Source organism: Blastopirellula sp. SH421 (assembly GCF_057808535.1).
Genome location: NZ_CM173712.1, coordinates 3,683,990 through 3,741,660, shown reverse-complemented (window position 1 = coordinate 3,741,660; position 57,671 = coordinate 3,683,990). Strand labels below are relative to the sequence as shown.

The 57,671-nt window shown below is 55.2% G+C and carries 29 protein-coding genes, 1 tRNA gene and 2 pseudogenes (1 of these 32 cut by a window edge); 24 read left to right on the top strand and 8 right to left on the bottom strand.

The genetic code is table 11. The features are described 5' to 3' along the window. The first annotated feature begins 474 nt into the window (after positions 1 to 474). The 9 genes and pseudogenes from SH421x_RS15305 (at position 475) to SH421x_RS15265 (ending at position 12,183) form a co-directional block, all read left to right on the top strand. The gene (locus SH421x_RS15305; protein WP_488850164.1) at positions 475 to 1,728 is read left to right on the top strand and encodes a DUF58 domain-containing protein; all 1,254 of its coding nucleotides are present in this window, start codon (positions 475 to 477) and stop codon (positions 1,726 to 1,728) included. Further along, complete coding sequence (locus tag SH421x_RS15300; protein ID WP_488850162.1) at positions 1,721 to 4,018, top strand: transglutaminase-like domain-containing protein; 2,298 nt, start codon at positions 1,721 to 1,723, stop codon at positions 4,016 to 4,018. The genes SH421x_RS15305 and SH421x_RS15300 overlap by 8 nt, the downstream gene beginning before the upstream one ends. 14 nt (positions 4,019 to 4,032) lie before the next feature. Further along, complete coding sequence (locus SH421x_RS15295; RefSeq protein WP_488850160.1) at positions 4,033 to 5,016, top strand: AAA family ATPase; 984 nt, start codon at positions 4,033 to 4,035, stop codon at positions 5,014 to 5,016. Positions 5,017 to 5,031: 15 nt separating this feature from the next. Continuing rightward, positions 5,032 to 5,523 carry a hypothetical protein gene (locus tag SH421x_RS15290; RefSeq protein ID WP_488850159.1) on the top strand — a complete coding sequence of 164 codons (492 nt, stop codon included), beginning with the start codon at positions 5,032 to 5,034 and terminating at the stop codon, positions 5,521 to 5,523. Then, a complete protein-coding gene (locus SH421x_RS15285) occupies positions 5,516 to 7,072 on the top strand; it encodes a permease (protein ID WP_488850157.1) in 1,557 nt (518 codons plus the stop codon). The genes SH421x_RS15290 and SH421x_RS15285 overlap by 8 nt, the downstream gene beginning before the upstream one ends. 176 nt (positions 7,073 to 7,248) lie before the next feature. Then, complete coding sequence (locus tag SH421x_RS15280; protein WP_488850156.1) at positions 7,249 to 7,572, top strand: transposase; 324 nt, start codon at positions 7,249 to 7,251, stop codon at positions 7,570 to 7,572. Positions 7,573 to 7,698: 126 nt separating this feature from the next. Continuing rightward, positions 7,699 to 7,857, top strand: a pseudogene (locus tag SH421x_RS15275) (DUF1559 family PulG-like putative transporter); the annotation flags it as partial. Between the two features lie 664 nt (positions 7,858 to 8,521). Then, on the top strand, positions 8,522 to 10,618 hold the full coding sequence (locus SH421x_RS15270; RefSeq protein ID WP_488850155.1) for a cytochrome oxidase: 2,097 nt from the start codon (positions 8,522 to 8,524) through the stop codon (positions 10,616 to 10,618). After that, on the top strand, positions 10,612 to 12,183 hold the full coding sequence (locus tag SH421x_RS15265; protein WP_488850154.1) for a hypothetical protein: 1,572 nt from the start codon (positions 10,612 to 10,614) through the stop codon (positions 12,181 to 12,183). The genes SH421x_RS15270 and SH421x_RS15265 overlap by 7 nt, the downstream gene beginning before the upstream one ends. Before the next feature lie 85 nt (positions 12,184 to 12,268). Here SH421x_RS15265 and SH421x_RS15260 read toward each other — a convergent pair whose 3' ends face one another. Next, a complete protein-coding gene (locus SH421x_RS15260; RefSeq protein WP_488850152.1) occupies positions 12,269 to 12,394 on the bottom strand; it encodes a hypothetical protein in 126 nt (41 codons plus the stop codon). A 581-nt stretch (positions 12,395 to 12,975) separates the two neighbouring features. On the opposite strand from SH421x_RS15260, the gene SH421x_RS15255 reads away from it, so the two are divergent. Continuing rightward, positions 12,976 to 35,025 carry an Ig-like domain-containing protein gene (locus SH421x_RS15255; RefSeq protein ID WP_488850151.1) on the top strand — a complete coding sequence of 7,350 codons (22,050 nt, stop codon included), beginning with the start codon at positions 12,976 to 12,978 and terminating at the stop codon, positions 35,023 to 35,025. Between the two features lie 484 nt (positions 35,026 to 35,509). Here SH421x_RS15255 and SH421x_RS15250 read toward each other — a convergent pair whose 3' ends face one another. Further along, positions 35,510 to 35,830 (bottom strand): hypothetical protein, encoded by a 321-nt coding sequence (locus tag SH421x_RS15250; RefSeq protein WP_488850150.1) that lies wholly within the window; start codon positions 35,828 to 35,830, stop codon positions 35,510 to 35,512. Positions 35,831 to 36,263: 433 nt separating this feature from the next. Here SH421x_RS15250 and SH421x_RS15245 point away from each other — a divergent pair, with 433 nt between their 5' ends. The 11 genes from SH421x_RS15245 to SH421x_RS15195 all read left to right on the top strand — a co-directional run bounded on the left by SH421x_RS15245 (position 36,264) and on the right by SH421x_RS15195 (position 49,813). Beyond that, a complete protein-coding gene (locus SH421x_RS15245) occupies positions 36,264 to 36,869 on the top strand; it encodes a hypothetical protein (protein WP_488850149.1) in 606 nt (201 codons plus the stop codon). A 409-nt stretch (positions 36,870 to 37,278) separates the two neighbouring features. Beyond that, the gene (locus tag SH421x_RS15240; protein WP_488850148.1) at positions 37,279 to 37,947 is read left to right on the top strand and encodes a hypothetical protein; all 669 of its coding nucleotides are present in this window, start codon (positions 37,279 to 37,281) and stop codon (positions 37,945 to 37,947) included. A 1-nt stretch (position 37,948) separates the two neighbouring features. Next, positions 37,949 to 39,496 carry a Coenzyme F420 hydrogenase/dehydrogenase, beta subunit C-terminal domain gene (locus tag SH421x_RS15235; RefSeq protein WP_488850147.1) on the top strand — a complete coding sequence of 516 codons (1,548 nt, stop codon included), beginning with the start codon at positions 37,949 to 37,951 and terminating at the stop codon, positions 39,494 to 39,496. 201 nt (positions 39,497 to 39,697) lie between these two features. Beyond that, positions 39,698 to 40,894: a glycosyltransferase gene (locus SH421x_RS15230; RefSeq protein WP_488850146.1), complete on the top strand. Its 1,197-nt coding sequence runs from the start codon at positions 39,698 to 39,700 to the stop codon at positions 40,892 to 40,894. A 149-nt stretch (positions 40,895 to 41,043) separates the two neighbouring features. Further along, the gene (locus tag SH421x_RS15225) at positions 41,044 to 41,883 is read left to right on the top strand and encodes a hypothetical protein (RefSeq protein WP_488850145.1); all 840 of its coding nucleotides are present in this window, start codon (positions 41,044 to 41,046) and stop codon (positions 41,881 to 41,883) included. Between the two features lie 1,096 nt (positions 41,884 to 42,979). After that, a complete protein-coding gene (locus tag SH421x_RS15220; protein WP_488850144.1) occupies positions 42,980 to 44,086 on the top strand; it encodes a sodium:calcium antiporter in 1,107 nt (368 codons plus the stop codon). A 104-nt stretch (positions 44,087 to 44,190) separates the two neighbouring features. Next, positions 44,191 to 45,147: a cytochrome c oxidase subunit II gene (gene coxB, locus SH421x_RS15215; protein WP_488856442.1), complete on the top strand. Its 957-nt coding sequence runs from the start codon at positions 44,191 to 44,193 to the stop codon at positions 45,145 to 45,147. After that, positions 45,144 to 47,669 carry a cytochrome c oxidase subunit I gene (gene ctaD, locus SH421x_RS15210; protein ID WP_488850143.1) on the top strand — a complete coding sequence of 842 codons (2,526 nt, stop codon included), beginning with the start codon at positions 45,144 to 45,146 and terminating at the stop codon, positions 47,667 to 47,669. The genes coxB and ctaD overlap by 4 nt, the downstream gene beginning before the upstream one ends. Next, positions 47,669 to 48,073 carry a transmembrane prediction gene (locus tag SH421x_RS15205; protein WP_488850142.1) on the top strand — a complete coding sequence of 135 codons (405 nt, stop codon included), beginning with the start codon at positions 47,669 to 47,671 and terminating at the stop codon, positions 48,071 to 48,073. The genes ctaD and SH421x_RS15205 overlap by 1 nt, the downstream gene beginning before the upstream one ends. Next, positions 48,073 to 48,708: a cytochrome c oxidase assembly protein gene (locus tag SH421x_RS15200; RefSeq protein WP_488850141.1), complete on the top strand. Its 636-nt coding sequence runs from the start codon at positions 48,073 to 48,075 to the stop codon at positions 48,706 to 48,708. The genes SH421x_RS15205 and SH421x_RS15200 overlap by 1 nt, the downstream gene beginning before the upstream one ends. Then, positions 48,692 to 49,813 (top strand): c-type cytochrome, encoded by a 1,122-nt coding sequence (locus tag SH421x_RS15195; RefSeq protein ID WP_488850140.1) that lies wholly within the window; start codon positions 48,692 to 48,694, stop codon positions 49,811 to 49,813. The genes SH421x_RS15200 and SH421x_RS15195 overlap by 17 nt, the downstream gene beginning before the upstream one ends. 102 nt (positions 49,814 to 49,915) lie before the next feature. Here the strand turns inward: SH421x_RS15195 and SH421x_RS15190 are convergent, their stop codons facing one another. The 3 genes from SH421x_RS15190 to SH421x_RS15180 form a co-directional block, all read right to left on the bottom strand. Further along, a complete protein-coding gene (locus SH421x_RS15190) occupies positions 49,916 to 50,203 on the bottom strand; it encodes a PCC domain-containing protein (RefSeq protein ID WP_488850138.1) in 288 nt (95 codons plus the stop codon). 589 nt (positions 50,204 to 50,792) lie between these two features. Then, positions 50,793 to 51,806, bottom strand: a complete 1,014-nt coding sequence (locus tag SH421x_RS15185) for a response regulator (protein ID WP_488850137.1) — start codon at positions 51,804 to 51,806, stop codon at positions 50,793 to 50,795. A 27-nt stretch (positions 51,807 to 51,833) separates the two neighbouring features. Further along, positions 51,834 to 52,388, bottom strand: coding sequence for a CheR family methyltransferase (locus SH421x_RS15180; protein WP_488856441.1), 555 nt, complete (start codon positions 52,386 to 52,388; stop codon positions 51,834 to 51,836). Between the two features lie 438 nt (positions 52,389 to 52,826). On the opposite strand from SH421x_RS15180, the gene SH421x_RS15175 reads away from it, so the two are divergent. Together SH421x_RS15175 and SH421x_RS15170 are read left to right on the top strand one after the other, a co-directional pair. Further along, entirely contained in the window at positions 52,827 to 53,927 is a 1,101-nt protein-coding gene (locus SH421x_RS15175) for an acetate/propionate family kinase (RefSeq protein ID WP_488850136.1), read from the top strand. After that, positions 53,921 to 56,353 (top strand): phosphoketolase family protein, encoded by a 2,433-nt coding sequence (locus SH421x_RS15170; protein ID WP_488856440.1) that lies wholly within the window; start codon positions 53,921 to 53,923, stop codon positions 56,351 to 56,353. The genes SH421x_RS15175 and SH421x_RS15170 overlap by 7 nt, the downstream gene beginning before the upstream one ends. A gap of 54 nt (positions 56,354 to 56,407) precedes the next feature. Here SH421x_RS15170 and SH421x_RS15165 read toward each other — a convergent pair. The 3 genes and pseudogenes from SH421x_RS15165 to SH421x_RS15155 all read right to left on the bottom strand — a co-directional run. Then, a pseudogene (locus SH421x_RS15165) lies at positions 56,408 to 56,521 on the bottom strand (XdhC family protein); the annotation flags it as partial. A 49-nt stretch (positions 56,522 to 56,570) separates the two neighbouring features. After that, positions 56,571 to 56,834: a hypothetical protein gene (locus SH421x_RS15160; protein WP_488850135.1), complete on the bottom strand. Its 264-nt coding sequence runs from the start codon at positions 56,832 to 56,834 to the stop codon at positions 56,571 to 56,573. A 252-nt stretch (positions 56,835 to 57,086) separates the two neighbouring features. After that, a tRNA-Ser gene (locus SH421x_RS15155) sits at positions 57,087 to 57,175 on the bottom strand. A gap of 266 nt (positions 57,176 to 57,441) precedes the next feature. Between SH421x_RS15155 and SH421x_RS15150 the strand changes: the two genes are divergently transcribed. Next, positions 57,442 to 57,671, top strand: the 5' end (the start) of a protein-coding gene (locus tag SH421x_RS15150) for a M20/M25/M40 family metallo-hydrolase (RefSeq protein ID WP_488850134.1). The gene runs 1,366 nt beyond the window's last position; only the first 230 of its 1,596 coding nucleotides appear in the window; its start codon is at positions 57,442 to 57,444; its stop codon lies beyond the right edge, outside the window.

The window sequence follows — 57,671 nt, the reverse complement described above, 5'->3', positions numbered from 1 at the left end:
ATTGCCGAAGGACTGCATGCACTACCGGGACTGGGGCACGACGGGCATAGTTGCAGGCATTCGCAGGTAACGTTGCACCCTCATCAGAAGCACCGCAGCGGAGAATGCTGCAAGTCTCACTTGCTTCACTCGAGCCATCTTGTCGTAGATTCAGAAATTTACTCCCTGCATGAATGCGCTATCTGTGAGATTCTCGCCGCTTGGCATGAAGTGGATCTGGGGACGAAGCCCGAAGTGACGGTAACGGCCGAAACATCGGACTGCGAGCCAAATGACGCACCGTGGTTTCGTGGTTGGTCGTCTGCTGGAGTAAGATCGCGCGGGCCTCCAACGCAGGGATAGGCTTAAATTCTTTGCGTCGTCACGAGTTGATCGTGATTCTAAACCTCTCAAAGTCTGCAATCGCCCGCAGCGCAGCGTTTGTATCGATGGTGATCGATACGGCGTGCGCTGACCTTGCGCTGAACGTCGAGTATGAATCCAAATTCAGTCAACTGGCTCAATAACCTGCTTACCCGCGACTACACGCCGGGGGCCAATCGCTATGTCTACTGGCTCAAGACGCCGATTGGCGTTTTGATTTGCGCGATGTTTTGCTCGCTGATCATTGGTTGGTTTGTTACTCCTCAGGGGTATGCCATTGTTGGTGCGATCGCTGGAGTATTAGCGATCGGCGTCGCTTGGCCTTGGGCAGGGCTGCGAGGAATCTCTTGCCAGATCAGTTTTCCTCAGTCACGTTGTGAAGAGAGAACCAGCATCGACGTTGCCGTTGTGATTACTAATCGCTGGCCGTTTCCTGTTTGGGGACTATCGATTGAACGCGGGTTCTTTGCGAAGGCAGAGCAGGGGAGTCCAACCGTTGTCTCGCTATCGCGGATTGCTGGATGGTCGACTTGTCGATTTACATTTCCTTTTCAGTCCGAACTTCGCGGCGTTTATCCAGAGATCTTGCCGCAGATTACCACCGAGTTTCCCTTCGGCTTGTGGAAAGCGGTTCGGCCATGCGGCGTCGAGCGCAAATTAACTGTCTGGCCACAGATTTTTCCGCTCTCGGCATTGCCGTTACCGCCGCAGACCACACGCGATATTTTCTGTGCAAGTGACTACCGAGCCGGAAATGATGGAGAGCGAATCGGCGCTCGGCCATACCGACAAGGCGATTCTCTCCGAAATGTCCATTGGGCGCAAACCGCGCGTTGTGATCGATTAATTGTTTGCGAACGACAGGGAGCGGCGCAAGCCGATGCGTGTATTGTGATCGATTGCTCCCCAAGTAGTCATCGCGGCGAAGGGCCCGATGCGACAATTCACTGGGCGTTGCGAATCGGCGGCAGCGTCGCCAATTCGCTGTTCCAGCAAAACGTAAGAGTCTCCCTAGAAATGGCTGGCGAAATCTTTGTGCTCGACCCGAGTCCGACAAGCTGGCAAAAAATGTACGACGCGATGGCGCGACTTGTGCCCATGGATTCTCCTCGCATCGCTTCACGCCGACGAACTGGAATGGTGATCGCGGTCCAGACCAGTCTCTCAAAGCCGCTCCCGGGAGTATCCCAAACGATTGTTTTAAACGCGATGCCTCCGAATACGATCCCGGTAGATACCCAGCCCTCAGATCCACAGCCACGCTGGGCGACCCCTTGGATCGAGATCGATTCGCTGTCGCTTGCCGCCACAGAGCTGCAAAACAGTTGGAAAAAACGACGCCTGGAGACTTGTCGCCATGTCTGATCGATTTTTGGTCCAACTAAATTGGATTTTGGTTGCGCTCGCCGTGATTGCGCTGCAGTTAGCATTGCATCGCGGGGGAGTTGGCGCATGGTGGAGTTGGGCGGAGATCTTTGTAGTTTTTGCGCTATCTATGTTCGTAAAACGGCTCTGGCGTCCTAGCGAAGTCATGAAAGACGCCAACCCGCCAGGCGGAGTTGTCGCGTTGTTGCTGATGATGGCGTTGGTCCATGTCAGCTTGGAAATTGTCTTTGGTTTTGTCGCGCCCCATTGGGGGCGGACTTTTGAGTTTCAAACTGCTCTGGCGCTGCGAAACTTAATGATCTCCGCCGCCGTGTTTGCTCAGTTTTCGGCACTACTGCGGTTATCCTCGGGGCTCAGTCTTGCACTCACCTGCTTTGCGTTCATCTTTGAGATCCATGCGTCGATTACTGCGATCGTCGGCATTTATGCGATGTTTGGCTTGTGGTGGCTGATCGGCAGCTATTGGGATCGGATTCAAGGGAAATTTCCGGAAGATACGCACCGCAGTGTTCCTAAGTACGCAGGTGCGCTGGCCTCTGGCGGTGTAATTCTTCTGGCGCTCGGTCTGTTTTTGTTGATCGGAAATCAACATACAACGACTGCATTGTCGGGCTTTATGCCCAGCTCCGGCGGTAATCGGATTGATAGCGCAGCCGCAAACTCTGGCGTAGGCGATGGTGAAGACCTTGTGGACGGCACGGAAGATGCGATGAGCTTTGGGCCGACAGAAAGTGAGGTCTTTCTCGAATCGCAGATGCCCAGTCTGTATGACGTTTTTAATGATACCTATGATTCGCCCGTCAAACGAAAAAAAACAAACGAACGCCAACGAGCGATCGCGCTAGCGCCTGATAAGCTTCAGCATCGGCATCAAAAAGTCGCTCGCAGCGAGCAGTCCGGTCGCCAATTCAGCCTACTGCGCAAGCAATCGCAGGCCAAGAAAAAAAGCATGCAAGATCGCACGTCGCATGCGCTGCTGTATGTCAAAGGTCGGACCCCTTTGCACCTGCGGACTAACATCTACGATCGGTTGGAAGGTACGGAGCTGATCCAAGCCCAAGCGACATCTTCCCCGAGCATGATGATCACTCAGGAGAATCAAAAGCCGTGGCTCAAAATCCGTTGCTTGGTGAATGATTCCGATATTGCCTACGTCGAAGTACACCTGCTGAAATTTATCAACCTCAAATCGCCTCGGGTTCCGAGTCCTCCGCATCTTTCGCAGCTACATATCCCTGATGTCGACAAGGCTGATCTATTTGGCTGGACGCAAGATGGAGTATTGCGACTAGATGCCGATCGGATTCCGCCGACTACCGTGATGCGACAGCGTTTCTTTTTGATCGATGGAGCGCTTCTTCAAAGTAATCGCTATGGCGAAAAATTTTCGGAGACGATGACCGAGCTTGCAGCCGAAGAATCTTCGCTACGCTTGCGCGAACTCGCCAAGGCTTGGGTTGGCGACGTTCGCCCCGGTTGGGAAGCGATCGAAGCAATCGCCGCGCACCTGCGGAATGACTATATCCACAAGCGGGAGCTGCCCAGTGCTGAAACAACCGTCGATCCCATTGAAGAATTTCTTTTTGAGTCAAAGCAAGGCCCGGACTATTTGTTTGCGACCAGCGCTGCACTGCTGCTACGCGAACTGGGCTATCAGGTCCGCATTGTTAGCGGTTTCTATGCGTCTCCTGAGCGGTACGACGCACATAGCGAACAGACGCCGATCTACGCAGATGACGCCCATTTTTGGGTCGAAGTCTCGGACGGCGTCAATTGGCATCCGGTCGAGCCGACGCCGGGCTACCAGTTGCTCGCACCTCCCCAAGATCTTCGGACTCGTTTAGCGGAGTTCATTTGGCGTCTTGCTCAGTCGACTTGGGGACGAAAGTGGAGCATCCTACTGACCTGCATCCTTGTGCTGATGACCTGGGTTTTGCGAATTGCAATCTTGGACGCTGCAGCACGGTTTGCCAATTGCTGGGCTGTTCCCCGTGATCATCGTCGGCGGGTCTTGCGCACGTTAAAGGTCATGCAAGTTCGCGAACGATTCTCTAGTGAACGTCGCCCGCAAGGAGTGACGATCCAAGCATGGCTTGCTCGCAAAACGATCGCCGCCGAAGAAGAACTGCTGCAGATTCAATCGATATCGCTATGCGGCTGGGCCTTGTATGGAGGAGCGTCAAAATGTCCGATTCCGATCGCAGAGCTTGAAACGCTTCGTTTTTTTACGCTCGAACTTAGTCGCCGACCACTTTCTTTACGTAAGTAACCACAAAACTATCAATGACGACAAACCGCATCACTTCCGTTGAACAGCAATCCCAAACGAGTGTTTCGACCTGTGAGTATCAACCGGTTATTGATGAACTACGACATGCATTAAACTCGACTCTCAAAGGTAAGAATGAGGCAGTTGAACTGGTCATCGCGTGCTTGCTAGCTCGAGGCCATCTTCTGTTAGAGGACTTGCCGGGACTGGGGAAGACGACGCTCGCCAAAGCACTGGCGATCTCGGTTGGTGGTCGCTTTGCCCGTGTCCAGTGCACGCCTGACTTGTTGCCGACCGATGTGACTGGATTCAGCATTTTTAATCAGAAGACGCGAGAGTTTGAATTTGTCGAAGGGCCGGTTTTTTCAGAGGTCTTGCTGGCCGACGAGATCAATCGCGCAACCCCGCGGACCCAAAGCTCGCTGTTTGAAGCAATGGCCGAACGTCAGGTGACAATCGACAAGCTGACGCATCGCTTGACCGATTCGTTCTTTGTGATCGCGACTCAAAACCCTGTGGATAGTCATGGCGCTTATCCGCTGCCAGAGGCGCAACTCGATCGATTTGCGATGAAGCTGACCTTTGGATATCCTGACCGGGCAAGCGAACTGGAGATGCTTGCCGAAAATATTGGCGCCGCAAATCAAGGGCGTGCGCCACTGTCGGCAATTTTAACGCCGCAGTCCCTGCAGCATTTGCAAGCCCATGTGGCTGCGGTTCATCTCGAAGAGAGCGTTCTCCGCTATCTCGTCGACTTGGCGACCGCAACGCGTGAGCATCGCGATATCACTCTTGGTCTTAGTCCACGCGGACTACTAACCTGGCAGCGAGTCTCTCAAGCAAGGGCGCATCTTCGCGGTCGCGATTATGTCACGCCGGATGATATTCAAGATGTCGCATTGCCAGTGCTGCAGGTTCGCCTTTCCGGCGACTTTGATCATCCGCGATCAGTCATTGAAGCAGTGCTAAATGATGTCAAAGTTCCCATCTGCCGATAGCCCCAAGGAATATTCATGATGAATCATCGACGGATGAACTCTTATTGGTTGGCAGCGGGTCTCGGACTGCTTGCCTTGTTGGGTTGCATCTCCTCTTCAAGTGAACATGCCGAGCATCACGATCCACCGCATCGTCCAGTTGATTTTGTGGCTGCCGTTGAGCGTCTGCAAGCGATTCAAACCGCCGGCTCTACCGGAAGCACGATTCCCTCCCAGCATCCTGAAGCCGATCTTCGATTAGAAGGTGCGGATCTGCTCGTGTGGTTACCTGAGTTAGCAGCAGAGTCGGATCTGTCACGCGAAGACTGGAACCAGATGTATCAGGCAACCGCAATCGTCCGCCGCAAAGCATTTCAGACTTCTTTAGCGGAGCTGAGTGAACAACTGAAAATCGTATTACCAGAGCTTGATCGCTGCGCAAATTTGATTCGCAGTCAGCGGCTCGCGTTTCAATCGCCCTCTGCGCTCGAACCGAACTCTGTCGAAGGAGAGGACCATTATGATTGATTCCATGTTTTGGGGCGCTCTATTGCGATTCAGCCAAGCCGCTGTCGCTGCGATTCCAACAATCCTAATCGGGATCTTGGTCGCGGCGATCTTTCGCGTTTGGTTGGGGGCAGTCGGCACGCGCAAACTGTTTGGCGAATCAGGTCTTAAGTCGCTGTTTTACGCCTGGTTGATCGGCATGTTGTTGCCAGTCTGTTCTCTCGGCGTGATCCCAATCGCAATGGAGCTGCGCCGCGCCAAGCTTTCTGGCGGAACCATCTTGGCGTTCGCATTGACGGCGCCGCTGTTCAATCCGATCTCTGTACTATACGGACTTACGCTCTCGGATCCCGTGGTGATCATTACCTTCTCGTTTTGCTCGCTTATCATCGTGACGGGTTGCGGATTGCTTTGGGATAGGTGTTTTCGGACAGATATTCAGCTAACTGCCGCAGATCCGCCCGTTGTACCAGAAGGCTGGCGACGCTTGCTAGCCACCGCATTATTTAGCCTGCGCGAGATGACCGGTCCAGCAATGGGTTACATCCTCATTGGCCTACTCGGGGTCGCTGCACTGAGCATCGCGCTTCCTTACGCTAGTCTTCAGCAATCTGCCGAACACGATGACCCTACTGCGATTTTGTTTATGACGGCGATCGCGATTCCGGCTTATGCGACCCCGATGGTCGCGATGGTGCAATTGGCGTCAATGTTCGCCCATGGAAACTCAGTAGGAGCCGCATTTGCTCTGCTCGCATTGGGAGCAGGCGCCAACGTGGGACTTATCGCTTGGATGATGCGCTCCTACGGAATGGGACAGACGGCCGCTTGGTTTGGAATTTTGGTCGGCGTCGTTGTAGGACTATCCTACGCGGTTGATGGTCCCCTCTATCCGCAAGGAGTCGATCCGGCCGGCCATACGCATGCATTTGACTCGTACTGTGCGCCATTTAACTCAAATACACGAAACCCAATGAGCTTGGCCTGGATCGATCTGACCAAAAAGATCGCTCCGCATGAACAAATAGGGATCGGCATGTTTGCGGTCGCGTTGCTGTGCGCTGTCGGCATTCGTTTCTCCGACCCCAATCGTCGTATTGAAGCATGGTTGCAAACTGCGCCGGTTGCTTCCAGCACGATGGATCGCACCATTCCAGGGCCGATTCTGGGCGTGATAAGTTTGGTTGGCTTAGTTGTCATCAGCATCTCTGGCTGCTATCTCTATTATCCTCCTCCGCACGAGATCTTTGAAGAAATGCGAGCGATCAACACCGAGGTCATCTACGGATCTCGAACCGGGCGCTGGGAAGTAGCAGAGCACTGGATCCCGATCTTCGACGACTGGAGCCGAAAATTAGAGGTAAGCCAGTTTCTACGCAGCGGCGAAGTAGAGCCCTACCATCAATACAAAGGGCAAGTCTTCCGCGAAAACCTAGAGCGACTAGAGCACGCCGTTGAGGATCAACAGCGAGACAAAGCGAAGCAGCTATCCCGTAAAGTCAATGATGCCTATACCAGACTGCGCAAGTCCTATCTAAACACGCCGTCACCGCCGCACCCCAAATCCTAACGCAGCGGCATAGCCATTCTTTAGCAGGGGATTTGTCCCTATGTTTGTCGAAGTCCCAGAGACATATAGGCGCCGTCAGAAAACCAAAATTTAACTTCTGTCGTTTAGCCTCGAAGGCTTGATAGAGGAGCTTTTGCTTTCAATTCAAGGAAGTAATCAAGGAACGGCATCGACAAATGAATGTTCCATGGGAGCTGATTCGCGACATCTTTCTGGCGGCGACGGGGCGTCCTCGGATTTCGCAGCGGCTGGTCGTCGATGGGATTCTGGGGATCTTGCGATCCGGCGCTCCGTGGCGCGACCTGCCCGAGAAGTACGGTAAGTGGGGGACGGTCGATGATTTGTTCACCATCTGGAACAGCGACGGAACGTTACATGAAATTCTCGATCTGCTGCAGGCAGCGTATGTAAACACCGACACGATCAACGAAGAATTGTGGTGCGTCGACGGAACCGTTATTCGCGCCGCTTGCTATGCGGCAAGAGCAAAAAAGACGTAGCGATGCAGCTTGCAGAGAAGTGTTAGGCCTCATTTTCGCTGGGGCTTCCATTCATCTCGAAATGTAACCTCCCCCATGAATCAGCCCATCCTTGGTGGATGGTGAAACTACGATGCTAATTTCGCGAGCGCACACCCCGGCGGATGCAATTTTCTGACTGGGGATGGGGCGGTTCATTTCATTCCTGAAACGGTGAACTTCGAGACCTATAACTTGCTCGCCATCCGAAACAGCGGTCGGCCGGTTACCCTGCTGTCAAACGAACTGAATGACTTCGAGGGATAGGATTCGGGGATGAATCGTATCCGCATAAAAAATGCTCTTGATGGGCGGAAATGCTCTCTGGCTATCCGCGCTGTTTGCAAGCGAGTTGTGCCCCTCTAGCAGCTAAACTATGCTGTTAACGTAAAAGTCGCCCTCCTCCCACTTTCATGCTCACCTGCCTGTTGTTTCTAATTGAGTGGGTTGTCAGGTGACGATTTTATCACCGGCGCCTGTCTGACATCGCAATTGGCAGGCCAGGCGCCAAGCAGGAAATCTGGCGTAGCCAATCACTAACAAAATCGTTGAAGCAGTTAGAGTGGTTTATGGGCTCGTCGACATTTCCTTCCTACCGGAGAACGAAGTGACTGGACCGAGTAGAATTGGAGGAGTCTCACTCCTTGCATTTTGGCTTATCGGCTCGCTGGCGCAGGCCCAAAATCTCGAATCGCCTTTTGTCGCAGGATTTGAAAGGTTTGCCCGTCATAAAGTCGTCCAGGCGAGCATCAGCGGACAATTGCTGCTTACGGAACTTAGTTGTACAGCATGTCACACTACCAACTCGTTAGCACTGATGCCAAAACGGGGGCCACTATTGACAGGCGCTGGAAATCGGGTGCGAGTGGACTGGATGCGGGAGTTCCTGAGCTCGCCGAACAAAGTCAAACCAGGCACGACAATGCCCGATATGTTAGGCTCCCTGCCCAAAGCAGAACGCGCGGAAGCGGTGAATGCGCTGGTTGCATTTCTATCGACGCAACAAAGCCCCTTTCCTGAAGCGAAGGCTAGCGGTGCGAACCCCTTGCCTCACGAGTTTTGGACGAAGGGTAACGCCGAACGTGGTGAAAAGTTGTATCACCTTGTCGGCTGCGTCGCGTGCCACGCGCCCGATGCCGAATATCAGGGAGGGCATTCCAAACCATCGGCCATGGCGGCGCTGCTATCCTCATTGGATCCCGAGGATATCGAAGAGATGGGATTAACGGAAGCGGTTCGGCACGCGCCATCGGTTCCGTTACCAGACTTGTCTGCCAAGTACAGCTCTCAAGCGCTAACTTTCTTTTTGGTTTCTCCGGAAAGCGTGCGTCCCAATGTTCGGATGCCAAACTTGAAATTGGAATTGGTCGAAGCAGCCGATCTCGTGGCCTACCTAACAAAAGCTTCACCCCACAAGTCTGACAAAGCTTCCCCCTCTGAGAATTCCTCACTGGTCGAAAAGGGGCGAGCGCTATTTACCTCGCTGTCATGCGTAAACTGTCACGAGGTCGATGGCCTGGAGTCTGTACGCCAAGCAAAGCCGCTCGCCCAACTCTCTCAGAGTTTGGAGTTGGGTTGCCTTGGTGAGCCGTCGCCGGGTCTTCCTCATTTCAGTCTGGACCAGCTGCAAATCAAGTCGATTACTGCTGCTCTGCGTGAATTGGCGGTGAAGGAGAGCGAGGAATCTACGCCAGCTTCGCTGGAACTTTCGCTCCTGCAACAAAACTGTTATGCCTGCCATCAGCGGAACAATCGTGGCGGAATTGGTCCGGATCGAGAACAATATTTTGAAACGGTTTCACACGTCGACCTGGGTGATGAAGGTAGATTGCCTCCTCCGCTAGATCACATCGGATATAAACTGACCCCGACTTGGCTAGCCAAGGTGCTGGAGGGATCGGGCGACGTCCGGCCTTACATGCAGATCCGTATGCCCCAATTTCCCAAGAGCTTGGCGGAGCGATTGCCTGCGGCTTTCGCAAGCGCCGACCAACCATCGCCGGCTCATGTAGCGGGCAGCTTCTCGAAGGAGGCGGGTTTGGCGGACGCCGGCCGCATGTTGCTGAATAACGGCTGCGTCCAGTGCCATCCAATTCAAGGAGAAGCGGTTTCGGGAGCGATGGGAGTGGATCTTGCAATAGCGGCCCAGCGGGTGAATCCCGATTGGTTTCTAGAATTCCTGAGAAACCCTACAGAACTTAAAAACCGAACGCGCATGCCTTCTTTCTTTCCCAATGGAAAGAGCGCCATACCAGATATCCTCGATGGTGACATGGACCGTCAAATTACGGCCATGTGGAGTTATCTGAAGGATGTAAAGTCGCAACAGTTGCCCGAGAAGATTTTAGAAGCGAGGTCTCAAGAATTTGAGCTCGTTCCCAATGAGCGTCCGATTCTGATTCGAACATTTATGGAATCGGCGGGAACGCATGCGATTGCGGTGGGCTTTCCTGAACGCGTTCACTATGCGTTTGACGCCGAGCAGATGAGACTGGCGCAAGCGTGGCGAGGTCGCTTTCTCGATGCTTACGGAACCTGGTTTGTCCGCGCCGCGCCCCCAGCTCTGCCTCTTGGTTCCGACATCGTTTCGCTTCCCTCTGGTCTGGCGTTCGCCCTATTGCCGACCGGCGACGCTCGCTGGCCTGCGGAAGCGGAAGAAGCGGCGCAGTACCAATTTTTAGGATATCAATTTGATCCCAAAGGCATTCCGACGTTCCGCTACCGCTATCGCGACTATGTGATAGAGGATCGCATTGAAGCGGCCAGCGGCGGAGGCTTGAAACGGACTCTGAACATTGCGTCCAAGGGTAAAAATGCAAACAAAGATAAGCTTTGGTTCCGAGCGTATCGAGGCAAGAACTTGAGTCTGCAGGATAATATTTGCAAGGTTCCCGACAACGTCATGGTTACTCTAAAATCACCGAACGAGAACGCGGTTCAATGGCACGATCCAGATGATTCTGAAGGGATGGAATGGCGCGTGCCCGTCAGTACCCATCATCAGCTGGAGGTGACCTACCAATGGTGAAACGCCTGACGCTGCTGATCGTGATCGCATTGGTGTTTGCATTAGGAGAGGTTGGACTCGCGCAGAATCCTGTCGAGAACGACTTTTACAAACTGATCTCGGTCCATATTTCTAAATCAGCTCAACACTCTCGCGCTGCGAACTGGAAACCCGCGCCGGAGGATCTTGCCTTGGAAGTCAGCGGCATAGCGGTGCTGGATGAAGACCGTGTCGCCGTGGTGATCCGCAAGGGAGAGATCTGGATCCTGAAGGGAGTCTTCCATGATCCGCCATCAAATGTAGAGTACCACCAATTCGCTTCCGGCCTGCACGAGCCTTTGGGGTTAATCTGGCAAGATGATGCTTTCTACACTATTCAGCGAACCGAGCTGACCCGCATTCGAGACACAAGCGGAGACGGCCTTGCCGATCAGTACAGCACGATCACAAAAGGCTGGGGCGTAACAGGCCATTATCATGAATACGCCTACGGACCAGAGTTGGATGGCGAAGGTAATCTATGGCTCACGCTGAATATCGGCCTTGGTCTTCGCGGAGACCAATTGAAACGGGCCATCCATGAGCCAACGCTCAATGTAACGCAGGGGCTCTGGCGAGGCTGGGGAATGAAACTTACGCCCGCTGGCGATCTCATTCCAGTATGCGCCGGTATGCGGTCTCCCTCTGGATTAGGTGCGAATCTGGAAGGTGACATGTTTTATACCGATCAACAAGGCAATTGGGTCGCAACGAATAGCCTGCATCATATGCGTGAAGGGGCCTTCTATCACCACCCAGAAGCGCTTGCTTCGATGAATCAGCCGGGCTCACCAATCGACGATATTTCGGCGATTCCTGAAGGCGTCCCTTTCCCTGAAGCAGTCCAACGTCTACCGCAAATGCGTCCTCCGGCTGTTTGGTTTCCCTACAAAAAGGTTGGGCAATCCCCGACGGATATTCTCCTTGACTCCAGCGATGGCAAATTTGGTCCATTTAGCGGCCAGTTATTCGTTGGCGAGTTTACGCTTTCGTCGGTCCACCGAGTCTTTCTGGAAAAGGTGGGCGGGGAGTATCAGGGAGCGGTGTTTCCTTTTCGCTCAGGATTTGCTTCGGCTGTTTTGCGTCTGGGCCAAGGGGCGGACGGGAGCATGTTGGCCGGATTAAGTAATCGTGGATGGAGTAGTCTGGGCACCGCCTCTTACGGCCTACAGCGGCTTGTCTGGACAGGGCAGACCCCATTTGAAATCCAAGAGATGCGTGCGTTACCAAACGGTTTTGACCTAAAATTCACTCAACCTGTCGATGTCATGACCGCAAGCGACGTCGCATCGTATGCGATGACAAGCCATACCTATCTTTATCATGGCGCGTACGGAAGTGACGAGATTCAAAAGCAGAATCTAGAAATAACCAAGGCCCAGGTTTCAAAAGACGGACGGAGCGTTCGGTTGACAGTTTCTGGTTTACGAAAGCTGTTCGTACATGAGCTTCGAGCTGAGGGAGTCCGCAGCCGCAAAGGCGAGCCACTTCTCCATGCCGACGCTTACTATACGCTCAACAAAATACCACCGTCGAGCGATCCATAGCGTTGTGACTGCTGCCAATTTGGAAGTCTGTACAAGGGCACTGCCGTTTTGCCTCAAGTGGTTATCTAATTTCCATTTCAACCTGTTAAGCCGTTAGCCACACGCCGGCCGTTGGCCAGCTTGACGCAACCAACAAGCGGGCGATTTCGCACGACTTCGCTAGGTAAACCCTTTCGGTGGTGACGAACAACGTGTTGAGGCGCTGTTTCAATCCAGTTCTTCCCACGGATCCAGTTGGGTCTGAGAAGCTTTCGCTGCAAAGGCCGCCGTAGACGAGCGATCAAGAAGATGCCCATACCGCTTCGACGATCTATGAAGCAGGTTGCTTTTACGTTGTTTCAACCCAAGCGCGTGCTGCGATGGGACAAACCAATGGCATCGAGGGCGAGCCGGAAATTTATTAATAGGAGCCGCTTGCCGTCGTTCGACGAACAGTTTTGCAATTCGAATTGTTTTCTACGATAGTATCCGAACACAACGTCAATCCATGGTTCTCGATGAAAGTGCTTGGCAAAGCTTCGTGACAATAATTAATTTTCTAAATTTTTTGCACATGCTTCTTGAAACAGCATAACTGGAGCCCCATAATCATTCCCAATCACCCAATGGGGATGATCGGGCAAATCTACAGAGGGGCTATCCAGCAAGCTAATCGCCAGCGCCCGCTTTCTACTGCTTCGCAGTGGACCTAATCGCGGGTGATATCCCTTCGATCCGAATCTAAAAACATCATTCGTCGACAACTGTCTGACAATATGCGCACCGTTCTCCCATAGAGAAGGACCTTTATCTATGAGCGCCGTGAACGACTGGTTTTCCAAGCTTTGGTTTGAGGATCACAAGAGGAAATCCCGGGAGCGCAATCGACGTAAGAATCGCCTGCCGAACTTAGAAAAAGTGGAACCGCGGGAAGCGCCTGGCGGTTTAATCGTGCCAGCTGCGGGAAGTGCACTGGCGGCCGGATTTGCGTTTGGCAGTTCAGTCGATGCGGCGAACTTTGCCGATACTTCCACAGCTTCAAAGCTTCGTGCTAACGATGGAGTCGAGATCTGGCAGCCTACGCCTCCAGATCAACATCAACAGGCAATCAGCGATTGGCGACGAGCCAACGACGAAACGATCGTCCAATCAGCCGAGGCAGAGGAACATTCAGTTCGCCGCCGCCGTCCCGAGATTTCTACTCAGTCCATTATCGGCAGCGCGATTGATGACGAATCGTTGTTCAACTCGTTCACGACGCTGAATCCTCCGCGCTTAAATCAGCATCCCAACTACCCTGGCGGCGGCGGATCTGGTCAGTCGGGCGGCATTTTCGGCCCAACTTATCGGAGTGAAATCCCCTATCCTGGCGGATTCATCGGCGATCTTAGCAAGGTAAGCAGTCAGATCGACGCTTCCAGCGGAACTCCGTCTAACGTTGACCCAGCTAGTAGTTCGCCATCGGCCGCGCCGCGGTTTTCCATTACGCCGACAAACACGACTGCTTCTAGCCAGGGAGAAGGGAACGCGACAACCGACAACAGCACGGCGCCCACTGCCTTTACTGTTGCGGCGACGAAGATCTCGGAGACGCAATATGTAATTCATGGCGAACTCCCCCTGCAATTTGCCAGTGAGAGCCGTGTCGAAATCTACCGCAGCGACGACGACGCACTCAGTTCCGGTGACCAGTTGATCAGTGCGACCGATACAAAAACGACAGCCGAGGGGGCTTCGTTTCGGCTGCTTGTCACCGCCTATCAGCTGAACAACAACCTGCTGGTCCGACTCCCCCACTTCGCCAATGGGGTCGGAGTAGTAGAGATCGATAATGCTGCACTTGAAGACTTCGACGGCGATGGCGTTAGCGGCATCGTTGAAGATTTCGCGTCGCATGCCGGAGACGGCAATCAGGATGGAGTCCAAGATAGTGAGCAGGCCAATGTCGCTACGTTCTTTTCGGGCGACGAAGGCGCGATGGTGACGTTGGCGACTGAGAACGGAGAGTTGCGCGGCGTGTTGGCCTCGGCAGCGACTCAGAAACCGGCGGATCGGGTTTCGCTTCCATTTGGCGTGTTTGATTTCACGGTAGAAAATGTGGCGATTGGCGGCGTTGCCGTTATCGAAGTCACCTTGCCTGAAAACTCGCATCCCAGCAGTTATTACAAGCAAAATCCGACCACTGGAGAGTGGGAGCGTTTTGGCTTTGATGGGACAACTGGGGCGATCATCAACGGTAATAAGATTTCGCTTTATATTCAGGATGGCGGGCGAGGGGATGCCGATGGCGTCGCCAATGGGATCATCGTCGATCCCGGCGGTCCTGGCATGGACGACGGCGTGTTGATCATGCCGGGAATCGTGGATGAGCTGTTAACCGACTGGACCGTCGACGAGAGCGGCAGCAGTCTGACGCCGGGCGAAGCAGTCGAGTCGGACGGTGATATCGTCATCACTGAAGGAGACTCTTTTCTGGTCACTTTAGCCCGCGGGGTAGTGATACCGGAGAATCCAACCATCCTCTCGTTCGGCTTTTTGGCTACATTCGACAACGCCGACGATGATTTTATCAACGATGCATTTGAAGTCGCGTTGGTAGATGAGCATGGCGTGCCGGTGGTCCCGATTTATCAGAGTGGTCGAGACTCGTTCTTCAATTGGACCGAGGAAGAGGCGGCTGCGCTTGGTTCGACCACCACGCTTGCCGATGGCGTGGTCGAACTGGATATCTCAAAACTGGCCCCTGGTCGCGAGTACGAGCTAGTTTTTCGTCTGATCAATAATGACGATGATACGACCACGACAATCACGCTAATAGGCGATGGTCCTGTCGTTAACGCCCTGGACGACACTTTTGTTGTGACGGAGGACAGTGTCGACAACGAAGTCGATGTTTTGACAAATGACGTTGGCGACGACCTGGAAATCACCGATGTCAGTTTGGGTTCGGCGGGCGGGGAATTGTTGATAACTGGCGATAAGCTGATCTATACGCCTGCAACGGACTACTTTGGCGAAGAGACATTCAGCTACGCCATCTTGGACAGTCGCGGCGATACGGCGACCGCCGAAATCACCTTTACGATTACTGAGGTCAATGATACGCCGACGGCGGCCGACGACGCATTCTCGTTGGATGAGGACGCCGGACATACCTTCAGCGTCGCCGAGCTAACAGGCAACGATTCGGCCGGTCCGGCGAACGAAGCGAGTCAAACGTTGACGGTAATTTCGGCTATCGGCGCCGAACATGGGACGCTCGTCGTCAACGGAGATGGCAGCGTCACCTACACGCCTAACGCCGATTACGTCGGGGCGGACAGCTTTACGTATACCGTTTCCGACAATGGAACAACAGCCGGCGACCTGGATGCAAAGTCGGCGACCGCCACGGTCTATCTGACTGTCGGACCGGTGAATGATCCGCCGACTGCTATCGATGATACGGCGACGGTGGCGGAAGACTCGACGTCTATCTTGATCGACGTGCTGGCGAACGACCTGATTTCGCCGGATACCGGTGAGACGCTCTCGATCCTGAGCGTGAGCGCCGGTTCGGGCAGTGGCGTTTTGTCGATTGTCGATGGCAAGATTTCTTATGCGCCAGCCGCAGACTTCTATGGCACAGAGACATTTACTTACGTAGTAAATGATGGTACGTCGGGGAGCAATGACACCGGCACGGTGACGATCACCGTCACGGAAGTGAATGATGCGCCGGCCGCTGTCGACGACTCGTTCACGATCAATGAAGACGCGGTTCGTACCTTCTCGACCAGCGAATTGATCAGCAACGACTCCACGGGCCCTGCCAACGAGAGTAGTCAGACACTAACTATCGTCGCCATCGGCGCCGCTTCGCACGGTTCGGTCGTCTTGCATGGGGATGGAACGATCACCTATACGCCTGATGCGAACTATTATGGCTCCGATAGTTTCACTTACACGATCACCGACAATGGCACGACCGCCGGTGTCGCCGATCCGCTGACGGCAACCGCAACAGTTCACTTGACGATCACCGCGGTAAACGATCCGCCGACGGGGATTGATGACGCCTATGGTACGACGCAAAACATCACGCTGACAATTGCCGTCGCCGACGGCGTGCTGGCGAACGATAGTGACGTCGAGATGGAATCGCTGACCGCTGAATTGGGAACGACAACCGCGCACGGGACGCTGACTTTGAACAGCAACGGTTCGTTTACTTACGTGCCGACGACCGGATACACCGGCAATGACCTGTTTACCTATCGAGTCCGAGACGCTAGCGGCGCGTTATCCGATTTGATCGAAGCGCACATCCAAGTCGGCCCCGGCACTTACGTGGTGCCCGGCGATCCAGAAAAACTGTATGTGTTTGAAGTGGCGATCGAAGCAGTCAATCTTTCCGCCTCGTACCGGAACGAACTTGGCCTCTACATCGTGAATAGCGCTAGCGGCGAAGTGGATGGATTGCTGCCGAGCGAAAGCAATGGCTACGCAATGGCAGCTCTGACCGATCCGACGCGGCAGGTTGTTTTTGCGCGACCGGCGGAGAACGATGACTTGATCGGCCAAGTCTACCAGGTGATTGTGCCTGGCGGATCACAGATCGCGTTCTACTTGGCGCAAAACGCGACAACTCAACAAGTAATAAACGATGGTACGAATGCTCTGAACAAGAAGCATGCCTTCTTTTCCTTCAAGGAGGCGAATCCGGACCAGGACGATAACAATAGCAGCGTCGAGTTCGAGCACTTTCGCGTCAGTACGCTGGCGAACGGGACGATTTTGTACGAGATCGAAGATCTCGACGGCGGCGGCGACCGTGATTACAACGATCTGGCATTTACAATTTCGACGACGCCAGTGGAAATTGAGGGAAGCGTCAAGTTTCTCGTCGCCGACGACCAGGCCGATCGCTTGTTCCTGTACACAGAGGATGGGACATGGGTTGGTCAACCTCAGCTCGACAATGAGAACGAGGATGTCCGCGGCATTACGTCAACCGCCTCAGGGGACTACCGCTGGACGGTTGACTCCAGCGGCGAAGTCTTCGTCTATGACCAGGAGGGCGCCGTCATCGGACAGTGGACGGCGACTGGGGTCTCGGCGCCGGAAGGAATCGCCACCGATGAAGAAGATATCTGGATCGTTGACGCGAGTTCGGACGAGGTTCACTACTTTGCTGGCGCAGCGGCGATTGGAACCGCGTCCGAGCTGTTGTCGGGGGCCCATGCGGCGACAAGTTCTTTTTCGCTCAACGCCAGCAATGGTTCGCCGAAGGGAATTACGAGTAACGGAACAAATTTGTGGGTGGTCGACGACGTAGCGGACAAGGTCTTCGTTTATTCGGTTTCGACTGGCCTATTGGTTGGAAGTTGGGGGCTGGACGCCGCGAATGGAAATGCGAGCGGAGTCACACTCGACGCGAATCCCAGTTCGACATCACTGTGGGTTGTCGATATCGCGGATGGTCTGGTCTATCACTATGAGGATGCCACAACAGCAATCTCGGGTAGCATTGCGGCGGCCGATACCTTTGAATTAGGAGTCGGAAACTTCTCTGCGCAGGGTATTGCGGATCCCTACATGGAAGGGAGCAGCGGCTCGGGAAGCGGGAGCGGCGATACGATCGGCGACACCACTTACGACTACCAGAACGTCTCGTTGACGGTCGGGATGCCGTCGGTGGTCAACTCGGCGATCGATACCGATGACGACATCGACATGTTCCGGGTCTACCTGACCAGCGGCCAGACGTTGAAGGTGGACGCCGACGTCTCGTCCAGCAGCTTGAACAGCTACCTGCGAGTCTTCGACAACTCCGGGAACCAGGTCAGCTCCAACGACGATTACGGCTCGGGTTACGGCTCGTACTTGGAGTACACCGCTTCTTCCGACAGCTACTACTACGTCGGGATCTCGAGCAGCGGCAACAACAGCTACTCGGCCGGCGGTTCTTACAACGGGTATGGCGGTACGGTTGGCGAGTACGAGCTGAGCTTTCTGTTGGAAGGGAGCAGCGGCTCGGGAAGCGGGAGCGGCGATACGATCGGCGACACCACTTACGACTATCAGAGCGTCTCGTTGACGGTCGGGATGCCGTCGGTGGTCAACTCGGCGATCGATACCGATGACGACATCGACATGTTCCGGGTCTACCTGACCAGCGGCCAGACGTTGAAGGTGGACGCCGACGTCTCGTCCAGCAGCTTGAACAGCTACCTGCGAGTCTTCGACAACTCCGGCAACCAAGTCAGCTCCAACGATGACTATGGCTCCGGTTACGGCTCGTACTTGGAGTACACCGCCTCGTCCGACAGCTACTACTACGTCGGGATCTCGAGCAGCGGCAACAACAGCTACTCGGCCGGCGGTTCTTACAACGGGTATGGCGGTACGGTTGGCGAGTACGAGCTGAGCTTTCTGTTGGAAGGGAGCAGCGGCTCGGGAAGCGGGAGCGGCGATACGATCGGCGACACCACTTACGACTATCAGAGCGTCTCGTTGACGGTCGGGATGCCGTCGGTGGTCAACTCGGCGATCGATACCGATGACGACATCGACATGTTCCGGGTCTACCTGACCAGCGGCCAGACGTTGAAGGTGGACGCCGACGTCTCGTCCAGCAGCTTGAACAGCTACCTGCGAGTCTTCGACAACTCCGGCAACCAAGTCAGCTCCAACGATGACTATGGCTCCGGTTACGGCTCGTACTTGGAGTACACCGCCTCGTCCGACAGCTACTACTACGTCGGGATCTCGAGCAGCGGCAACAACAGCTACTCGGCCGGCGGTTCTTACAACGGGTATGGCGGTACGGTTGGCGAGTACGAGCTGAGCTTTCTGTTGGAAGGGAGCAGCGGCTCGGGAAGCGGGAGCGGCGATACGATCGGCGACACCACTTACGACTACCAGAACGTCTCGTTGACGGTCGGGATGCCGTCGGTGGTCAACTCGGCGATCGATACCGATGACGACATCGACATGTTCCGGGTCTACCTGACCAGCGGCCAGACGTTGAAGGTGGACGCCGACGTCTCGTCCAGCAGCTTGAACAGCTACCTGCGAGTCTTCGACAACTCCGGGAACCAGGTCAGCTCCAACGACGATTACGGCTCGGGTTACGGCTCGTACTTGGAGTACACCGCCTCGTCCGACAGCTACTACTACGTCGGGATCTCGAGCAGCGGCAACAACAGCTACTCGGCCGGCGGTTCTTACAACGGGTATGGCGGTACGGTTGGCGACTACGAGCTGAGCTTTTTATTGGAAGGGAGCAGCGGCTCGGGAAGCGGCAGCGGCGATACGATCGGCGACACGACTTACGACTACCAGAGCGTCTCGTTGACGGTCGGCATGCCGTCGGTGGTCAACTCGGCGATTGATACCGATGACGACATCGACATGTTCCGGGTCTATCTCTCCAGCGGGCAGACGTTGAAGGTGGACGCCGACGTCTCGACTAGCAGCTTGAACAGCTACCTGCGAGTCTTCGACAACTCCGGCAACCAAGTCAGCTCCAACGATGATTATGGCTCGGGTTACGGCTCGTACTTGGAGTACACCGCCTCGTCCGACAGCTACTACTACGTCGGGATCTCGAGCAGCGGCAACAACAGCTACTCGGCCGGCGGTTCTTACAACGGGTATGGCGGTACGGTTGGCGAGTACGAGCTGAGCTTTCTGTTGGAAGGGAGCAGCGGCTCGGGAAGCGGCAGCGGCGATACGATCGGCGACACCACTTACGACTACCAGAACGTCGCGTTGACGGTCGGGATGCCGTCGGTGGTCAACTCGGCGATCGATACCGATGACGACATCGACATGTTCCGGGTCTATCTCTCCAGCGGTCAGACGTTGAAGGTGGACGCCGACGCCTCGTCCAGCAGCTTGAACAGCTACCTGCGAGTCTTCGACAACTCTGGGAACCAAGTCAGCTCCAACGACGATTACGGCTCCGGTTACGGCTCGTACCTCGAGTACACCGCCTCGTCGGACAGCTACTACTACGTCGGGATCTCGAGCAGCGGCAACAACAGCTACTCGGCCGGCGGTTCTTACAACGGGTATGGCGGTACGGTTGGCGACTACGAGCTGAGCTTTCTGTTGGAAGGAAGCAGCGGCTCGGGAAGTGGCAGCGGCGATACGATCGGCGACACGACTTACGACTACCAGAACGTCGCGTTGACGGTCGGAATGCCGTCGGTGGTCAACTCGGCGATCGATACCGATGACGACATCGACATGTTCCGGGTCTATCTCTCCAGCGGTCAAACGTTGAAGGTGGACGCCGACGTCTCGACTAGCAGCTTGAACAGCTACCTGCGAGTCTTCGACAACTCCGGGAACCAGGTCAGCTCCAACGATGATTATGGCTCGGGTTACGGCTCGTACTTGGAGTACACCGCCTCGTCCGACAGCTACTACTACGTCGGGATCTCGAGCAGCGGCAACAACAGCTACTCGGCCGGCGGTTCTTACAACGGGTATGGCGGTACGGTTGGCGAGTACGAGCTGAGCTTTCTGTTGGAAGGGAGCAGCGGCTCGGGAAGCGGCAGCGGCGATACGATCGGCGACACGACTTACGACTACCAGAGCGTCTCGTTGACGGTCGGCATGCCGTCGGTGGTCAACTCGGCGATTGATACCGATGACGACATCGACATGTTCCGGGTCTATCTCTCCAGCGGGCAGACGTTGAAGGTGGACGCCGACGTCTCGACTAGCAGCTTGAACAGCTACCTGCGAGTCTTCGACAACTCCGGGAACCAAGTCAGCTCCAACGATGATTATGGCTCGGGTTACGGCTCGTACTTGGAGTACACCGCCTCGTCCGACAGCTACTACTACGTCGGGATCTCGAGCAGCGGCAACAACAGCTACTCGGCCGGCGGTTCTTACAACGGGTATGGCGGTACGGTTGGCGACTACGAGCTGAGCTTCCTGTTGGAAAGCGGTAGCAATTCGCTTAGCGTCGCCGACGTCTTTATTGATGAGACGGCTGGGGTTGCGACTTTTACCGTCACCTTAACACGCAGCAATGACGACGTTGTCACGGTGGACGTGGCTACCGTTGACGGAACAGCCGTCGCCGGCGAGGACTATATCGCCGATAGCGCCACACTAACGTTTAGCAGCGGAGTAACGACTCAGACCTTTAACGTTGCGATCTTGGACGATTCGATCGTCGAAGACATTGAATCGTTTTCGCTTTCGCTGACAAATGCTACCGGCGCCGAAATTAGCGATGATTCCGCTGTGTCATGGATTGACAGTGAGGATACTCCCCCTCCGCCGGTTGACGCTATAAACGACACGATTGGTGGCATCGCCGACGGTTCGGTCGTTTCGCTGGACGTGCTTGCAAACGACTTTCAGACGGACGCGACGATCGTCTCCGTCACGGCGCTTAATGGAGAAGTTGTCACAATTTCGCCCGATGGAAAATCATTGAATTTCTCGGCGCCGCTTGATTTTGAGTCCGCGAAGTTCACCTACACGATCAGTGACGGCGTAACGACCGATACGGCGACTGTCACGTTGCGTGCGAATCTCAATCCGGTCGCTGAAGACGATGTGATTTCCAGCATCGAAGAGGGATTCGAAGTTTATCTTTACGTTCTCGATAACGATTCTGATGCTGATGGAGATTCGATCTCGATCAGCTCGGTAGGAACTCCGACTGCCGGTACGGTCGAGAATCATGGAAGCTATATGATTTATCGAGCCGGACTCGGATTCGGCGGCGATAGCTTTACTTACTCCATCATCGACGCGGCGGGCAATACTTCGACAGCGACCGTGACGTTGCAAACCCCTGCGACCGAGGCAACGTCGGCCCAAATTGACTGGGATCATGTGGTCGATGTCACCAGCAGCATGGGAGTTGAGTATCATCGCACCTCGTGGAACGAGCGAATCGATACGTTGTACGCCGATCTCGACCTGACGAATATCGGCACCTATGCCGTTCGCGGGCCGATCCTGCTAGGGGTCAAGAACCTAAACAATCCACTCGTTGCCGTCCACGGCGTTGACGGAGTTTCCCCAGACGGCATCCCCTACTATGACATTACGAATCTGGTAAGCGCCGGAGCCAACGACTTCTTCCAGCCAGGCGATGCGGCTAACGCAATCGAACTGCAGTTCTACAATCCCAACGCAGTACAGTTCCGTTACGACCTCGTCATTCTCGGCTCGCTCAATACGGCGCCCGAGTTCACATCGACGCCGGTTCAAGAGATCGCGCCCGGATTCACCTATCAATATGACTCGAACGCAATCGATCCCGAGGGAGACTCCATCAGCTATTCGCTAGTCGCGGGGCCAGCTGGAATGATCGTCTATCCATCCAGCGGCGTCGTTCAATGGGAAACAACGTCTGCTGATATCGGCAACCATCAAGTCGTCATTCGAGCGACCGATTCTTATGGAGCGACGACAGAGCAACAGTTCACAATCCAGGTCGCGCTGTCGGCAAATCGTCCGCCGCGATTTACGTCGACCTCGGAGACCGACGCTTACGTCAACACAGAGTACAAGTACCAATTAACCGCGTCCGATCCGGATGGGGACGATCTGGTCTACGGTTTCAGCGGTGATGTACCGGCTGGCATGACAATGGAAGACGGGGCTCGTGGGCTAATTCGCTGGACACCTACAGCGAATCAAGTTGGTCAGACCTTCTCGGTCGAGGTAGAAGTCGCTGATCCGTCAGGTGCGATGGCGATCCAGACATTCGAGGTCTACGTCCACCCGGCTGTTGGGAACACGCCGCCGGTGATTGTCAGCGAGCCGGCCACGCAGCTAGTAATACCGGATGCCGAAGGGGGAAATGTTGCTGGTGATGTATCGCCGACAAGTCTCGATCTCTCCTTGAATGTGGGGGAGACCGTTACGCAAACCGTCACGATCACGTTGCCGACAGGCACCGGAGTCGTACCGATGGTCGATGTGTTTTTGTTGATGGATGACACCGGCAGCTTTGAAAGCTATTCAAGTCAGCTTGTCACGCTGTTTCCGGATTTGGTCGCTAGTCTCACGGCCAGTTTTCCTGACATCGACTTCGGTTTTGGCCTCGGGCGTTTCGAAGAATATGCAAATTATGAAGGCGAAGAACCAGGCGGACGTCCGTTTGTCCTCAATCAGCCAATCGTTTCTGCCGCTACAGGAGGTTTTGATGATGCATTCGAGGCGGCATTCGCTCGAACAGCGCCCGGTTTCGGCGGAGACGGTCCTGAAACGGCCATTGAAGCGCTCTACCAGATTGCCACAGGCGCCGGCTTTGATGGAAATAATGATGGCGATACGACCGATTCGGGAGCGGCTGGGTTGGGAGCGACGCAGACCAATCCAGGTTCCAGCGGAGACGTTCCCGCTTTTTCTACCTATGTGACCGATACGTCGATCGACGCCTTATCGGCGCAGGGAGATCGAGGTGGCGCCGGTTTTCGCGCAGGGGCATTGCCGATCATCCTGGTGGCGACCGATATCGGTACTGTATTCCATCCGACCACTCCCGCACCTTCGGAAATCACCGGGATCGATGACGTTACCGTTCCTATGAGCGCGTTCGAAATTGGTTCGCGCCCTTCAACACCTACCGGCGGTGCGGAAATTCAAGAGACGGTCGACGCTCTCAACGCGCTGGGCGCAATGGTAATCGGCTTGGGAACCGACTCAAGTCCTCAAGGGGCGACCCGATCCTTTTTGGACGCGCTGGCGACGCTGACAGGCGCCGTCAACGCAAGTAACGGTTCGATCAATTCCGGAATCTCTGGGGATCCCATCGATCCGGGCGACCCGATCTATTTCGATTTTAATGGAAGTTTCGCCGGCGGTGGTGGATCTTCGGGGATTGGAGCGGGGATCGATGCCGCGATCACGGCGGCCATTACCAGCACTTCGCACAATATCGATCTCGTTGCTAGCGTCCCTGGTTTGGCGGTGAATTTGACCGGCTTGCAATACGATGTGACAGCAGGAACCACCGCAACCTTTGAGGTGGAATTCGTCGGCGATGGAAACTCACATTCGTTCGATCTTCAGTTCGTCTCGGAATCGCGTGGGACCGTACTCGGCTCTATCCCGGTAACGATGTCCGCCGGGTACCAATACGATGTCGATGCCGTCGATGCAGACGGCGATACTCTTATCTATTCTCTCGTTGGCGAAACGCACGGAGCGACGATCGATCCGGCGTCGGGCATCCTCTCGTGGCAGCCGACGACAGCTGGATTGTACGAGTTTACGGCGAAAGTAATTGACGGCCGCGGCGGAGAGGACTTGCAAACCTGGACGGTTGAGGTGTTGTCGTCGACCGCCAGCAACACCTCCCCAGTCTTCGATAGCCTTTCTCCGCGAGATTGGCTGGCGGACCGCGCCTACGCGCTGGACGTGCACGCCACCGATGTAGATGGCGACACTATCCTATACCGTCTTGTCGATGACGTCGCTGGCGCGATGCCAGTTCCCGCCGGAATGACCATCGACTCCTTGTCGGGACGTATCATGTGGTCACCGGCCGCTGATCAAGTCGGCTCCTACAGCATCCATGTTCAAGCCGCCGACGGGCATGGAGGTTCGGCGGATCTAATTTTGCAAATTGACGTCGCACTTCCCGATGGCTACCTCAATACGCGGCCCGAAATCACTTCAACACCAGTGCTCGCCGCAATCGAAAGCGATATCTATCGATACGACGTTATGGCGATTGACGCGGACGATGATCCGCTGATATTCGATTTGCCCTACGCCCCGGAAGGTATGGCGATCGACCCGGCCACCGGAAGAATCGCATGGGTCCCGACAAGCGATCAAATCGGAACCAGCACCGTCTATGTACGGGTTAAGGATGGTCAGGGGGGAGTCGACTTGCAAACGTTCGACGTTACGGTCGGTTCATTTAACGACGCTCCTCAATTCGTCTCGACGCCTGTCATTGACGCCGCCATTGGGCAATCGTACGAATATCAAGCTCGTGCGGAGGATCAAAATGGCGATGTCGTCACGTATGCAATTGACGACGACTCGATTGCCGCAGGGCTATCGATCGGAGCTACGACCGGCTTGCTGGTTTGGAGCAGCCCAACGGCAGGCGATCGGCGTATCACGATCATTGCCAGCGACGGACGTGGTAAGGCATCCACACAAGAGTTTGTCCTCTCCATCAACTCCAACGCGCCCCCGACAATCACGTCAATCCCCACTGGGCCTGCATTCCTTGGGCAACTGTATAGCTACGATATCACCTATCAAGATCCAAATCCGACCGACAATGTGACCCTCTCATTGGATCCAGCTTCGCTCGCTCGTGGGATGGCTCTTGTAGGAGATCAGTTGCAATGGACACCTAACGCGCTTGGCGACTACGACGTTGCGGTTACCGCAACCGATGACAGCGGCGCCTATTACACCCAATCGTTTACCCTTTCGGTCGTCCCCCAGCCGGCGACTAGCCAGCCGCCTGAGTTCACGTCGACTCCGACCGGCCCCGCCGTTGTAGGAGCCGCATGGTCTTACGAGCTTTCCGCGGAGGATGCGGATGGAGATAGCTTCAGCTTCAGTCTTGAAACGCCCATTGCCGGCATGAGCCTAGCCGGCTCGACGCTGACCTGGACGCCCGCGGCTGCGAATGCAGGAGAGTTGATCACCGTAAGGGTGACCGACGCGAATGGAGACTACTCCGAGCAATCGTTCCAGCTTTCCGCCGTTGATCCGCCGATCAGCAATACGCCGCCCAAGATAACGTCGATTCCGACGGGGCCTGCCTTCACCGGCGCCACCTACGCCTATCAGGTGAAGGCGCACGATCCCGATGGCGATGCGTTGATCTATTCGCTGGACGCCGCCTCGTTGGCTAATGGCGTGCAAATCAACTCGAACACCGGTCTATTGACTTGGTCGCCGACCGCGACCGGCGACTTTGAAATCGTAGTTAGCGTTAACGATGGCGCCGATACGACGACGCAAACGTTTTCTTTGGGGGTGGTCGCGCCTTCTTCCAGCAACGCCTATCCCGTCATCTCTTCCACTCCGACCGGACCGGCGACTCAGGACGTCCTTTACCAGTACCAGGTCGTAGCTACCGACGCGGATCAGGATGAGTTGACCTACTCCCTCGATAGCCCGCCCAGCGGTATGACGATAGACAGCCAAACCGGCCTGCTATCCTGGACTCCGACCGCAACCGGGGACTATGCCGTCAAAATTTTGGTCGACGACGGCAACGGCGGCGTCACGAGTCAAGAATTCACTCTGCCGGTCGTAGCGACCGCGCCGACCAACGCTCCGCCGGTCATTCGATCCGCCCCGTTCACCTCGGTTCGAATCAATCAAGCCTACACGTATCAAGTGGACGCCTACGACCCAGATGGCGATTCGTTAACTTATCAGTTGACGAAAGCGCCTGTCGGAATGCAGATTTCCGACAGCGGCAAAATCAGTTGGTTGCCGCAGGTGCTTGGGAGCTACGACGTCGAGATCACGGTTTCCGACGGTCACGGCAACCAGACGCTGCAAGCCTATATCGTATCGGTCCAGCCGAGCGTTCAGGCGAACCAGGCCCCTGAGATTACCTCGCGGCCAACGGGGCCCGCCGTCAGAGACAATGCTTATTCCTATCAGGTCGTCGCCCAGGATCCCGAAGGACAAACGCTCACCTACTCACTCGATCCGGCGTCGGTCGCTCGCGGCCTGACGATCAATTCCGCGACGGGGCTCCTCTCCTGGACGCCTGCGTCCAGCGAAACGGCGCATATTGAAGTCACCGTTTCCGATGGACAACTCGCAGTCACGCAATCGTTCGATCTGGCGGTTGTGAATAACGCGCCGCCGGTGATCACAAGTTCGCCGGTTCGCGTTATCGATGTCGATCAGGCCTACGTCTATGAAATCACAGCGGTAGATCCCAATGGCGACGACGTCACGATTAGCCTGCTCGACGTCGGCGGCTTGCCTGCGGGATTAAGCTTCACCCCCGGCGCTACCACCGGAACAGCCACCATCTCTGGCACTCCCACAACGCCCGGCAGTTACTCGATCACCATCTTGGCGGTCGACGCGGCCGGTGGAGTCTCGCAACAGACGTTCAATCTGCGTGTCGCCGATCCCAGCAGCAATTTGGCGCCCACGATAACCTCAAACCTCCGTTCGTCGATCCAAGCAGGCCAACTGCTGCTCAGCCAGGTCGTCGCGACCGATCCAGACGGTGATCCGCTTTCGTATGCCTTGACCTCTTTCCCCACCGGTATGACGATCGACAACCAAGGCCTCATCCAGTGGACTCCAACCGCCGCCCAGATGAATGATCCGGCGTCACCTTACGAAGTGACGGTCTCCGTTTCCGACGGAGAATATACGAACACGGCCACCTACTTAATCAATGTCGTCTCGCAACCGACGAACGCGGCCCCAGAGATCATCAGTACCGCGATAGAAAACGCCTTGGCCGGCAGCGTTTACGCTTACCAGGTCAGCGCGACCGATTCCGATGGGGACCTGCTCGCCTGGCAATTGAAAACTGCCCCTGCGGGAATGCAGATCAATGCCAACACCGGTCGTATCCAATGGGCCCCGCAGCGCAGCCAGGTCGGCGCCCATCAGGTCACCGTTCGCGTCTCCGATATCCACGGCGGCTTTGACGAACAAACCTTTACCGTCACTGTTCGCGGGGCCAATCGACCGGCGGCGATCCTTTCCGATCCTCCCATCTTTGGTAAGCCCGGCGAAACCTACGTCTATCAAGTCGTCGGCGAAGATCCCGACGGCGACCCGGTCCACTACTCCCTCGATACCGCGACCCAGGCGCTCGGCGTTACCGTCGACTACAACACCGGCCTCCTCCAGTGGGAAAATCCCGCCGCAGGCGTCTATCTGATCAACGTTCGCATCGCCGACTCGTTCGGCCTGGGCGTGCAGCAGATTTATCAGCTGGAAATCAGCGACACGGCGACCAATGTTGCGCCGACGATCGTCACAACTCCCGCCTCCTTCGCCGAGTCAGGCGTCGTCTATCAATACGACGTCAACGCCACCGATCCCGACGTCGGCGACACGCTTACCTATTCCCTAGAGATTCTCGGCGCCACGCCAACCAACACGCCGACGTTGGACTCCAGCACCGGCCTGTTCCAATGGACGCCAGCTGCCGGTGAGATCGGGCAATCGTTCCAGTTCCGGATCAAAGCGACCGACGCCTCTGGCGCGTTCAGCAGCCAGGTCTTTACAGTCGGCGTCCGCGATACGAATGTCGCCCCAGTGATCAACAGCTCGCCGGTCACCACGGTCACCGCCGGCGCAACCTATCGCTACGATGTAAACGCGACCGACGCCAACGGCGATCCGCTCAGCTATCAGCTCGACGCCACCTCCACCGGGCTCGGCATGCAGATCGATTCCTTCGGGCGAATCACCTGGAATCCGGCGATCGCCGATATCGGTACGCACTCGGTCAGCATCACCGTCACCGACGACCGCGGCGCCGCCGCCCCCGTCCAGACGTTTGACCTGGTGGTCGCCGCCGATACGGTCGGTCCGACGGTCGAAATCGTCGTCGACAAATCGACGGTCGACCTGGGCGACCAGATCACGATCCAGGTTCGCGCCGTCGACAATGTCGATGTCGCTTCCCTGCAACTGGTCGTCGACGGGCAGCAAGTCGCTCTCGATTCCAGCGGCCGTGCCCGCGTCACGCCGCAAAACTATGGCTCGATCGTCATCACCGGCACGGCGTACGACTCGGCCGGCAATAGCGGAACCGGCGCGACCACCGTCACCGTCCGCGATCCCAACAATGCGGCGCCGGTCGTTTCGATCATCTCCCCCACCCCCAACAGCACCGTCTCGTCGGTCGCCAGCGTCATCGGCACCATCACCGATCCCGAAGCCGATCTCGTCTCCTACAAGGTCTTGCTAAAACGTGTCGACGGCGGCGACTTCCGCACCATCACCGCAGTCACCGCCGCTCCGGGCCAAACCCTCAGCAACCTCCAGCAGGCGGCACTCGCCCAGCTCGACCCCACCCTGATCGCCAACGGAACCTACATCGTCCGCGTCGAAGCGACCGACTCCAACGCCAACACGGCGGCCGCCCAGCAAACCATCGTCATCGACGGCGCGCTGAAACTCGGCAACATGCAGGTCTCCTTCGTCGATCTCGAAGTCCCCGTCGCCGGCGTCCCGATCACGATCACCCGGTCGTACGATTCGCTGGATGCTGATGTTCAAGGAGACTTCGGCTACGGCTGGACATTAGACATCGCCACCACGAAAGTCGATCTGACGCTGCAAGACGATAGCCTTTCCGGCTATGGAAACTACCCCGCGTTCCGCGATGGCGATCGGGTGGTGATAACGCTTCCCGATGGCACCGAACAAGGATTCACATTCCGTGGCGGCGTGGCCCAGGAGTTCTTTGGCGTTGTTACGGACTATATCCCCAGTTTCGTTCCCGATGCTGGAGTAACGAGCGAGCTGATCGTCGATACCGACAAGTGGCTACGAAAACAGGGAGATCAATATGTCTACTTGGGAACCGGTGACGCCTACAACCCCGCCAATCCCGTCTTCGGAGGCTCCTACGAACTGAAGCTTCGTAATGGAACCAGCCTGATCATCGACGCGGAAACGGGCGAGCTGAGCACCATCTACGACCTCAGCAACAATGCCCTCTACATCGACGACTACGGCATTCATTCCTTAAATGGACGCGGCGTCGAATTCGAACGCGACTACGCCGGCCGCATCTCCGCCGTCATTGATCCATCAGGCAACCGGATCGAATACGACTACGACGCCGACGGCAACCTGATCACCGTCACCGACCGCATCGGCGCCACCACGCAGTTCACCTACCTCGAAGGAGTCAACGAGCCCGAACATTACCTCGACCAAATCATCGACCCCTACGGCCGCGCCGCCGCCAGCAGCACCTACGACGAAGTAGGCCGCCTAATCCGCACCACCGACGCCGACGGCAAAACGATCGAGTACGACTGGGACGGAAACTCTAAGATCCAGCGGATTACCGATCAACTGGGCAACACGACCATCATCGAAGTCGATGACCGTGGCAACGTCATTCGTGAGGAAGGGCCGACTGGTTCAATCACTCTACGGACCTACGACGCCGATGACTACCAACTCTCGGAAACGATTGTCATCGGCCAAGTCGACACCGCCGCCAATGGTGAAAATGACGATCTTACTACAACGTTCGTCTACAACGCGGACGGCGACGTGACGCAGACGACTGATCCCCGTGGGAACATTACTCGCACTTCTTATAACGAATATGGTCAGCCGACCGTCAGTGTTGATATGCTCGGCAATACGACCGTTACCACGTACGACTCGCGCGGGCTGCCGACGCGGATCACCGATCCCAACGGCCAGGTCACCAGTTTCGCTTTCGATGACAAGGGAAATATTACTTCGGCCAGTAATAACGCTGGAGAAAGCCTCTTCTCGTCGACCTACAACCAATATGGCGAAGTGCTATCGTCGCGTAGCAGCACAGGCCGCACTGTTTACTTCGACTACGACGAGAATGGTGATCAGGTTGCAACTTGGTATTTCGATGGTATCGGAGCCGACCAAGTCCAAATACTCGATGTCACCTACTACGACGTGAATCGACAGGTGACCGAATCGGCTCATGCGATTCTGCCCCAGGGAGAGTTCGTCACCGCCAATTTGACCGATGTCGTTCTCGATACGCAGTATGTTCAGTACAGCACCAGCATCACCTATGACTTAAACGGTCAAGTGCTCACCTCGACCGATCAAAACGGCTTCACCACCGAGAGCACCTACGACCTCCGCGGGCAATTGATCCAAACCCGCAGCGAATCGGTTGATGAACTCGGGGACACTGTCTACTTGGTCAACCGCTCCGTCTACGACGCCGCTGGACGCACCATTGCGTCCACTTCGCAATACGTCGAAGGAACGACCGATCCTATTTCCGGCAGCGTCACCACCTACGACGCTGCTGGCATGGTCATCCAGTCCGATCAGGTCGACAATCTGGTGATCGACGTCATCGGCAGCGGCGCTTTCGTCACGTCGGTGCTGACCGACGTTGGCACGACCGTTTACACTTCGAGCACCGACTATGACAACGCCGGTCGCGTCATCCAAACGACCGACAACTACGGCCTGCAGTCGCGGACCTACTACAACGAGTTTGGCGAATCCGTCGAATCGCGCCGCCAAGCCTATGACGAAAATGACAACATCGTCTGGTTGGTCAATCGGACCGTTTACGATGACTACGGCCGCGCCACCTTCCAAACTGATACGTACCAGGAGGGTTCCGGCCGAACCATTTATGGCACGCAGTCGATCTACGACGATCTCGGCCGACAAGTCCAGTCGATCCGCCTCTCTGGCGTCGACATAGAGCTACTCGCTCCAGCAACCGGCTCGCCGGCCGATCCGCTCACCGCCGGATTGACGGTCCTCAATTCGCAACTTGTCGCACGCGGCGATATCCTTTCCAGCAGTCAGACCGTCTACAACGAAAAAGGTCAAGTCGTCAAGTCGATCGCAGCCGATGGACAAATCACCGAATACGAGTATGACTCTCTCGGCCGTCAGTTCGCGACGATTGGACATGCCGTCACAGCCGAAAGCGTTGGCCTCTCGCAGTACGCTGGCCAAATGGTCCGCTACCGCAGCGAAACCATCTTCGACGCCGAGGGGCGCGTCGCCACTGAACGCGCCAACCTGATTGAGGTGATCGACTCCCAAGGAAACGTCCTGGTCGACGAAACCCAAGTCCAGGAAATGTCGTACCAGTACGACGCCCAGGGCCAGCGCGTCCGCACCACATACGACGACGGTTCTTACATGGTCGTCCGCTACGACGACCTGGGACGTGTTGTCGCCGAGAGCACGCAGATCGCCTCCGCCGTTAACGTTACCTGGAGCGACTCGGCGCAGTCGTTCGTCGACGATTCCAGTTCCGACGCGATTGAAACGAAGCTATACGCGTACGACGAGCTCGGCCGCCTGACTGCCGTTGAACTCCCGGCGGTCGCCGATCCGCAAAATGGCGACGAACTAACGCGTCCCCGCTATGAATACGCCTACGACGCTCGAGGGAATCAAATCCTGATTCGTGATCCCCTTGGACGAGAAACCCGCTTTACTTACGACGAAGAGGGGCGCCAACTAACGCGGACCTTGCCGCTTGGCTATGGCGGCGACGGAATCGAGGGAACTGGAGACGATTCCAGCTTGCCGGACGGTGAGTTCACCGAGAGTTTTGAATACGATGAAATGGGTCGGCAGCTTCTGCACATCTCGTTCGAGGGAGTCGTTACCCGATTCGTCTACGACGAGTCGACCGGACGAATGACGCAGCAGCAGTTCTTCACGGGCGAAACCGCCTACAACGACGGCGCCGGCGATCCGTCCGAAGTCTGGACCTACCGCTACGATGCCTTCGGTCGACAAGTCGAAGTGATTCAGGACGGCGACGGCGATCTAGGTACAACTGCCGATCAGCGTGAAAGCTTAAACACCTACGATGACCGCGGCCGCTTGACCGTTCTGGCCACTGCCGAGGGGACGCTCCAGTACGGCTATGACGATCTTGGCCGCAAGATTTCTCTGACAGTCTTCGAAGCTGGCGCCGACGTAGCGGTTGATACACCGCTGAGCGTCACCACCTACGCCTACGACAGCCTTGGACGTCTATCTTCGGTTACCGAAGACCGGAACGCTGCTTCCAGCAGCGATGCGCTGCTGACAACCGGTTATCGCTACGACCTTCGCGGCAATCTGTCGCAAACGCGGCTGGCAAACGGCGTAATCGAAGAGTATCTCTACGACGAGCTTAACCGGCTGGAACTGTTGACTCACTATGCGGGCGACTCGACTCCAGACGATCTGTCCGACAACGCCAAACTGGCAGAATTCGACTACCAACTGCGAGCCGATGGCCAGCGCACCGGCGTGACCGAAACCTACTGGTTTGACGCGGACGAAAACGGTACGCCCGAAGCGCATATCACCCAAATCGACTGGGCTTACGACGCTCTTGGACGGCTCACATTCGAGTCGATTGATCACTTCGACAATCCGCTCGACCAGACCGAAAGCTTCGTCTACGACCTGGTCGGAAATCGCCTTCGCAAGACGCTCGACAAAGGTTCCGACCTGACGATCGACGAAGCGATCGCCTACATGTACGACGCCAACGATCGCTTGACGACCGAACAGAAGGATGCCGATAATAATGGAACGGTCGACCAGACGACCGAGTACGAGTACGACGCGACGCAGCAAACGTCGAAAACGGTCATTGACAATTCGAACAGCCAAACGACCAGCGAACAAACGTTCGCCTACGACCTGCAAGGCCGCATGCGGCAGGTCGTCACAAAAACGTACTCCAGCGGCGTTCTCGCCAGTAACGAGCGGGTCACCTACGACTACGACGACACCGGGATCCGAGTCAGCAGCCTGCACGAAGTCGACGCCAACCTCGACGGCACGTACGAATCGTCTACCCGCACCGAATACCTGATCGACCCCGCCAACTTCACCGGCTATCAGCAGGTCATCCGCGAAACGACTTACGACGAAAATGGAAACGTGGTGAAAGTGATCGCCTACGGCTTCGGCCACGACGAGATTACCCAGACCACGACCACGTACGACGAGAATGGCGCCACCACTAGCGAAGCAACCCTCGTCTTCGGCCATGACGGCCACGGCAGCGTTCGCGTTCTGTACGACATGGCCAGTTCTCTGCGGCAACTCTTCACGTTCACCGCCTACGGGGAGATGCTGGCGATTCACAACGCCTCGGCGGCTTTCGTGAGTGCGGCGGAATCGGCGGCGCTGTCGACGCTGCTCTATAGCGGCGAACAGTTTGATAGTCGCATTGGACAGCAGTATCTACGAGCCCGATATTACGATCCGAGTTCAGGTCGGTTCAACCGTCTCGACCCATTTGCAGGGGATATGAACCATCCTCTAAGCCTGAACAAGTACCTTTATGCTCACGCCAATCCGGTGGCAACTATTGACCCAACGGGTATGTTTGGAGTGTCTGGCCTAATTGGTGCAATTGGAGTGGCGCTCGGAAATGTCAGCACTGAATTGGTTGCTGGCGGCCTAATCTTGGCGGGAATTCAAACTGGAGGCAAAGCTGGGGTTGCCGCCAGGTCTGCGGGGTTGATGCTAATCGCCGAAGGGCAGACCGATTTGGGGTTCTATCTCTACAACCTCGGATCAAGGGTGGTCGCACTAACATTCGCGACAATTGATGGCATCGACACGGCTATTGGGCTTGGACTGCTGGGAATCGGACTTGGCGTCGCTGCGTTCAAACTAGCGAAATCGGCACCTCAGCTTGCGGAAGCAACGTTGAATTTTTCGCGACAAGCTCTTGATAGCTTTTCTACTTTCGCTCGGAGCATTCCGGATCTAGTTAGGTCCAGCGACAACGCTCTATCGTTAGCAGCGAGGCTCGAGAAAAACGCCGAGCGGTGGCTTGACGCATTTGAGAATAGTACGAAGTCGCACCCACGGGCTCATTTCTTTAAGCGTCATGGTGCTCAAACAACGATGGAGCAGCAATTGGTTCGCGCCGAAACGGGCGTAACTCCTGACGGCTTCCAAGGTCATAAGGTTGATTCTGCGCGTTTTCTGACGCATAGAGATCAGCTAAACGCGGTACAAACCGCAAATGAGATTTTCCTACGGACCGGAAAGCCCAATTTTAGCTTCGACGCTGGATACAAGGTAGGAATAGGGTATAAAAAGGGCGGAGGCGAAGCAGTTACAACAACGAACGTTACGGCCGCCTTTAAAGACGGAAAGCTTATCACTCTCTATCCAAAAATTAGCACATTATAGTTATGCATATCAACCCGTTCTTTTTGGATGTTCCGCTTGAGCCAATAACCGGCTTGGCAGATGATGACGAGGCTGTCGTCGCTTATTGTAATGTTGATTTAGACAGCAAGCCCCAAGCAGTGTCGATAATCGAGACTTTGCTTCTGCCCTACTTTCGTTCGCTTGGCTCGAGCATGAGGGAAGTGGTGGAATTGAATTACAAGTACTTCTTGACAAAAGAGGACACGGATTGGACTAGGGTCTTCGATTCTATCCTTCCACCGTTTGAGACTCCAAGCGACTCGCGTGGCTTCTTCTTGATATTATTCCAGATTTGTTTTGGTCATTCCGATTTCATATTGGATGACATCGAATCATATACTGTTCGATCGGATGCGAATGAACCGACTCAAGTATGGATCAAGGACATGAAGTCGGGCTGGCGTCCGAATTCAGACAAGACGGTGTAGAAAAGGGTTCAGGTCCGAATGGCATGAGCTTAATTCTAAGCGGCTGTAGCATAACGGTTTCGGAGCGTTTGCATTTGTTTGTATTCCTTGGGACGCCGTTTGAGTTCTCGCGGTTCATTACGGTCGGGGCGGGAGCCCAGTTCAAGCTGCCGGATCGTTTGCAGGAGGTTGCTCCATTGGGCATCCCGCTGTTGGGGATTCCAGCGGAGGGCGGCGGCGAACTCTTCGACGGCTTGTAGCGCGCCGTAAAAGCTCAGACGCCAAGAGGGCAGCTGGAGCTTCAGCGCCGTCGCCAGCATCGCGGCTCGCACCAGGTTGTAGCCAATCATGTGGCAGTGCAGTTCTTTGCAAACCATCGCTGGACTTTTGCAACGCAGGTGGCGCTGGAGCGGTGTCTGCAGAAGTTCGGCGAAAGTGAAAGTGGGTATGGTCTCGACTACGTTTGGGCGAAGATGCTTGGGGGAGAAATAGGGCATCGTCGACGCCGTCAGCGCTGCGCATGAGCGGCCAATTCAATCGCGAGATTGGGTGCTAGAGAATGGTCTGACGCCTGTGCAGGAACTGAAGCGTCTCTCGGCGCGGTATCAAATCAATCGTAAGACGTTGCCCTTTTTCTCCTACTTTCCCAGAGAAGGGTGAGCGTGAACCGATAGGCTGCGAATGGCATGCCGTGATCCGGGGTAGGCCATTAGATAGGCCGCTACATTTCACTACCCACGAACGTGGATCGTCCTGATTTTCTCTGGTATCATCATCCTGAATCGATACTTTTACTTTGGATGAAGATCCATGCGGCAGCCGATCGACAAAGTTGTCAGCCTTGGCTACAAATGCGACGTTTCCTATCACATTCGCCGGAGCGGGCTGCCGACGCTTCGCGGTCCGTTTGACAATGCTTTGACGTCGCATGAAGCATTAAAGGCGTGTCTCCTTTCTGATTTCCAGGAGGTCTTCTCTGACAATTCGATCCGCGTTGGTTGCTATGTGACATCGTTCGTGTGGGGGCACTTGCCCTATGAACAACTTGGACGCGAATTAAAGGATCGTTGGCGATACCAGACCAACAATTTCCTGAATTTGAAATCGCAGAATGTCGCCTTCATTCGGCGAGTTGACGAAAACGAGGACTGGCAGACGCAGTATGGCGACGTTTGCAGTTGGCTTCAAACTGCCGGCTATCGATCGTTCCGACTGATCTTTGTCATCAATCAGGCGTTCCCCTCGAACGATAACTTTTTTTCCATGACCCGACCCAAAGATGACCCCGAGAAGGGCGCATGGAAGGGGAGCCATGCAGACTGGAATGACCTATTTCGAACCTTCGAACGAGTCAGGGAGCAATCAACAACCGACATCAGTCGCTCGCTCCAATTTCAAATCGATATTGGTCGCTAAATCAACATTTATGCTTGGCTCGTGTCTGGTAAGGAGGAGATGAAAAGCGTCACGAATCGCACACAGAGCATGTCCCAATCCATCAGTGGATTTGCTTCGCCCGGTAGGCGAGAAAAAAGTGAAACAGAGCGATACGTTGTTCGAGAATCAAGGGACGGTGAACCGCTCTGCAAAACTGATCCATCTCGTCAACCATGCACGTCGCTCTCCCTTCACTGCATACAATAAATTTTGATGGAGACACCGGTTCGTCTGTGGTATCTTCTTTGCAGTTTTGCAGGGTAATTTGCGAAATGAGCTTTCAGTTAGCTGATAGCGCGCGATCGCAGGAGCGGTGGGCATTGAACAACATTGGGATGCGCGATCAATTGTTTGGCGGATGGTATGTTTAAAGAATTTTATGAATGAGATGGCCGATTACACGGACGCCGAATTGACATTCTACATGCCGGTGTTTCGCGATATTGAACCGGCTCGCTGGGCACTCACGCAATTGCGGAAACATTATCGCAGTCGAGTGATCCTCGCTTCGGATGGTGATTTCGACCCAAATTGGCGAAGCCTCGAATCAGAATTTCAGATTGAATTTTATTATGGCGTGAAGGACACCGCCTACTGGTGCCGTGGCTTGCATGTCGAAAAGATGATGCGGCTCTTTCTCATGCGACCGACGCAATGGCTGATCAAGCTGGATACCGATGCCGGCATTCATCGACGGTTTCGATATTTGCCGTCAGGATATCAGTGCGGCACGATCCAAAAGTTTGGCAAGGCGATTTCGTTACAGGCCGGTTGCTGCATGCTGTCGCAAGAATTTTGCGAACGATCGCTAGAAAGTCGACTGCTGACGTCCCCTGAATTATTTGAAGCGCTAATCACCTGGTGCCCCGCAGCATTAGGAACCCATTGGCCAGGCGTTCCGCACATCGCAGAAGACTGGGTGCTGGGATATCTTGGGCAGCAACTGGGGATGCCGCCTAGTGAGTTTGAAGAGATACGCAGCACCTGGAAAAACTATGTTCCCAATTCGGATTTGAAATTTGCCATCACCCATCCTTGCAAAGCAATGAGACTTTAGCATGCGACTCCTTCCACTCACGCACTATGCCCCTATCTTCGCGCCCTTGAGTGGCAAGCGAGTTGCATTGATCGATGGCATCGGCGGAACCGGTGACAAGCTGATCTACCGAGCGACGCGCCAATTGTTGGATGCATTCGGCATCCAGTGGAGGGCTTGCGAACCGCGCGAGATTGCCGATGTGGATGTCGTGCTGCTATTCGGCGGCGGCAATCTTGACAGCTATTATCATGGCGAGATTCAGCGCCGGCGAGTCGCTTGTGAGCGAGCGAAAAAGATTGGTGCAAAGACGATCGTGTTGCCGCAATACTCAATGGGAATGCATGAGGGGACCAGCTTCGATCGCTTGTTTGTACGTGATCTTAGTAGTATGAAAACACGTCCCGAGGCGGTGCTTGCGCCTGATTTGGCGCTCGGCTATGATCACCCGGCCCCCAGCCAGCCGCCCCGTCATCCGCTAGGGCTGTTCTTGAGGGAAGATCGTGAGTCGCTGTTGCCTCATGATGTTACGTATGTTGGTGATCCTTATCACATGACGCACGATCTCGATGAGTTATTTCGGATGGCGGCTGACTACGCTCATATTGTGACGGATCGCCTGCACTTCGGGATCTGTGGGCTGATCTTAGGGCGCCGGGTTACTTTGCTTCCAGTGAACAATCACAAGTCGCGCGAGATGTGGCAGATGTGGTTGCGGCATGTGGGTTGCGAATGGAGTAACGAAGTTCCCGCTTTCGCCAGAGAGCAGCCGATCGCCAGCGAACATATTCTGGCTTGGTCGTCCGATCCTGAAGTGCGTGCATACTCGACGAGTGGTGGGTTCACCAAAGAGTTGCTGCGACACGCTCTGACGTCAGGGTACGTGGACAAACTGGTTTTTCCCCGCATGATCGGCACGCGAGCCGAGATTATTGTGACGGACGATCCCAACGAACTGATGACGCCTGCGACGAATTCGATCTACCAGCCGATCTCGCCGCTCAAAGGATTATCGCGCGTGTCGGAGGGAGAAACCTGCGCCATCACGCTGTTGCCTTGTCATGTCGAAGCACTACGCGACAATCCACAGTGGCATGAAAAAGCAAAACTCGTCATCGAATTGGCATGTGGACATGTGCCGCACTATGCCTGGACACAAGATTGTCTGGCCAAACTGGGGGTTGAGGAGGATGAAGTAGAGCAGCTTGATTATCGCAACGGGCTTTGGCCGGGTGAGATGGTGGCTCGGCTGAAGAATGGAAAGGAGGTCCGCACACCCTTTCCACCGCTTTGGAATCCCGATCCGACCGTCAGCTCGCCCGCGATCTGCGGAGTTTGTAATCGCCTGGGCGGTCGGGGAGATATTCTGGTCGCCGATCCATGGCGATTGGAAGAAATGTATCGGGCAGGCTCTCCCGGCAAGACGATGGTCAAGGTCTTGAGCCCGGCGGTTTGGGACTTGATTCGGACCGCAAATATTGAGTACGAGCCGATCAGTCTCCGACAATGGGATCATTCGATGACCTGGCTGAGGAACTCCAAGCAAAAATGTGGCGAGAGGGTGCAGTGAAGATTTGTCCGAAGGGCTTTTTGCAAAACTCTGGTGTGAATACGTCCATCTCAAAATTGTACGGCGTGACAGGAAGCGTCATAATGATGGCTATTGTTTGTTCAATGATCGCGGTCTAAAAGAACGTTGGGTAGAGTGCGTCTAAAGTTGATTGAGCCGTGGGTAATAGTCGTGTCGAATAAACTGCGTTCAGCATAACCTATGAAAAAACGAATTTGCTTTTGTTGGGAGCTGGGCGCTGGATTTGGTCACTTGGGGCCGCTGCAACCGATCGCACGTCGCCTTACTGAACAAGGGCATTCGCTAACGTTAATCGTCAAAGATTTGTCTAGGATTCGGGGCGCCTTTCCCGGCATTCCCTTTGAAGCGTACCAGGCGCCGGTCAAGGTTTCGCCTGCGATCCCGAACCTCAAGAATCCGCCGACGTTTGGCCATATTCTGACGAACAAAGGGTACGCCCAGCGGCAAGAACTGGGGGGGATGGTCGAAGCTTGGCGTAATCTTTTCAACCATATTCGTCCAGACCTGTTGCTCTTCGATCACGCGCCAACGGCGATCTTGGCGGCGCGGGGACTTGTGGTTCCGCAAGCGACGATCGGAACCGGCTTTTTTTGCCCGCCGGACGAGAATCCGCTCCCCAACATGTCGGCGATCCGAAATATGTCGCTGCATGAACGCCGAGAGGACGAAGCAATTCTGCTGCAGACGATCAACCAAGTTCTTTCGGAGAATCGGCAGCCTGAACTTGCCCACGTGGGGCGGCTGTTCCATGATGTCGACGACAATTTGTTTTGCACTTTTCGCGAACTGGACCATTATCCGCAACGTCCGCCGGCGACCTATTATGGCTGTTGGTCGGCAGAGCTTCCGCGGGAACAGTTTTCGGGATGGCCAGCAGGATCTGGGAAAAAGGTGTTTGCGTATCTGAAGCCGATGAAGGCGCTGGAGGAGTTGATTCGCTGGCTCCATGGGCAAAACCATCGTACGATTTTGGTAGGAGATCACATTAATTTCGCCCCGTATCAAGAGTGGTCGCAGGGAAGCGTCCGATTTGTGACCCAGCCGATTCAACTCGAAGCGATTCGCCGTGATGCCGACGTTGCTATTATGAACGGCAACCATGGCGCGGCGTGCGAGTTCCTGCTCGCCGGCGTTCCCACCTTGCAGGTTCCGATCACCTACGAGCAAGGCATTCTGACGCATCGAATTCTGGCGACCGGGACCGCTCTCGTCGCCTCGCAAGAACAAGGACGGCAAGCCATCAGCCAGTTGGGCGCACTGTTAGATGGCCATGGGAGACGAGACGCCGCCCAGAAATTTGCCGACAAGTATCGGGAGTTTACCCCAGAACAGGGTGTCGAGCGGCTTTGCTCGCGACTGTACGAATTGCTGGGGTAGAAGTCACCTATTTTCACCAATCAAAACGGGTGCAGTAAATTGGGTGCTGTCGGTCAGAAACGGTAGGATTGAATAGCCGGCGAAGCTTTTGCAGCTCGGTACGATTTGAACTTTCCTTACTCTTCCAACATTGACGCTGCGTGAGACCCATGGATATTGTTTATTTTTTAAAGCACAGTCCTGTCAACGACTTGGAGATTCGGCTGTCGCTGCGTAGCGTCGCGCAGCATTTTCCTGAAGTCGGAAAAGTTTGGGTGGTCGGCGATCGGCCGGCGTTCTTGTCCGATGATACAACTATTGTGGAGCATGTTCCGCACGAGTATCTGGCGACGCCGATACGAATGCCTACTCCCGTCGTTAATCTATTTCAACTTTTGTTCGCATCATCACTGCTCCCTGATTTATCGCATGAGTTTCTGCAATTCTGCGACGACTACATCTTGCTTGACCGCTTAACGCTTGATGCGGCGCGAACCGTTTATTATCTGGAAACGCTAGATCAAGTCCAAAAACGAGGCAAGGGGATTTGGCATGAGTCGCTGTGGCGCACCTATGATCAATTGAAGCGACTTGGCTATCCGTGTTTCAATTTTGAAACTCATTCGCCGGCCTATTTTCGCCGTAAATGGATCTTTGACGCCTATCGCGATTTGCAAAGCTACGTCACCGACGATCGGTTCTATGGCATGCTGGGTAAGACCGCAATTTTAAATCACGCCATTGCGAAGCAAGGAGTTAAACCGATCAGCCTACAACTGAAGAATCGGCGAATTGGTTTTTGGGGAAAACCTCCCAGGTATGAAGAAGTTGTCGAAGCCAGCTATGGAAAACTGTTCTTCAACTTTGACGACGCCGCTTTCGGTCCTGATGTAAAACGGTTCCTGTTGGAAACGTTCCCCGAGCCGTGTCGTTATGAGCGGCAGGAAGTTGATCCACCCAGTGTCGATGCGCTGAAGGCGTCGCTCGGTTGCTTTCAAGTGACGACGTGATTGTAAGAAATCTGTCCGCTGGGTGATTTGGCGCAAGCACCTCCTCTTGTGGCTGAGGTGAATTACTGCATCCAAGCCGGAGTCAAGTTGAATGGTAAGTGTTAGGCAATAATGCATCTGGATCGGTATAGCTATTTCGAAAGAGGTTGATCGCGACCTGGAGTTTGGCTTGCCACTTGTGAGCGAATTAGAGATTGAATCAAGCGGCACGACCGCTGCATCGACAACGAAGTGAGCGACCTTGTCCTAGTCGGCGGCCCTCACGTTGTGGCTCTTCGTCGGTTGCAACGAAGCCCTAGCGACCGATGTTCTCTGGCTGTTGCGCCATCGGCTCACACCGAGTATCTAATCATTGGTTCCTAGCGGCAGAAGCAGTAATTCTTTGGAGGCGAATCGATCCAATTCGTACGATTCACTCCGTCCCTTGAAGATCGCTTCGATCGGGCAGAGATTGTAGCAACGCGAAACTTCGTGGCCATCACCTTTCTCATGTTTCGGGTGCTCGCGAAACTTTGGCGTTGTAATGCCCAACTATACTCGCGCGACGAAAACGGTTTAGATCTCGGCAAAGAAGAGCGTGTGATTTCCTTTTATGGACAGCCAGCGATCGACAATCTTTTCGCTCTCCTGGTATGACAGCCCATCTCGTCGATAGTCACCTAATGTCGGAAGCCTCGACCATGTTCCGCAATTTCGCCAGTCGCCGTGATCTTACTACTCTTTCCGGTGATCGCAATGAGTGGGCGGTCCGTCACTGTGTGCAAAGTGGCGATCCAACTGGCGGTCCGTCGGCCCACTTGGACGCTGCGCGATCAGCAAATGTGCGGTGGTAGGATGAAACAAAGAATCTGTAACAGCCCGAAAAATTAGCACCAATTATTGATCTCCTGGTTGAGGTCCGACGAATCTCCAGCGCTGGGATTCTTCACAGAAATATCCCGTTCAAATTGATGTCAGATCCTGCGAGTGGGCGCCTCATTTGCGTACGCTGTTTTTGTTCAATTCACGTTCAATCGGCTTGATGAGTCACTCTGACGCCATATCCGACCGACGCCCGATTCGCTTGTCCTCTTACTATTGCCGGAAAAAGGATGTAATGCTGCCGGAAATCGATTTCAAATCGTTCTCGCTGGGGGTAAATGTAGCGGTTCTGATTGTGTCAGGAGTCGTCGTCTGGGTTGCTGGCCTCAAACTCGCTCGCCTCGCCGAGGGAATCGCGAACAAAATTGGACTAAGCAAAGTAATAGCAGGTGCGCTCCTGCTAGGCGTGGCGACATCGTTACCGGAGATTGTCACCACAATGACCGCTTCGGCATTGGGTAACGCTCCGCTGGCGGTGAATAATCTCTTTGGTGGCGTCGCAATGCAATTAGCGGTGCTGGCCGTGATCGATTGGATATATGTGCGCGGCAGTCCGCTCACCTTCTTTTCGCCGAATCCCGTTCTGTTGTTGGCCGGAGTGTTATTGGTGATGCAGGTTGCACTAGCGATCATCGCGATCACCGCAGGAGACATAACCGTGGCTGCTCACCTAGGATTCTGGCCGTCGCTGCTTGTGGTGTTCTATGGAATGTCGTTGTACTACCTGAACCGATTTAATTCTCTTGACACGTGGACGGCATCGCGAACGCCGACCGATCCGCGAGAAGACGACGCCAGCGGCCGTGCAGATCACCCTGCTGCTAATCGAAACTCGAGTAGCCTGGACGATGAAGGCTCATCGATAGTGCGACTGTCGGCGGCATTCGCTTTTTGTTGCTTACTCGTGCTGTTGGGAGGAGGGGCAGTATCAGCATCGTCCGACGCGCTGGCCGCGCAGACGGGGATCGGCAGCAGTTTTTTCGGTGCGACGTTGGTGGCGCTAACCACGTCACTTCCGGAACTCAGCACCACTGCAGGGGCGATTCGCCTTGGCTCCTACACCATGGCGATCGCCAATATTTTTGGTACGAACACGCTCGAGATAGCGTTGCTGCTGCCTGCCGATATTGCGTATTTGGAGGGGCCGGTAATGAATGCCGTTGATCAGTCGGCGTTGCTTATGGGTAGCTTAAGCATTGTAATGACATCGTTGTACCTCTGGGGATTGCTAGAGCGGCGAGATCGATCATTTCTCGGTATGGGAATCGATTCAGCTGGGGTGTTGATCGTCTACTTCATCGGTCTCATCGTGCTCTATTTTAAGTCGGGGGGAGAGGGATGAGTTGGCAGCGCAACACTCCACGAACAAAGTCCGATCGTAGCCAAGCACCTTTGAACCACGCCGGGCGACTTCGCCCCCACGTCCTTCTCTTTTGTGTACTACCAATATTCGCGCTGGCAAGCGGCGGTTGCGATGGACCTCAGTCGACTCTCACGCCCGCTGGCGCCGAGGCCGAGAAGATAGCCGGCTTGTTTTGGGCGATGGCGATTGGCGCGGCGGTGATCTGGGTGTCGGTCAGCGGGCTGGCAGTCTACGCAATGCGAGTCGCTACCCACCGACATGATGCGCAGTTCACGCGGCGGTGGGTCATCGGCGGAGGAGTTGTGGCTCCCACGATGACGTTTGGCCTCCTGTTGATCTTTGCATTAGCGCATCTACCGTCGCTCTTGCGTCCAGCGCCGGAAGGGAGCATGCGGGTTGATGCGGTCAGTGCGCTATGGTGGTGGCGTTTCACCTATCCGAGGCCAGACGGGGGGACGGTGGAAGTCGCCAACGAGATTTGGTTGCCGGTGGGAGAACCGGTGCAATTCGATCTGCAAAGCGTGGATGTCGTGCACTCGTTTTGGATCCCTTCGCTCGGAGGAAAGGTGGACATGATCCCGGGACGTCGCACTCAGCTTAGCTTGCTTCCCACGAAAGTAGGAACCTACCGAGGCATATGCGCGGAGTATTGCGGAGCATCGCACGCTCACATGGCGTTTGATGTTGTGGTGACAACGCGGGAGGACTTTGACGCTTGGCTAAATCGACAAATCGAGAATTCGCTGACGCCGCAAGCCAACAAGTCGGCTCTTGGGGCCGAGGTCTTTCGGCGAAGCGGTTGCGGAGCTTGCCACACGGTTCGCGGCACTTTTGCAGACGGGACGGTTGGTCCAGATCTTACCCATTTCGGTGGCCGGCTTAGCGTCGCCGCCGGCGCGATGGAAAACACCGAAACAAACTTGCGCCGCTGGATTACCAATCCAAAGCAGGTGAAGCCTGGTGCTCTCATGCCTGGTTTCCACACTTTGACGAGCGCTGAAATCGACCAGTTGGCCGCCTATCTGAAAGGACTCAAGTGAGCGAAGCGACCAATGACAATTCCTCAGACCCCACAGGGAAAGAGACGCAGACGCAACGGTTGTTAAATGCTTGGCGCGTGCCATCGGGTTGGCGCTATTGGTCGGAGGTCAACAACACAGAGGTAGGGTTGTGGTATACCGTCACCTCCGGGCTCTTCTTCCTTTATGGAGGCGTCTTGGCCCTGTTGATGCGGGTGCAACTAGCGACGCCAGGCAACGATTTTTTGTCAGCGGACACTTATAACCAGGTCTTCACGCTGCACGGCTCGGTCATGATGTTCCTCTTCGCCGTGCCGATTTTCGAAGCCATCTCAATCCTTCTGCTTCCCGAAATGCTCGGAGCGCGTGATCTGCCGTTCCCTCGCTTGTCGGCTTTTGGCTATTACTGCTTCTTGATCGGGGGCCTGTTCGTATGCGGGTCTTTGTTTTTCGACGCAGGGCCGAAAGGGGGATGGTTTATGTATCCGCCTATGACCACGAAATACCAGCCTGGCGTCGGCGCCGACATCTGGCTGCTTGGTCTGTCATTTATCGAAATCGCCTCGATCGCCGCTGCGGTTGAATTGATCGTGGGGGTGCTTAAGTGTCGCCCGCCCGGCATGCGGATTAACTTGATACCGCTTTACGCATGGTACATCCTCGTCGTCGCGGGAATGATTCTGTTCGCGTTTCCCCCTCTCATCGCTGGAGACATCCTCTTGGAGATGGAGCGAGCGTTCGATTGGCCTTTTTTCGATCCAAGTCGCGGGGGCGACCCGCTCCTCTGGCAGCACCTGTTCTGGATATTTGGTCACCCAGAGGTTTACATCGTCTTCCTGCCGTCCGTGGCGCTCATCGCGATGATTGTCCCGACTTTCGCACGCACGCCGATCGTTGGGTATGGCTGGGTCGTATTAGCGGCGGTCGGTACGGGCTTTTTAAGTTTTGGTCTCTGGGTGCACCACATGTTCACTACGGGGCTTCCCGGGGTAACGCTTGGTATCTTCTCCGCTGCGTCCCTCGCGGTGGCCATCCCGACGGGAATCCAGTTCTTCTGCTTTCTCGCGACCTTGATGACGGGAAGAGTCGTGGGTTCGGTGCCGTTGATGTTTGTCTTTGGGAGCCTGGTGACCTTTGTCTTTGGCGGTCTTACCGGGGTGATGGTCGCCGTCGCTCCCTTCGATTTTCAAGCGCACGACACCTTTTTCGTCGTCGGTCACCTGCACTATGTACTGGTCGGCGGGACCATCTTTCCGATCGTCGCCGGCTTGTACTATTACTTTCCCATTGTTACGGCGAAAGAACTCTCACCGCGATTGGGAAAGCTGGCCTTCTGGCTGCTTCTGATCGGTTTCAATATTACTTTTATGCCGATGCATTGGACTGGGATGCTGGGCATGCCGCGGCGCGTCTATACGTATCCCTCTGAACTTGGATTCGACACGTTGAACATGGTCTCGACGATCGGCGCTTTCATTCTTGGCGCTGGTTTCTTGGTGGTGCTTTGGGATGTCATCCGGCCGAAAGGGCATCAGCCCTGGGCGCCGCGCAATCCGTGGAATGCAGGCACACTCGAGTGGCTTGCGGAGATGCCTGACAAGCCCTGGGGCGTACGCTCGATCCCGATCATCACCAGTCGATATCCGCTGTGGGATCAAAAGGATCTGATGCACGAGATCGATGATGGACGCTACTACCTGCCCGACGCAAAAGAAGGATACCGCGAAACGCTCATCACATCGGTGATTGACGCTCGCCCTTTACAGTGCTTGCGCGTTCCCGGACCTTCGTTTCTGCCGCTGATCTGTGCCGCGTTTACTGGCGGAATGTTTATCTTCGCGACCTATCATTGGTGGATTTGGGCGACTGTCTGTGGCTTGGGTTCGTTGATGACGATCCTAGTCTGGCTGTGGACAGGAACAGCTTGGCTGCCTGAAAAAGAAACGAAGGACGTCGGTCTCAACTTAAAGCTGCCGATCTACGTCTCAGGACCAGACGCCGTTGGCTGGTGGGCGATGTTCATCACCATGCTCGCCGATGCCACCGCTTTTGTCTCCCTTGTTTTTGGATATTTTTTCTACTGGACGATCCATGAAGATTTCCCGCCCGCTTCCTCCCCAAGGCCAGATGTGATGTGGCTATTATCGGGCGGCGTGCTTGTGCTGCTCGCCTACGGGCTGACGCTATGCGCTCGCAGATGGAATCGGAAAGGGAAAGCCGCTGCGTTTTATGGCGCAGCTTTCTCGGGCGTTCTCCTTGCAAGCTTGGGGGCGGCGGCCCTCGCAACGGGACCCTATGTATCAGAGCTTGATCCGACGCGACACGCCTATGAAGCGATCGTATGGCTGCTCGTCGGCTGGACTGTCATGCATGTTGCTGTGGGCGTTTTAATGCAGCTTTACTGCGTTGCGAGACGAGCAGGCGGCCGAATGACCTCAACCTACGACGCTGATATCGTGAACGTTGCACTTTACTGGCATTTTCTCGCGTTGACGGCGGTGATAACCGTCGGCGTGGTGGCCGGATTTCCTCGGGTGGCCTGATGACGAATGTAAAACCTCCCAGCGTTACGGAATCGCCCCCCGAAAAGGCCGAGTCACTGTGGCTACTTACCAGTGCGCCAACGATTTGGGCGACGCACTTTATGGCTTGTTATCTCACCGCCGCGGTATGGTGTGAGAAATTTGCCGATGATTCCGCGAGTCTTGCGCCCGTGCGCTGGGCGATGGGCGTCTATACTTTGCTGGCGGTTTTGGGGATTCTGTTGATCGGCTGGAGGGGTTACCGCCGTATCCGTAATTCCCTCGCCGATCGACCACATGACTCTGATCATCCCGGCGACCGATACCGCTTCTTAGGATTCGCGACCGTCCTCTTGGCTTGGCTCAGTCTTGTCGCAACGCTGTTTGTCGCAGCGGTGGCTCTCTTTGTGGAGACTTGCCACTAATGCGATATTCACTTTTGATTGCTGGGCTACTAACGCTCGCCGTCGCTTGGTTAGGCCCGCTGCCCGAGTTGGCGCAACATGCGTTCTTTGGGCATATGCTGATGCACATGTTAGTCGTGGCGGTGGCAGCACCACTTCTTTCCATCGCGATCGTGAAGGGGCCATTCGACCCGGTCGATCGAGCACCCTATTTGTTCGCGCCGATCCCCGCATCGGTAGGCGAGTTGATCCTGGTTTGGGCATGGCATGCGCCAATGCTGCACCATTTAGCTCGCAACCACTCGTGGGGCATTATCGCCGAACAGGGATCGTTCTTATTCGCCGGTATGTGGGTCTGGATTTCGGCATTCGGGGGCGTTCAGCAGCGAGGAAGAAGCGCCGCGGGCGTGATTGGCTTGTTGCTTACGTCGATGCATATGACGCTGCTGGGCGCGCTTCTCGCGCTGGCGCCCCGGGTGATTTACCCTCATCATACCGGTTTCGGATCGTTAACCGCGTTGCAAGATCAGCACCTGGGAGGCGCGGTAATGATCGTGATTGGAAATATCGCTTACTTGAGCGGCGGACTCTGGCTCACGCGTCAATTGCTGCAGCCCGATCCCGCAGGAGGTTACAAGCATGAAGATGCCAATTAAATTAAAACAAAGGGCGACCACCGTCGCCATATTGCTTGCATTCTCCTTGATCGTTGCGACGGTGATTGTGGTATCCGGCGTGGCGCCGATTAAGGCGAGTTCCGGCCATTGGGCAATCACAAAATGGTTCTTGCAATTCTCAAAAAACCGTTCGGTCGCGACGCATAGCCAATCGATCAAGACGCCGCCGCTCGACGATCCTGCTCAGTTACTCCGCGGCGCTGGACATTACGAAACCGCCTGCGCGAATTGCCACGGAAGCCCGCTGAGAAGCCGCTCGCCTGTGGCGCTGGCTTCTACACCAACCCCGCCCCAACTAGTGGATCTCGTTACGCAACGCCAACCTCGCGAGTTGTTCTATGTAGCCAAACATGGAATCCTGTTCACTGGCATGCCTGCTTGGCCAACGCAACAGAGGGATGACGAAGTATGGGATGTCGTTGCATTTCTCATTCGCCTTCCATCGATCGATCGTCAGGAGTATGAGCGTCTCGTATTTTCTGAAGCAAAGCCCGGGCCCCTAGGTTCGGCCGATGATGCCGTTGTGGCCGCTCGCAACCTCTGTCAGCGTTGTCACGGCATTGACGGACAAGGTCGCGAGCATGGCGCATTCCCTCACCTAGCCGGGCAAAATCAAGAGTATCTATTTTCAGCACTCGGCGCCTACGCGAAGGGAGAAAGGAATAGCGGCGTTATGCAGACCATAGCGGCTATGCTTACCGACGAGGAACGCGAGGGCTTGGCCGCGTACTACGCGAATCTTGAAGCTTCACCTTCTGCTCGCGGTGATTCTCAGCAACGTAGAAATACGGAGGCCGAATTGGCAATCGCTCGTGGTCGCAAGATCGCTGAAGAAGGCCTGCCGGCAAAAATGACCCCGTCGTGTATGGACTGTCATGGACCGAGCGAACACTCGCCGTCACCTCAATACCCGCGTCTTGCGGGTCAGCCAGCATCTTACCTCGAACGGCAACTTCATCTCTTTCATAACAACCAGCGTGGCGGTGGGCCCGCCGCTTCTCTAATGGCGCCTGTCGCCAGCGGCTTGCCGGAAGAGTCCTTTCGAGACGTCGCTCTTTACTACGAATCGCTGATTCCCGAATGACCTGCCGATCTCCTTTTTTCTTATCAGTATCCGAAAGATCAGTATCCGGTAGCGTCGGTTGCTGAAGTAAACCTAAAATGGCGATTTTCCGCCGGTGGCCCCCTAGGCTTCGCCAGTAATATAGCTAGCTTCACCGTTATAACGGCTTATGTTTCCGGGCAGCGCCAGAACTTCGACTTGCTCTTCTATCGGTATTTGTCGGTAGTCCTTATTCTCGTAGTCGAGGTACCCGAGCATCGCGTATGAAAAGGCGCCAATGCCTGTAAAACTACAGCCCGCCAAGCCATATTCTGCGGCGAAATTGCGTAGTCCAGAGATCACCTCATCGTCTCTGTCAAACACCAGGGCAGTCGTCTTCTGGCCCTCGTCACAAAGTAATCGTGATTTCATCAATGGTTCCTATAGAAAAGTTGCTGCCGAGGTTTTGGACCGGGAAAAGCAAGTTTTCTCGACAAGGCGCACCAGTTTTCGACAGTTCGATTCGCGCCCGAAGCGGGGTTTTATCCAGGATGCATTCTGCCTCGCTTGCTGCTTTGCCGATCTATAGTGCGGAACAGTGCTCTTCCAGCCATGCATTACCGCGCCACGAATCATGCTGCCGCGCGAAAGGTCATCTTTGAACGCGGACCACAGGAAATTGGAAGCTTGTTCCAGGGTGATATGCAGGGGAAGAATTGGAACCTTGGAATCGGAGACGCACGATATCGTCGACGCCGTGGTGAAGTTGCCGCAGTAAAAGCTATGCCAGTAGAGAAGCTATTGCGGATGTGCGATTGGTAATGAGCGTCTCGATCGAAAGCGGTGATTCCAGAAGTATAAATTCGTCGAACCGAATCGCGGCGAACCGTCGTCTTCTATATAAGTTCGCAGTCTGAAGGTTCGGTCTCTGCGATCAGTACTTCGCCATGACTGGCGTTTGCGCATTCAGCTTGGCAGTTGCGCAGTCAGCTCTGTTTGACGAACGGATCTGGCGAGACTGCTAGTCGGGCCTTGCGGAGGCGCTGACCAATGTGAGCAATTCGCGCAGCGCCTCTGGCTCGATCGGCTTCACCAAATGATGATCAAATCCAACGTCGGCGGACCGCTGGCGGGCGTCCGTTTGTCCCCAGCCAGTCAGTGCGATCAGCTTGATCCGTTTGCCCCAGGTCTGCTGACGAATATGACTTGCGGCTTCGTAGCCATTCATCTTTGGCATTCCCAGGTCCATCAAAATGACATCGGGAAGAAAATGCTGGGCGACTTCGATCGCCGACTGCAGTTCTTCATTCGACGCTCGCAGCTCTTCCTGGCCGGTCTCGTATTCTTCGATAATGTCTTGCAGGCGTCGGCGCGTTACATCCAGTTTCGAATCGAGTCCGCGAATCACCTCATTTTCGGTCCCTTCGGTCGGAGGACGCTTGCGCGACGACTTCCCCGACGAAAGTGTTGTCGGCGCCGGGCGCTCATCGAAGATGATCAACGCGAAGCCGTCTTGATGCGGCTCTAGGGAAGGACGTACATGCAGGATGACCGGCTGAACGTCCCCCTCAAAGTCAACCGATGTCGGCCTCGAAACGAACGGAAGTTTCTGTTCACGAACGGCCGAAAGTGCGGAACGAAGCTCAAGCTTCAATTCTTCACGCAGTAGCTTAAAAATGTTAGAAGTGATTTCTCCTCCCGGATGAACAAGGTAACGTCCCGCGTGAGCCGAAAGATGGACAATTTTTTCATCCGGACTAAGGAGTAAACTCGGAGGGGCATATTGCTCTACCAGACGCTGATGAAGGACGCCGTAAGTGACTGCTTCACTACCCCGACCGTCAGTTTGGGGCGGCATCAACAGGGGAGCTCGCAACAGAGGGAAGACCGGTAGTCTCGGCTCAGGTCCTACCACATTGCGTTTGCGATAGAGACATCGTTTTTTGTCTTCGGTTCGAAAAAGCTCTGACGCATCCAACGTCTCTGAGGTTCCCAGCACTAAAAAACCGTCTGGATTCAGAGAATAATGAAACAACGCGATGACGTCATGCTGGACCTCACGCTACAAGTAGATCATGACATTTCGACACGCAATCAAATCAATATGGGAGAACGGGGGATCGCTCAGCAGGTTGTGCGGTGCAAAAATGACCATCTCGCGCACCTCTTTGCGGATGCGATAACCGCCGTCGACACGATCGAAAAACTTCTTCAGTCGTTCCGGCGTGGCGTCTGTTTCGATATCTCCGGGATAAAAGCCTTCACGCGCCGACTTGAGAGAATGTTCATGCAGATCAGAAGCGAAGATCTGCAGCGCGAAAGGGGTTTGCCGGCGTTTCACTTCTTCCAGCATTAAGATCGCCAGCGAATACGCCTCTTCTCCCGTCGCACACCCAACGGACCAGATGCGAATACTGTCGTCAGGACGTCGGTTATCAAACAGCTTGGGAATCACCTCTTCCTCGAGCTTTTGAAACACTTCTCGGTCGCGGAAGAAATTGGTGACCGTGATCAGCAAATCGTCGGCCAGCAATTGAATTTCTTCGGGCTTCTTACGCAGCAGCTTCAAATAGTCCGACAGCTCTTCCAGGTGATTAAACTGCATCCGCCGCGCGATTCGTCAGAGGACGGTCGACCGCTTATAGAGCCCAAAATCTCGGCCGATACGGGCGCGCAATTGCCCAAATAATTGTTGGAGAAAGTTGCGAACGTCCGCTTGCAAGTCTTGGTCATTCTCCCAAATCGGCAGCTGCGATTTTTTTTCTCGTCCATCTAAAAATAGATTCTCCACCGCATCGATTGCTGTCTACGGTTTTTGTCGTCGCTGGTCTTCTCTTTACACCGACGATCATGGCGGGTTTTTGTTTTTGTTCAACTAATTTCGGTAGCGGTCAGAAGGGAATGTCGAGATCGGTACGAGATTCGCAGGTTCTGATCAGTGATCAATCCTGCATGGGCGATGCTCGTCTCAACTTTTCGTGGTTGTTATTACGGGGCTGTAGCGACCCATGGGCGACTTGGTTTTTCGCCCGGCTCACCGAATGGAAGAAGACGGATGAACGTTCTAGCGCTCAATCCCGGCAGTAACACCCTGAAATACAAGCTGATTGGATCGGGTGAAGCGATTCTCGATTCTGGATTTATCGATGGCGTGAAGGGGAATCAAATTGTCACCGCCGCGAAACGGCTCCTACAAGATGGATTCGCAGCGACCGTCGATCAGATTGGCGTTCGCGTGGTGCATGGGGGAGGCCGCCATTTCGAACCCGAGTTGGTCACGCCGGGGTTACTGAATGAACTGCGCGAGCTCGTCCGCTTCGATCCGCAGCATCTACCTACCGACATTGCAGTGATTGAAGCTGCTCAAGCCGCGATGCCGCAAACACCGGTCGTGGCCGCCTTCGATACGCAGTTTCATCAGACAATTTCCGACGCCGTCGCCTGCTATCCGCTGGGAGAAGGCTACGCGAAGCGATTTCCCCGATTGGGTTTTCATGGATTCGCCCATCGCAATGTCGTTGGAGAGTTCTGCCGTCGCACAAGTCAAGTCGCTACTGGTCTGCGACTTGTCTCAGTGCATCTGGGTGGCGGCGCCAGCGCCTGCGCAATTCGGGATGGACGCAGCGTCGACACGACAATGGGCTTTACTCCCTTGGAAGGGATGATGATGTCGACTCGCTGTGGGGATCTCGACGCCGGCATCGTGATCGAACTGTTTCGTCAAGGACTATCCTGCGACGAGGTGGAAGATCTTTTGAATCGGCGCAGCGGTTTACTCGGGCTCTCTGGACTTAGCGCGGACATTCGAGATCTGGAACCGGCGGCGGCCAACGGCGATCCTCGTGCAGAACTGGCGCTCGAAGCGTATGGACATCGATGTCGACGATACATCGGCGCAATGATCGCTGTCCTGGGAGGTTGCGACGCGCTCCTATTTTCCGGCGCACTGGCCGAAAATTCACCGACATTTCGCAACCGGATGCTGCGCGGGCTCGCCGGACTTGGACTACGGCTCGACGAGACGCGGAATTCGCGAAGCGAAGCTGAAACCGGGGGAAGAATATCTCACGATCAATCGGCCAGCGAAATTTGGATGATCCCGGTGGATGAAGAACTGGAGATTGCTCGTAGTCTGTTTCAACTGGCCGAATCCTGAAATCCTTTGTTGAATTTTATCTCGATACTCCTTCAACTTCCAAACGGCGATTTTCAATGACCGCTCAAAGCCTATCCGAAACCGAAGTCGAGCGAATCGATCAGTACTGGCGAGCCGCAAACTATCTCTCGGTCGGCCAAATCTATCTGCTCGACAACGCGTTATTGAGGCGCCCGTTAGATCGTCAACACGTCAAGCCGCGCCTGCTGGGACATTGGGGAACGTGTCCCGGCTTGAACATGATCTACGTTCACTTGAACCGAGTGATCCAGCGCGACCAACGATCGATGCTGTTCATTACTGGGCCAGGCCATGGGGGACCTGCACTGGTCGCCCAAACTTATCTGGAAGGAACCTACACCGAAATCTATCCGAAAATTTCGCGGGATGAGTCAGGCTTGAATCGGCTCTTTAAACAGTTTAGTTTTCCCGGGGGTATCCCGAGTCATGTCGCGGCCGAGACGCCGGGTTCGATCCATGAAGGAGGCGAACTCGGATATTCTCTCTCGCACGCGTTTGGCGCCGCGTTTGATCATCCGGAACTCATTGTCGCCTGTGTGATTGGGGATGGTGAAGCAGAAACGGGCGCGCTGGCGACCGGCTGGCATGGAAACAAATTTTTGAACCCGGCTCGTGATGGCTGCGTCCTACCGATCCTGCATCTCAACGGCTACAAGATTGCCAGTCCATGCATTCTAGCCCGCATTCCCCAGGAGGAACTGACCAAGCTGCTAAGCGGCTACGGCTATCGCGTGCATTTCGTAGAAGGGGATGATCCCTTCGAGGTCCATCAGCAGTTCGCGCAGACGCTCGACCGATGTCTGGAGGAAATTGACGAGATCCAACGAAAGGCGCGAACCGAAGGCGTCGTAAAACGCCCCGTCTGGCCGATGATCGTGCTGCGAACTCCCAAGGGCTGGACCTGCCCGCAGGAAATTGACGGCAAGAAGTGCGAAGGGACATGGCGCAGCCATCAGGTTCCGATCAAGAGCGTCGATCAGCCGGAGCATTTGCAGCTGCTGGAGCAGTGGATGAAGAGCTATCGACCGGATGAGCTATTCGATGCAAATGGCGAACTATTCACTGAGATTGCAGAACTAGCACCGGAAGGTGCATTGCGGATGGGAGCAAGTCCCTATGCCAACGGCGGAAAACTGCTGCTTGATTTGACGCTTCCTGATTTCCGCGAGTATGCAGTCGGCGTATCGGCGCCAGGTGAAGCTCTCGCGGAAGCGACTCGCACGCAAGGAGCCTTTATCCGCGATGTGATGAAACTGAATCGCCAACAAGCGAACTTTCGCGTCTTTAGCCCAGACGAGAACAACTCCAATCGCTGGAACGCTCTGTTGGAAGAAACTAGTCGCTGCTTCATGGCCGAGACCGAGCCAAATGACTCGGATCTCGGCGCCGATGGACGACTTCTGGAAATGCTGAGCGAACATCAATGCCAGGGCTGGCTCGAAGGCTATTTGCTGACCGGCCGACACGGCTTCTTCAATTGCTATGAAGCGTTTATCCACATCATCGACTCGATGTTCAATCAACATGCGAAATGGCTGAAGGTCTCTAAAGAAGTTCCGTGGCGTGCTCCAATCGCATCTCTCAACTATCTATTGTCGTCCCATGTCTGGCGGCAAGACCACAACGGATTCAGTCACCAAGATCCCGGGTTCCTCGATCATGTCGCGAACAAGAAGGCGGAAATTGTACGTATCTATCTGCCCCCGGACGCGAATTGTTTGTTAAGCGTGACCGATCACTGCCTGCGCAGCCGCGATTATGTCAATGTGATCGTGTGCGGCAAACAGCCGTCGCTGCAATGGCTCTCGATGGATGAAGCGGCCGAGCATTGTGCCAAAGGGATCGGCATTTGGGATTGGGCTAGCAATGTCGGACATGAACCGGATGTCGTAATGGCCTGCTGCGGTGATGTGCCGACGCAAGAAACCTTGGCCGCGGTCAGTATTTTGCGCCGTCAATCGCCAGAGTTGAAGATTCGCGTGGTGAATGTCGTCGACTTGATGAAACTTCAGCCGGCGACGCGGCACCCGCATGGCTTGGGTGACGACGCCTTTGACCAGCTGTTCCCGCCCGATAAGCCGGTGGTGTTCGCCTATCATGGGTATCCTTCATTGATTCATGAGTTTACCTACAAAAGAACCGGCCATCACAACTTTCATGTCCACGGGTATTGCGAAGAAGGAACGACGACGACGCCGTTTGATATGGTCGTGCGAAATCGACTGGATCGGTTTCACCTGGTCTTGAGCGTGCTAGAACACGTCTCCAACTTTCCTGGCGACGTCGATCAGTTTACCCGCGAAATCGAGCGAAGATTGGCTCAACACAGCGACTATATTCGCGAAGTAGGGGATGATCTGCCGGAGGTTAAAAACTGGAAGTGGACTGCGAACCAAGGAAACTGATGTGGGCGAGCGCCCCCCGCGGCGATCATGCGACATAGCGATCAATTCAGCCACGATGGATGTCGCAATCTCGATCGGCGTCTCAGCGCCGATATCAAGACCAATGGGTGAACGGATTCTCGCGGCTTCCTCCGGCGTGATTGATTGCCCCCGGGAAGCGGGTTGCATTTGCCAGTTCAGGGCGGTGTCCAACCACCGTCGTGCGCCATTGGTGCTGCTACGCTAACATGACAACAGGCATAACGTCATCGCCTGCTCCAAACAGGATCAGATCTTGCGGAGGTCGCAGGATTTCGATCGCCGCGGCGATCCGCTGGCCGTGAGAGTCACGAAACTCCAGCGCGTGACTCTTTTCGGCGACCGATAAATGAGAACGGATAATGTTGACCACGTATTCGGCGTTGGCGATTCCGTGGTGTAATTCCCACTCCAAAGATCCGTCTTCCCTAGTCACAACGGCGTCGCCTGGCTGAACATGCATGGAATCGCTGGCCTAAACCGTCGCCAGCTTTGCGCCGCGACCGTTTAATTCGGCGGATCGTCAGCCGGACGTCGAGCTGATCGTGTTGTTTTTGAGAGAGGTTTCGGTTCAGAACGAAGAATCATATCGAGAAACCGACCGCACGGATTTCTCCGTTTTTGGCCCAATCTTGACCCAATTGATTAGGCAAAAAAAAAGGCCCGCCAGAAAGTCTTTAGTACCAAGACCTTACGGCGAGCCATTTTTCTTAAGCGGAGAGGACGGGATTTGAACCCGTGGAACGGTTTGACCCGTTCACCGGTTTAGCAAACCGGCGCATTCGACCACTCTGCCACCTCTCCTGACGAACGAACAGATTAACTTTCTCCCTCTGTTTCGGCAATGGGGAGAGCAGGAATTCGTGCGGGTGGTTCGGTTGGCTTGGGCGGATTTGTGGGAGTAATCGGTACAAATTTCGCCTATTGGGGAGGAAACCGCCGGTAAATAGGCTTAAATGTGAAGTACGGTGGGCGATTTTTCGATCCCATCTTTGCCCTTGTTCCTGGCGAATCTATTTTCTTCAGAAGTACCGGGGCAGATTTTCTCGCTTTGCACTGGGAGCTGCACCGTGGTTCGCCTAACTTCGATTCTTGTTTTGTTGTTGCTTTCGTCGCTGGCGACCGCCGGAGAAGCGGCGTTGGGCGAAGCGCTTCATTCGATCCAAAGCGACGAAATTAAACGTCATATCGAGACCCTCGCCGCCGACTCCTTTGAAGGACGCGAAGCCGGCAGTCGTGGGGGCCGTGCGGCTGGCAACTACATTGTTGACCTTCTCAAAGCCTCTGGTTTAAAGCCGGC

Bases quoted from the DNA above. Each gene is read 5' to 3' on its own strand.
- SH421x_RS15220 (WP_488850144.1), top strand. From the start codon at position 42,980: ATGCTGCCGGAAATCGATTTCAAATCGTTCTCGCTGGGGGTAAATGTA.
- SH421x_RS15270 (WP_488850155.1), top strand. From the start codon at position 8,522: ATGTTAGGCTCCCTGCCCAAAGCAGAACGCGCGGAAGCGGTGAATGCG.
- SH421x_RS15245 (WP_488850149.1), top strand. From the start codon at position 36,264: ATGCGGCAGCCGATCGACAAAGTTGTCAGCCTTGGCTACAAATGCGAC.
- SH421x_RS15280 (WP_488850156.1), top strand. From the start codon at position 7,249: ATGAATGTTCCATGGGAGCTGATTCGCGACATCTTTCTGGCGGCGACG.
- SH421x_RS15250 (WP_488850150.1), bottom strand. From the start codon at position 35,830: ATGGTTTGCAAAGAACTGCACTGCCACATGATTGGCTACAACCTGGTG.
- SH421x_RS15190 (WP_488850138.1), bottom strand. From the start codon at position 50,203: ATGAAATCACGATTACTTTGTGACGAGGGCCAGAAGACGACTGCCCTG.
- SH421x_RS15200 (WP_488850141.1), top strand. From the start codon at position 48,073: ATGCGATATTCACTTTTGATTGCTGGGCTACTAACGCTCGCCGTCGCT.
- SH421x_RS15160 (WP_488850135.1), bottom strand. From the start codon at position 56,834: ATGCATGTTCAGCCAGGCGACGCCGTTGTGACTAGGGAAGACGGATCT.
- SH421x_RS15195 (WP_488850140.1), top strand. From the start codon at position 48,692: ATGAAGATGCCAATTAAATTAAAACAAAGGGCGACCACCGTCGCCATA.
- SH421x_RS15305 (WP_488850164.1), top strand. From the start codon at position 475: ATGAATCCAAATTCAGTCAACTGGCTCAATAACCTGCTTACCCGCGAC.
- SH421x_RS15295 (WP_488850160.1), top strand. From the start codon at position 4,033: ATGACGACAAACCGCATCACTTCCGTTGAACAGCAATCCCAAACGAGT.
- SH421x_RS15230 (WP_488850146.1), top strand. From the start codon at position 39,698: ATGAAAAAACGAATTTGCTTTTGTTGGGAGCTGGGCGCTGGATTTGGT.
- SH421x_RS15175 (WP_488850136.1), top strand. From the start codon at position 52,827: ATGAACGTTCTAGCGCTCAATCCCGGCAGTAACACCCTGAAATACAAG.
- SH421x_RS15290 (WP_488850159.1), top strand. From the start codon at position 5,032: ATGATGAATCATCGACGGATGAACTCTTATTGGTTGGCAGCGGGTCTC.
- SH421x_RS15285 (WP_488850157.1), top strand. From the start codon at position 5,516: ATGATTGATTCCATGTTTTGGGGCGCTCTATTGCGATTCAGCCAAGCC.
- SH421x_RS15240 (WP_488850148.1), top strand. From the start codon at position 37,279: ATGGCCGATTACACGGACGCCGAATTGACATTCTACATGCCGGTGTTT.
- SH421x_RS15225 (WP_488850145.1), top strand. From the start codon at position 41,044: ATGGATATTGTTTATTTTTTAAAGCACAGTCCTGTCAACGACTTGGAG.
- SH421x_RS15255 (WP_488850151.1), top strand. From the start codon at position 12,976: ATGAGCGCCGTGAACGACTGGTTTTCCAAGCTTTGGTTTGAGGATCAC.
- SH421x_RS15205 (WP_488850142.1), top strand. From the start codon at position 47,669: ATGACGAATGTAAAACCTCCCAGCGTTACGGAATCGCCCCCCGAAAAG.
- SH421x_RS15265 (WP_488850154.1), top strand. From the start codon at position 10,612: ATGGTGAAACGCCTGACGCTGCTGATCGTGATCGCATTGGTGTTTGCA.
- SH421x_RS15300 (WP_488850162.1), top strand. From the start codon at position 1,721: ATGTCTGATCGATTTTTGGTCCAACTAAATTGGATTTTGGTTGCGCTC.
- SH421x_RS15235 (WP_488850147.1), top strand. From the start codon at position 37,949: ATGCGACTCCTTCCACTCACGCACTATGCCCCTATCTTCGCGCCCTTG.